At 64.2% G+C, this 45,055-nt stretch carries 44 protein-coding genes and 1 pseudogene; 32 read left to right on the forward strand and 13 right to left on the reverse strand.

All coding sequences use genetic code 11. The features are described 5' to 3' along the window. Positions 1-709: 709 nt before the first annotated feature. From ACODT0_RS39010 to dmpG, 12 genes are all read left to right on the forward strand, one after another. A complete protein-coding gene (locus tag ACODT0_RS39010; RefSeq protein ID WP_203206421.1) occupies positions 710-1,675 on the forward strand; it encodes a LysR family transcriptional regulator in 966 nt (321 codons plus the stop codon). Between the two features lie 108 nt (positions 1,676-1,783). Then, the gene (locus ACODT0_RS39015) at positions 1,784-2,752 is read left to right on the forward strand and encodes a Bug family tripartite tricarboxylate transporter substrate binding protein (protein WP_203206422.1); all 969 of its coding nucleotides are present in this window, start codon (positions 1,784-1,786) and stop codon (positions 2,750-2,752) included. Between the two features lie 176 nt (positions 2,753-2,928). Further along, complete coding sequence (locus ACODT0_RS39020) at positions 2,929-4,686, forward strand: CocE/NonD family hydrolase (protein ID WP_261206564.1); 1,758 nt, start codon at positions 2,929-2,931, stop codon at positions 4,684-4,686. 25 nt (positions 4,687-4,711) lie between these two features. Continuing rightward, entirely contained in the window at positions 4,712-5,641 is a 930-nt protein-coding gene (gene kce, locus ACODT0_RS39025) for a 3,5-dioxohexanoate:acetyl-CoA acetone transferase (RefSeq protein WP_203206424.1), read from the forward strand. 10 nt (positions 5,642-5,651) lie between these two features. Beyond that, positions 5,652-6,398, forward strand: a complete 747-nt coding sequence (locus ACODT0_RS39030; protein ID WP_261206562.1) for an SDR family oxidoreductase — start codon at positions 5,652-5,654, stop codon at positions 6,396-6,398. A 1-nt stretch (position 6,399) separates the two neighbouring features. Further along, a complete protein-coding gene (locus ACODT0_RS39035; RefSeq protein WP_209542299.1) occupies positions 6,400-6,753 on the forward strand; it encodes an NIPSNAP family protein in 354 nt (117 codons plus the stop codon). A gap of 3 nt (positions 6,754-6,756) precedes the next feature. Continuing rightward, the gene (locus ACODT0_RS39040) at positions 6,757-7,470 is read left to right on the forward strand and encodes a ThuA domain-containing protein (protein WP_261206556.1); all 714 of its coding nucleotides are present in this window, start codon (positions 6,757-6,759) and stop codon (positions 7,468-7,470) included. A gap of 42 nt (positions 7,471-7,512) precedes the next feature. Continuing rightward, entirely contained in the window at positions 7,513-8,685 is a 1,173-nt protein-coding gene (locus ACODT0_RS39045) for an alcohol dehydrogenase catalytic domain-containing protein (RefSeq protein WP_261206554.1), read from the forward strand. A 166-nt stretch (positions 8,686-8,851) separates the two neighbouring features. Next, entirely contained in the window at positions 8,852-10,480 is a 1,629-nt protein-coding gene (locus ACODT0_RS39050; protein WP_296734666.1) for an acyl-CoA synthetase, read from the forward strand. Positions 10,481-10,968: 488 nt separating this feature from the next. Then, positions 10,969-11,769, forward strand: coding sequence for a 2-keto-4-pentenoate hydratase (locus ACODT0_RS39055; protein ID WP_261206547.1), 801 nt, complete (start codon positions 10,969-10,971; stop codon positions 11,767-11,769). Positions 11,770-11,786: 17 nt separating this feature from the next. Further along, entirely contained in the window at positions 11,787-12,740 is a 954-nt protein-coding gene (locus tag ACODT0_RS39060) for an acetaldehyde dehydrogenase (acetylating) (RefSeq protein ID WP_209542296.1), read from the forward strand. A gap of 10 nt (positions 12,741-12,750) precedes the next feature. Further along, the gene (dmpG, locus tag ACODT0_RS39065) at positions 12,751-13,803 is read left to right on the forward strand and encodes a 4-hydroxy-2-oxovalerate aldolase (RefSeq protein ID WP_203206431.1); all 1,053 of its coding nucleotides are present in this window, start codon (positions 12,751-12,753) and stop codon (positions 13,801-13,803) included. 118 nt (positions 13,804-13,921) lie between these two features. Here the strand turns inward: dmpG and ACODT0_RS39070 are convergent, their stop codons facing one another. From ACODT0_RS39070 to ACODT0_RS39080, 3 genes are all read right to left on the reverse strand, one after another. Next, on the reverse strand, positions 13,922-16,441 hold the full coding sequence (locus ACODT0_RS39070) for a TonB-dependent siderophore receptor (protein ID WP_479668646.1): 2,520 nt from the start codon (positions 16,439-16,441) through the stop codon (positions 13,922-13,924). A 118-nt stretch (positions 16,442-16,559) separates the two neighbouring features. Continuing rightward, the gene (locus ACODT0_RS39075; RefSeq protein ID WP_413764893.1) at positions 16,560-17,576 is read right to left on the reverse strand and encodes a FecR domain-containing protein; all 1,017 of its coding nucleotides are present in this window, start codon (positions 17,574-17,576) and stop codon (positions 16,560-16,562) included. Continuing rightward, a complete protein-coding gene (locus tag ACODT0_RS39080; protein WP_413764892.1) occupies positions 17,573-18,082 on the reverse strand; it encodes a sigma-70 family RNA polymerase sigma factor in 510 nt (169 codons plus the stop codon). The genes ACODT0_RS39075 and ACODT0_RS39080 overlap by 4 nt, the downstream gene beginning before the upstream one ends. A gap of 447 nt (positions 18,083-18,529) precedes the next feature. Here ACODT0_RS39080 and ACODT0_RS39085 point away from each other — a divergent pair, with 447 nt between their 5' ends. Beyond that, the gene (locus ACODT0_RS39085; protein ID WP_261206535.1) at positions 18,530-18,832 is read left to right on the forward strand and encodes a CopG family ribbon-helix-helix protein; all 303 of its coding nucleotides are present in this window, start codon (positions 18,530-18,532) and stop codon (positions 18,830-18,832) included. After that, positions 18,820-19,116, forward strand: a complete 297-nt coding sequence (locus ACODT0_RS39090) for a type II toxin-antitoxin system RelE/ParE family toxin (RefSeq protein ID WP_057596818.1) — start codon at positions 18,820-18,822, stop codon at positions 19,114-19,116. The genes ACODT0_RS39085 and ACODT0_RS39090 overlap by 13 nt, the downstream gene beginning before the upstream one ends. Positions 19,117-19,530: 414 nt before the next feature. Here the strand turns inward: ACODT0_RS39090 and ACODT0_RS39095 are convergent, their stop codons facing one another. Beyond that, a complete protein-coding gene (locus tag ACODT0_RS39095) occupies positions 19,531-20,985 on the reverse strand; it encodes an amidase (RefSeq protein ID WP_261206531.1) in 1,455 nt (484 codons plus the stop codon). Positions 20,986-21,081: 96 nt separating this feature from the next. Here ACODT0_RS39095 and ACODT0_RS39100 point away from each other — a divergent pair, with 96 nt between their 5' ends. Beyond that, positions 21,082-22,068 carry a LysR family transcriptional regulator gene (locus tag ACODT0_RS39100; RefSeq protein ID WP_314733627.1) on the forward strand — a complete coding sequence of 329 codons (987 nt, stop codon included), beginning with the start codon at positions 21,082-21,084 and terminating at the stop codon, positions 22,066-22,068. 40 nt (positions 22,069-22,108) lie between these two features. On the opposite strand, the gene ACODT0_RS39105 is transcribed toward ACODT0_RS39100, so the two are convergent. The 3 genes from ACODT0_RS39105 to ACODT0_RS39115 all read right to left on the reverse strand — a co-directional run bounded on the left by ACODT0_RS39105 (position 22,109) and on the right by ACODT0_RS39115 (position 24,177). Beyond that, positions 22,109-22,903, reverse strand: coding sequence for a hypothetical protein (locus ACODT0_RS39105; RefSeq protein WP_261206529.1), 795 nt, complete (start codon positions 22,901-22,903; stop codon positions 22,109-22,111). Beyond that, positions 22,897-23,307, reverse strand: a complete 411-nt coding sequence (locus ACODT0_RS39110) for a helix-turn-helix domain-containing protein (protein WP_261206527.1) — start codon at positions 23,305-23,307, stop codon at positions 22,897-22,899. Before ACODT0_RS39110 ends, ACODT0_RS39105 begins: the two co-directional genes overlap by 7 nt. A gap of 96 nt (positions 23,308-23,403) precedes the next feature. Next, positions 23,404-24,177, reverse strand: a complete 774-nt coding sequence (locus tag ACODT0_RS39115) for a 3-hydroxybutyrate dehydrogenase (RefSeq protein ID WP_489043783.1) — start codon at positions 24,175-24,177, stop codon at positions 23,404-23,406. 215 nt (positions 24,178-24,392) lie between these two features. Between ACODT0_RS39115 and ACODT0_RS39120 the strand changes: the two genes are divergently transcribed. From ACODT0_RS39120 to rraA, 7 genes are all read left to right on the forward strand, one after another. Continuing rightward, positions 24,393-25,097: a TetR/AcrR family transcriptional regulator gene (locus tag ACODT0_RS39120; RefSeq protein WP_489043784.1), complete on the forward strand. Its 705-nt coding sequence runs from the start codon at positions 24,393-24,395 to the stop codon at positions 25,095-25,097. Next, entirely contained in the window at positions 25,094-26,155 is a 1,062-nt protein-coding gene (locus ACODT0_RS39125) for a Bug family tripartite tricarboxylate transporter substrate binding protein (protein WP_489043785.1), read from the forward strand. Before ACODT0_RS39120 ends, ACODT0_RS39125 begins: the two co-directional genes overlap by 4 nt. A gap of 143 nt (positions 26,156-26,298) precedes the next feature. Continuing rightward, complete coding sequence (locus tag ACODT0_RS39130; protein ID WP_489043786.1) at positions 26,299-27,534, forward strand: thiolase family protein; 1,236 nt, start codon at positions 26,299-26,301, stop codon at positions 27,532-27,534. A gap of 4 nt (positions 27,535-27,538) precedes the next feature. Next, complete coding sequence (locus ACODT0_RS39135; RefSeq protein ID WP_261206518.1) at positions 27,539-29,173, forward strand: AMP-binding protein; 1,635 nt, start codon at positions 27,539-27,541, stop codon at positions 29,171-29,173. Then, on the forward strand, positions 29,170-29,952 hold the full coding sequence (locus ACODT0_RS39140; RefSeq protein WP_261206516.1) for an SDR family NAD(P)-dependent oxidoreductase: 783 nt from the start codon (positions 29,170-29,172) through the stop codon (positions 29,950-29,952). Before ACODT0_RS39135 ends, ACODT0_RS39140 begins: the two co-directional genes overlap by 4 nt. Further along, complete coding sequence (locus ACODT0_RS39145) at positions 29,949-30,770, forward strand: SDR family NAD(P)-dependent oxidoreductase (RefSeq protein ID WP_261206514.1); 822 nt, start codon at positions 29,949-29,951, stop codon at positions 30,768-30,770. The genes ACODT0_RS39140 and ACODT0_RS39145 overlap by 4 nt, the downstream gene beginning before the upstream one ends. Positions 30,771-30,823: 53 nt before the next feature. Next, positions 30,824-31,327: a ribonuclease E activity regulator RraA gene (rraA, locus tag ACODT0_RS39150; RefSeq protein WP_261206512.1), complete on the forward strand. Its 504-nt coding sequence runs from the start codon at positions 30,824-30,826 to the stop codon at positions 31,325-31,327. A 421-nt stretch (positions 31,328-31,748) separates the two neighbouring features. On the opposite strand, the gene ACODT0_RS39155 is transcribed toward rraA, so the two are convergent. Both ACODT0_RS39155 and ACODT0_RS39160 read right to left on the reverse strand, forming a co-directional pair. Continuing rightward, positions 31,749-32,594, reverse strand: coding sequence for a nucleotidyl transferase AbiEii/AbiGii toxin family protein (locus tag ACODT0_RS39155; protein ID WP_261206510.1), 846 nt, complete (start codon positions 32,592-32,594; stop codon positions 31,749-31,751). Continuing rightward, positions 32,591-33,202, reverse strand: coding sequence for a type IV toxin-antitoxin system AbiEi family antitoxin domain-containing protein (locus tag ACODT0_RS39160; RefSeq protein ID WP_057596805.1), 612 nt, complete (start codon positions 33,200-33,202; stop codon positions 32,591-32,593). Before ACODT0_RS39160 ends, ACODT0_RS39155 begins: the two co-directional genes overlap by 4 nt. Before the next feature lie 656 nt (positions 33,203-33,858). Between ACODT0_RS39160 and ACODT0_RS39165 the strand changes: the two genes are divergently transcribed. Further along, on the forward strand, positions 33,859-34,254 hold the full coding sequence (locus ACODT0_RS39165) for an ATPase (protein ID WP_261206508.1): 396 nt from the start codon (positions 33,859-33,861) through the stop codon (positions 34,252-34,254). Positions 34,255-34,765: 511 nt separating this feature from the next. On the opposite strand, the gene ACODT0_RS39170 is transcribed toward ACODT0_RS39165, so the two are convergent. Together ACODT0_RS39170 and ACODT0_RS39175 are read right to left on the reverse strand one after the other, a co-directional pair. After that, positions 34,766-35,095, reverse strand: a complete 330-nt coding sequence (locus ACODT0_RS39170) for a type II toxin-antitoxin system RelE/ParE family toxin (RefSeq protein ID WP_057597183.1) — start codon at positions 35,093-35,095, stop codon at positions 34,766-34,768. A gap of 2 nt (positions 35,096-35,097) precedes the next feature. Further along, on the reverse strand, positions 35,098-35,418 hold the full coding sequence (locus ACODT0_RS39175) for a type II toxin-antitoxin system ParD family antitoxin (protein WP_064262423.1): 321 nt from the start codon (positions 35,416-35,418) through the stop codon (positions 35,098-35,100). A gap of 380 nt (positions 35,419-35,798) precedes the next feature. Here ACODT0_RS39175 and radC point away from each other — a divergent pair, with 380 nt between their 5' ends. The 4 genes from radC (at position 35,799) to ACODT0_RS39195 (ending at position 38,639) form a co-directional block, all read left to right on the forward strand. Beyond that, the gene (gene radC, locus ACODT0_RS39180; RefSeq protein WP_489043787.1) at positions 35,799-36,443 is read left to right on the forward strand and encodes a RadC family protein; all 645 of its coding nucleotides are present in this window, start codon (positions 35,799-35,801) and stop codon (positions 36,441-36,443) included. Between the two features lie 1,280 nt (positions 36,444-37,723). Then, positions 37,724-37,993: a type II toxin-antitoxin system Phd/YefM family antitoxin gene (locus ACODT0_RS39185; RefSeq protein WP_057607292.1), complete on the forward strand. Its 270-nt coding sequence runs from the start codon at positions 37,724-37,726 to the stop codon at positions 37,991-37,993. A 2-nt stretch (positions 37,994-37,995) separates the two neighbouring features. Next, positions 37,996-38,412: a type II toxin-antitoxin system VapC family toxin gene (locus ACODT0_RS39190; RefSeq protein ID WP_082322257.1), complete on the forward strand. Its 417-nt coding sequence runs from the start codon at positions 37,996-37,998 to the stop codon at positions 38,410-38,412. Then, positions 38,409-38,639: a hypothetical protein gene (locus ACODT0_RS39195; protein WP_172705319.1), complete on the forward strand. Its 231-nt coding sequence runs from the start codon at positions 38,409-38,411 to the stop codon at positions 38,637-38,639. The genes ACODT0_RS39190 and ACODT0_RS39195 overlap by 4 nt, the downstream gene beginning before the upstream one ends. A gap of 282 nt (positions 38,640-38,921) precedes the next feature. Here the strand turns inward: ACODT0_RS39195 and ACODT0_RS39200 are convergent, their stop codons facing one another. Next, positions 38,922-39,242: a hypothetical protein gene (locus tag ACODT0_RS39200; RefSeq protein WP_172705318.1), complete on the reverse strand. Its 321-nt coding sequence runs from the start codon at positions 39,240-39,242 to the stop codon at positions 38,922-38,924. Between the two features lie 168 nt (positions 39,243-39,410). Between ACODT0_RS39200 and ACODT0_RS39205 the strand changes: the two genes are divergently transcribed. After that, positions 39,411-39,794 (forward strand): hypothetical protein, encoded by a 384-nt coding sequence (locus tag ACODT0_RS39205; RefSeq protein ID WP_261206494.1) that lies wholly within the window; start codon positions 39,411-39,413, stop codon positions 39,792-39,794. Then, on the forward strand, positions 39,794-40,198 hold the full coding sequence (locus ACODT0_RS39210; RefSeq protein WP_261206492.1) for a hypothetical protein: 405 nt from the start codon (positions 39,794-39,796) through the stop codon (positions 40,196-40,198). Before ACODT0_RS39205 ends, ACODT0_RS39210 begins: the two co-directional genes overlap by 1 nt. Here ACODT0_RS39210 and ACODT0_RS39215 read toward each other — a convergent pair. After that, positions 40,180-40,428, reverse strand: a pseudogene (locus tag ACODT0_RS39215) (IS5/IS1182 family transposase); the annotation flags it as partial. The gene ACODT0_RS39210 and the pseudogene ACODT0_RS39215 sit on opposite strands and share 19 nt — an antisense overlap. 118 nt (positions 40,429-40,546) lie before the next feature. Here ACODT0_RS39215 and ACODT0_RS39220 point away from each other — a divergent pair. The 3 genes from ACODT0_RS39220 (at position 40,547) to ACODT0_RS39230 (ending at position 44,628) form a co-directional block, all read left to right on the forward strand. Further along, positions 40,547-40,975, forward strand: coding sequence for a hypothetical protein (locus ACODT0_RS39220; protein ID WP_489043788.1), 429 nt, complete (start codon positions 40,547-40,549; stop codon positions 40,973-40,975). Between the two features lie 1,339 nt (positions 40,976-42,314). After that, complete coding sequence (locus ACODT0_RS39225; RefSeq protein ID WP_489043789.1) at positions 42,315-44,132, forward strand: ParB/RepB/Spo0J family partition protein; 1,818 nt, start codon at positions 42,315-42,317, stop codon at positions 44,130-44,132. 46 nt (positions 44,133-44,178) lie between these two features. Continuing rightward, entirely contained in the window at positions 44,179-44,628 is a 450-nt protein-coding gene (locus ACODT0_RS39230) for a hypothetical protein (RefSeq protein ID WP_261206486.1), read from the forward strand. Positions 44,629-45,055 lie beyond the last annotated feature (427 nt).

Consider the following 45,055-nt stretch of genomic DNA (forward strand, 5'->3'; position numbering starts at 1 on the left):
GCTCCTTGCCGACGCCGACGGCCGAGGTGGCCGTGTAGGCGCTGATCTGGAGGGGGGGAATGCGGGCGGGCATGGCGCTGGCTGGGCGGGGCAAGAGATCGTGGGTCGCACTTCTTCCGAGACTTGTCGACGATATGCAAAGCTTAACAATTGAGGGTGAGGACTCCTGTCAGTGGTGGGCTATGGGTGTCGTCTCCCGAAGAGCCGTCATCGTGGCGCACCGCGAAGTAGCCGCCGTCAGCGCCGTGGGCATCGGCGCGCGAGCAGGTTGCGACATGCGATCGGAGCGAGGTCAAAGACGGCGACGAACATGCCGGAGCTTGCGAGGAGCTTCGCGACGGTCGCATCCGCGGGCTGAACCGCGCGTACGGCGAGACTTGTTCCTGAGACTCAGGTACGGGCGAGGAGGGGGGAGGAGGGGGCAGCCTGTTCCCCGGGTGCGCCGACTCAGAAAGGATCGGAGCGCTCTTCGAAGCTCGCGCACGCGGCGGACAATTGTGATGGTCCCAAAAGCTCAGCATCGCTCGCGCATTCCTGGCCAGCGCCCCGGCCGATGGCTTCGCCAGTCAGAACCTTTGATTGACGGGGGGACGGTCTGGGCACGCTGCAGCTGTTGCAGAGTAAACTGCAGTCGGCCCCCGTCTTAGGTTGCGCCGCCAGCGCGCAATGCCGCCCCTCGGTACCACCGACGCACGGCTCTTGTGAAGCCATGAACGTTAGGCAACTGCGCTACTTTCTCCAAATCGCCGAACTCGGCAGCGTGACGCGCGCTGCGGAGGTCTTGCACATCGCCCAGCCGGCGCTGTCGCGTCAGATGCGCTCGCTCGAAGAAGACCTCGATGCGACGCTGCTACACCGTTCCGAACGTGGTATCACGCTTACGGAGGCTGGGGAATGTCTTCGCGGAAGTGCCGTCGAACTGCTGCGCCATTTCGATCGGGTCCGCTCCGAGGTCCGAGATCGGTCCGGTGACGCCAGCGGTGAGCTCACGATCGCGCTGCCTCCGTCCATGTCGGAGTTGCTCGCGTTTCCGGTCGTACAGCGATTCAGGACCAGTTTTCCTAACGTCTTGCTGAGGGTATTCGAAGGATCAAGCGGAGTCCTCGACGCCTGGTCAATGGTCGCACAGGGCAGGGCCGACCTGGCAGTGGTCGCCTCCGGGGAACCCCTCGCCAGTCTTGAGGCCTTCCCTTTCATCGAAGAGCCAATGTGTCTGATCGGCCCAGCCGAATCAGGTCTTTCCATGGACAAGCCGTTGGCCCTGGAAGATCTTGTCGATCGGCCAATGGTTGCGATGAGCCGCCCGAATGTGGGACGCATGATCGTGGAAAGCGCGATGGCCGAACGGAATTTGCGCCTCAACATTGCGATGGAGGTCAACACTCGGCAACTGGTGTTGAGGGCGGTGGAATCGGGCTTGGGGTTCACGACCCTGCCGGTGTGCTCCGGGAGCGACCTGCTTGAGCGTGGTGCCATCTCCATGGCACCCATCAAGGACGTGATGATCTCCTGGCTTCTGATAAAAGGCCGCGAACAAGGTTTGTCCGTTGCGGGCCAGCGCATGCAACTCATGCTGCGGCAAGTCGCCCATGAGCAGATATCAGGCGGTCGCTGGCCACTTGCCAGACTGAAGGGGTTCATCCCGTCAGGGACGGACGTTGCTCGCCTGCCTTGACGTGACACCGGGATCGGCATGGTCGCCATGCCGAGAAAGCATTTCCGCCGCCATTGCCTCGTTGCTAACCTCTTCTCCAGTCTAATTACTACTAGAGGAGACAGTCGTATGAACAGGCGAAACATGATCGCCGGGTCGCTGGCGTCGATGCTGGGAACCCAACTGCGCGCGCAGGGCGGCAACGGCTATCCGCACCGTCCGGTAACGCTCATTTTCCCCTTTCCCCCTGGATCGCCGGGGGATGCGGAAGCGCGAGAGATCGGCATCTCGATGCAGAAGGCGACTGGTCAGCCGCTCGTCATGGACTATCGCCCCGGCGCAAGCGGCATTATCGGCACGCAGCTCGCCCAGCGAGCTGCACCGGACGGCTACACGCTGCTGTACGGCTCGACGACATCGATCGTGACGGGACCCGCCGTCACCATGAAGTCCCCCTATAGCGGGACAACCGACTTTGAGCCGCTCACGGGAATCGGGCGGATCGACGGGCTCCTGGTTGTGCCGGCCAATTCCAAGTACCACACGGCGCAGGAGCTTGCCGAAGCGCTCAAGGCAAATCCAGGCAAGTTGAACTACGGCACGATCGGGCCCGGCTCGATGTCGCACCTGATCGGCGAGCTCTACCTGCGGACCGTTGGCGCGAAGGCGACGCCTGTCGCGTACAAGGGAACACCGCAGGCCTTGCAGGCGCTGGTTGCCGGAGAAATCGACTTTCTCGCGGACAGTGTGGCGTCAGCCGGCGGCCTCATCGACGCTGGAAGGGTTCGTCCGCTGGCGGTGGCAACCAGCAAGCGCCTGTCACAGTTGCCTGATGTCCCGACACTCACTGAGACCGGACTCAAATTGGTACTCGGGGTGTGGCTCGGGTTGTTTGCGCCGAAAGGGACGCCTCGCTCGGTGCTGGATCAATGGGCGCTATGCGCGAGCGACTATCTGCGCGACGCGGACGTGCGTTCAAAGTTGCTTGCGAGGGGGATAGAGCCGACTCCGAGCACGCCCCAGGAATTTGCGCGTCAGGTTGCGGCAGACGAGGCGCAGTGGCGGCCGCTCATCAGGTCGTTGAACATCCAGACTTGAGAGTTTCGAGTCCGAATACAGCGGGCGACCTTTTGGTCGCCCGCTTTTTTTTGCCTTTCCGCCCATCGCATACACGCCACTGTCCAGGGCATGCCAGCCATGCCACGACAGTATTTCCCGAGCGGGCATGCAATTCCTATTCTTGCCGGCATGGAAAGACAAAAAAGGACGACGCAATGAACCCAATGAAAGAGACTGAAGCTGCCGCGATCATCGACGCCATCGTTGTGGACTGGGACGTCCCCATCACGATGGATGATGGAACGGTTCTGCGTGCCGATGTTTTTCGTCCGGTGGAGGAAGGGCGCTATCCCGTACTGCTGAGCTATGGACCCTACGGCAAAGGACTGGCCTTCCAGGAGGGCTATCCGGCTGCTTGGGAGGGCATGGTCCGCAGCCACCCCGATGTGGCAGAGGGATCCAGTGGCCGGTACCAGAACTGGGAGACGGTCGACCCCGAGAAATGGGTGTGCGATGGTTATGTGTGCATCCGCATCGACAGCCGCGGCGCCGGTCGCTCCCCCGGATTGTTGGATCCCTGGTCAGAGCGAGAGATCAGCGACATTTGCGAGTCGATTGCTTGGGCTGCAGCACAGCCATGGAGCAGCGGCAAGGTCGGCATGAACGGGATCTCCTACTACGGCGTGAACCAGTGGTTCACTGCATCGCGCCGTCCTCCGTCGCTGTCGGCGATCTGTGTCTGGGAAGGTGCAGCCGACATCTATCGGGACGCAGTGCGCCACGGTGGCATCCCTTGCACGGCGTTGTGGAAGTCCTGGTACGGACCGCAGGTCGTGAACGTCCAGCACGGCGCCGGTGACCGCGGGCCGCGCAGTCGCGTGACAAGTGAGCTGGTTGCGGGTCCGGAGACACTGGATGACGAGACTCTTCGCTCTAACCGAGTGGACCTTGAGCACGAGCTGACGAGCCGACCCCTCCCGGACTCGTATTTCGAGGCGCGGTCGGGACGATGGGACTGCGTTGACGTACCGCTCCTCTCGGCGGGCAATTGGGGAGGGCTCGGCCTGCATCTGCGAGGCAATATCGAAGGGTTCACGCAAGCGAGCTCGAAGCAGAAGTGGCTCGAGCTGCATGGCGGCGATCACTGGTCTTCGTTCTACATCGCCAGTTCGGTCGCTCTGCAAAAGAGGTTCTTTGATCACTTCCTAAAAGGAGCTGACAACGGCTGGGACGCCGAACCTCCGGTGAATCTGAACATCCGGCACGTGGACCGGTTCGTCGCTCGGAAGGAGCAGGCATGGCCCATTCCGGACACGCGATGGACCCCGTATTACCTGGAGCCGGGGCAGGCGGCCCTTGGCAGCTCCGTCCCGGTGGACAACGCTTCCGTCACCTACGAGGCCCTTGGGCCGGGCTTGGTATTCATGCTGCCGCCCTCGACCAGTGAACTCGAGGTAACGGGCCCCTTGGCAGCTCGCCTCTACATTTCTTCCGAGACCACCGACGCGGATCTCTTTCTCACCGTTCGCCTGTTCACGCCCGACATGAAGGAGGTCACCTTCCAGGGCGCCAACGACCCTAACACGCCGATCGCGCAAGGGTGGCTGCGTGCGTCGCACCGGAAGCTGGACGCGGATCGTTCCAAACCCTGGCGCCCCTGGCATGCGCACGACGAGATCCTTCCACTCGTGCCCGGCGAAGTTTATCCAGTCGACGTGGAGATCTGGCCGACCAGCATCGTCGTCCCCCCGGGCTACCGATTGGCGCTGAGCATCCGTGGCAAGGACTTCGAGTACGCGGGCCCACCCGTGATGGCGTTGCACCCCGCACACGAAATGCGAGGCTGTGGAGCGTTCGTTCATGACAACGAGCGGGACCGTCCGCGGTCAGTTTTCGGGGGGAAGGTAACGATCCACACCGGCCCGTCGCACCCGTCATCTGTCCTTCTGCCCGTGATCCCGACGCGGGCGTGATTCATCTGTCCTGGAGACTACTTTTGTGAAGCAACAGCGAGTAATCATCAGCTGCGCGGTGACAGGCGGCGTGCATACGCCCACAATGACGCCGCACCTGCCGATCACCCCCCAACAAATCGCGGATGCAGCCGTGGGCGCTGCCGAGGCTGGCGCCGCCATCATCCACTTGCACGCGCGAGACCCCGTTACGGGGCGGCCGGACCAGTCGCCGGAAGCATTCGGCAAGTTCTTGCCGCAGATCAAGGAGCGATGCGACGCGGTGATCAACATCACCACGGGCGGTGCGCCCGGCATGGCTGTAAGCGAGCGCATTCGGCCTGTGATCGAGTTCAAGCCGGAAGTCGCCTCGCTGAACATGGGGTCGATGAACTTCGGCATGTATCCCATGCTGGAGCGCTTCAGCAACTTCAGGTTCGATTGGGAGGCTCCGTTCCTGGAGAGCACCCGCGACCTCGTGTTCAGGAACACCTTCAAAGATATCGAGCACATCCTGGGGGTGGGGTCCGAGGCGGGCACGCGTTTCGAGTTTGAGTGCTACGACACCGCGCACCTGTACAACCTTCGACATTTTCTGGACCGTGGAATGTTGAAGGCCCCTCTCTTCATTCAATCTGTCCTCGGCATTCTGGGAGGGGCGGGGACGCACCCGGAGGATGTGATGCACATGAAGCGGACAGCCGACCGGCTGTTCGGCGATCAGTACCACTGGTCAGTGATCGGAGCAGGCGCCGCGCAGATGCGAGTGGCGGCGCAGGCGGCAACGATGGGCGCAAATGTGCGCGTCGGCCTGGAGGACTCGATCTGGCTTGGCCCCGGCAAGCTGGCTGAGTCGAATGTGGATCAGGTCCGGGCCGTGAGAAAGCTGATCGAAGGATTGGGGCTGGAGATCGCGTCTGCCGAGGAGGCCCGCGAGCGCCTGCACCTCAAGGGCGCTGCAGGTGTCAACTTCTGAAGGAACGAATGTGTCGAAAGTGCTTGTTGTGACCGGTTCCAGCCGGGGTATCGGTGCCGCGATTGCGCTCCTCGGGGCGAAAGAGGGGTACGGGGTTGCGGTGAACTACCGCAGTGATCGTGATGGCGCGGAAGCGCTCGTCCGAAATATTGCGCGCCAAGGAGGCAGGGCCGCTGCGGTCTGTGCGGATGTGTCGACCAGTGCCGGAGCCGCGAAGCTTTTCGCCGAAGTCGATGAGACATTGGGCAGCGTCTCCGTGCTGGTGAACAACGCCGGCATCTCCGGCAGCCGGTGCGCTATCGATGCAATCGACGAGGACAGGCTGCAGCGGATCTTCGAGACGAACGTGTTTTCCGCCTTCTTCTGCTCCCGCGAAGCGGTCAGGCGCATGAGCCGCACCAGCGGAGGCGAAGGCGGATCGATCGTGAACATCTCATCGGCTGCGGCACGGCACGGCGGTATGCCCGAACTTGCTCACTATGCGTCCACCAAAGCCGCGTTGGACGGCATGACCATCGCGCTGGCCAAGGAGCTCGGGCCGCAGGGCGTTCGGGTCAACAGCCTTCGACCGGGTGTGATCGTCACCGAAATGCACGATGAGTTCGGAGGCGCAAAACTCATCGAAAGCATTGCGCCTACGATTCCGATGCAACGCCCGGGCACGGTGGACGAAGTCGCTGAGGCTGTGCTTTGGCTGGCGTCGGAACGCTCATCGTACGTCCATGGTGCTGTCATCGATATCACGGGCGGAAGATAAGATGCTCTTCGAGATGCGGACCTACCAGGTGCTGCCGTCCCGCCTGAAGGACTACCTCAGCATCTACGCAGAGAAGGGCAAGTCGCTTCAGTGTGAAGTCCTTGGGCACTTGGCCGGGTGCTACATGACCGAGGTCGGTGACCTGAACCAGGTGATCTTCATTTGGGGGTTCAGTTCGTTCGAGGACCGTGTGCGCCGGCGTGGCGCGCTCGCCGCGCTTCCTGCGTGGCAAGCGTACGTCGCACAGGTCGCTCCTCTCTTCGTCCGTCAGGAGAGCAGGCTGCTGATGCCGGCAGCTTTCGGCGAGGCTGCGCCGATGAAGGACGAGATGCGGCATTCGCGGGACGTCGGTTAAGCGATGCCGCGCCCGCTTGTCGCCGCACTGGTGTGCGGCAGTCCCCACCGTAACCACGATTTTGATTTCGCGCGGCTGCGGCTCGCCCAGGCTCTCTACGACGCTCACGGCATTCGCACCGATTGCTACAACGACTATGAGGAGTCGGCCGACCTCCTCGGAGTTGACCTGCTCGTCAGCTACACGTCGCAGGTACCGGTGAGTGAAAAAGCGAGTGCAGCGATCCGGCGCTTCCTCGATCGAGGCGGGCGCTGGTTCGCGTTGCATGCGACCAATTCGGTCGCGGGCAATCAGGCGATGCCGAGCATCCTCGGCACACGCTTCATCTCACACCCGAAGTACATGACCTTCCCGGTCAAAGTGACGCGGCAGGAAGAGCCGCTGCTACAAGGCATCCGCGATTTCGACGTGTCCGACGAGCTGTATTGCATCGAGGATGTCACCAGAGACCTCGACGTGTTGCTCCACGCGAACTGGGGCGGTGAAGCGTTCGGCGGCATTCATTTCGAGGAGGCCGATCGCCCGATCCTCTACCGCCGGGCAGTCGGCGATGGCGGCGTACTCTATCTCGCGCTCGGCCACGCCAACCGGCCCTATGACAAGCCTTTCCCGCACCTGCCCGATCAGCTCGACCATCGGGGCCCCTGGGACCTGCCGATGTTCCAAGAGCTGGTGAAGCGTGGCGTCGAATGGGCGGCACAGCGGCGCCCGTTCTGATCACACCCCGCCGCTCGTGCCCGGTCTTTCGAGCGGCGAACCTTGCAACCATTCAACTCGGCGTTCAACGTGGAAGAAAAAATCTCGGATGAGTCGCTCCAACTGCGCTCTGTCGTCACTCATGGAGGACAGGTTGTGCTTTCCCTTGTCAGAGAGCCGCTGGCAGCCCTGAAGCCTGAAGATGTGCTCATTCGCGTCGAGGCCGCTCCAATCAACCCGTCCGACATTGGCGCGATGCTTGGCGCCGCGGACCTCAGTCTGGCGTGGACTGCAGACGGTGCTGCTGGGCCGGAACTTGTGGCGCCTGTACCTGCAGCATCCCTGCCGGCGATGCGATCGAGCAGGGCTGCTTCCATGCCGGTCGGTCTCGAAGGGGCAGGTACGGTCGTGGCGGCAGGAAGTTCACAGGCTGCGCAGTCCTTGATGGGGAAAACGGTTGCAGCGATGGCCGGGGGCATGTACGCGCGCTATCGTTGTGTAGCGGCGGCAGAATGTCTCGTGCTCCCCGAGGGCACCAGTGCGGTAGAGGCTGCCTCCTGCTTCGTCAATCCCCTCGCCGCGTTAGGGATGGTGGAGACGGCTCGCAGGGAGGGCCACACGGCGATTGTCCAAACGGCTGCTGCCTCGAATCTCGGACAGATCCTTCTTCGAATCTGCCTTGCTGATGGTGTCCCGCTCGTCAACGTGGTGCGGTCGCAGCAGCAAGAGGAACTCTTGCGCGCGCAGGGCGCCCGCTACGTGTGCAACTCGAGTTCCGGCGATTTCAGAGATCGACTTGTTGACGCCATTGCGGCCACGGGGGCAACGATTGTCTTGGACCCCATTGGAGGGGGTAGCGGCGGGCAGATTTTGAGCTGCATGGAGGTGGCCATCAGCCGCCGTCCCGGTCAGGCAGCCTCCCGCTACGGCTCCGAAGTTCTTAAACAGTTGTATGTGTACGGCGCTCTCGATCCTCGCCCCATCGAGATACCGCGCGACATCGGTGCTGCATGGGCCGCTGGCGGATGGCTTCTTCTGCGGTACCTCAAGGTGACGCAGCCGCAAATCCTCGACAGGCTCAAAGCTCGGGTTGCCGCAGAAGTCAAGACCACGTTTGCGAGCCACTACGCCCGAGGCATTTCGCTGAAGGAGGTCATCTCACCGGAGGTCCTCAAGGTCTGCGCACATCCCGCGACAGGAATGAAATTCCTGATCGAGCCCTGGAAAAACTGTTGACCGAGCCGTCGGAAATGCCGAGCTCGGATCCGCTGGCCGCAAGAGTGCACGGCCTCCGTCAACTTGAGATGGGAATTCTCCGCGTCCGGGCGCGCCACGCGTTGGTCGAAGTCCTTCGGAGATCACGACCGGGCTCAACTTCCTTGCGACTGAATAGGTGACATCCATGGACACTCCGCTCTTCGACCGGGACCTTCCCCGGACCTCCGCGAACTACGCGTCGCTTTCTCCCTTGCCATTCCTCCAACGAAGCGCCGAGGCATATCCACAGCGCTTGGCCATCGTGCACGGGAACCTGCGCCGCACCTGGTCCGAGGTGTACGTCCGATGCCGACGGTTGGCCTCTGCGCTTCAGCGGCGCGGCATCGGCAAAGGGCAGACGGTGGCGGTCATGCTGCCCAACACGCCTGCGATGGTCGAGGCGCACTTCGGCGTGCCCATGGCCGGCGCGGTACTCAACACCCTCAACACGCGGCTGGATCCCCAAAGCATCGCCTTCATGCTGGACCACGGCGAGGCCCAAGCGGTCATTGTTGATATGGAGTTCGCGCCGGTGCTAAAGAAGGCATTGGCATTGCGTAAGAGTCACTCGCCGCTGCTGCTGGTGGACGTCGATGACCCACTCTACGCCGGACCAGTGGAGCGCATCGGCGAGTTGACCTATGACGTGTTCGTTGCCGAGGGCGATCCACACTTCGCCTGGGATCTGCCGCAAGACGAGTGGGATGCCATCGCCCTGAACTACACCAGCGGCACCACCGGTAACCCCAAGGGCGTCGTCTACCACCACCGTGGCGCGGCATTGAACGCCGTGTCGAATATTCTCGAGTGGGACATGCCCAAGCACGCAGTCTACCTCTGGACGCTGCCGATGTTCCACTGCAATGGCTGGTGCTTTCCCTGGACTATCGCGGCGCGCGCCGGGGTTAACGTGTGCCTGCGAAAGGTCGATGTCGACGCGATGGTGGACGCGATCCGCGAGCACGGGGTCACGCACTACTGCGGCGCGCCGATCGTGCATTCGATGCTCGTCAACGCGCCCGACGAACTGACGAGAAAACTGCCGCGCGGGGTCAAGGCGATGGTGGCCGGCGCGGCGCCGCCTGCCTCGATGATCGAGGGCATGGAGCGGCTCGGCTTCGACCTCACCCACGTGTACGGCCTGACCGAGGTTTACGGCCCGGCAATGGTCTGCCCGAAGCACCCTGAATGGGACGGAATGGACATCGGCGAGCGCGCGCGGCTGAACGCCCGCCAGGGCATGCGCTACCACCTGCAGCAGGGCGCCATCGTGATGGATCCGCAGACGATGGTGCCCGTACCATGGGACGGCGTCACCATGGGCGAAATCATGTTCCGCGGCAACATTACGATGAAGGGCTACCTTCGGAACCCGAAGGCAACGCAAGAGGTGTTCGCCGGCGGTTGGTTCCACACGGGCGACCTCGCTGTGCAGTACCCGGACGGCTATATCAAAATCAAGGACCGCAGCAAGGACATCATTATCTCCGGCGGGGAGAACATCTCCTCGATCGAAGTGGAGGATGTCCTGTACCGGCATCCAGACGTGCTGGCTGCCGCGGTGGTGGCCAAGCCTGATCTCAAATGGGGCGAGTCACCGTGCGCTTTCGTCGAGCTCAAGGCGAGCGCGAAGCTCGTGCCCGAAGACATCATCGCGCACTGCAAGAAGCACTTGGCCGGGTTCAAAGTACCGCGAGCTGTGGTCTTCGGCGAACTGCCCAAGACCTCCACCGGCAAGATCCAGAAGTTTGAGCTGCGACGGCTGCTCGAATGAACCGGCGCCGAGCTCGAAGATGGTCGCGAAGCTCGTTGACCGTCGAGCGCCTGGGGCCGCGGTTCTGGCGTCGCCCCTGGACTGCGGCCTGTCTTTAGCACACCGCGCCGGTTGCGGTTGACCGTGCGAAGTTCGAGTCGTTCACCCGCGCTGCCGCCCACCTCAGTTCCGGGATCGTGACACCCGGATCGGCATGGCCTCCATGCCGAGAAAGCATTTCCGCCGCTATTCCCTCGTCGCTAACCTTTGCTTCAGTCACATCATCAATGGCGAAGACGGTCGCATGAACAGGCGAAACATCGTCGCGATGAGCGACATTGCCTGCGCGGCCAGTTCATCGCCGAGCTGCTTTCTTCGTCTCGACATCTTGAGAAGAGGCCAGATGAAATTGCCGTCCTTCGCTCTTGTTCGGGGCCTCCTCTCGACGACTTGACGCAACCCGGCGCGATGCGCTGCCCCACCCAACCCCCCACCAACAGAGATCATCCATGCAACATCTATCCGACCCCGCCGAAGCCTTAGCGGCGGCGCTGCGCGACGCCGAGCATCAGCGCTCCCCCTGCACGCCGTTGCGGCACCAAGCCGAGTCCCTCGGCTGGTCGGTGACTCAGGAGAACGCCTATACCGTGCAGCGCATCAACGAGGCGCGCCGCATATCGAGCGGCGATCGCGTCACGGGCCGCAAGATCGGGCTTACTGCCGCCAGCGTGCAGCGACAGCTTGGCGTAGACCAGCCGGACTACGGCGCGCTCTGGAGCTCCACGGCCTTTGGCGACGGCGCGGAGATTCCGCTGACCGGCTTTATTCGGCCCAAGCTGGAAGCCGAAGTCGCGATCGTGCTCGACAAGGATGTGACGGCCGCCGACGCAACCTTGGCCGACCTCTTCGCGGCCACGGCCTATGCGGTGCCTGCGCTCGAAATCGTGGACAGTCGCATCGCGGCCTGGGACATACACCTGTTCGACACCATCGCCGATAACGCATCGGCCGCCGGCTACGTACTGGGCGCGGACCCGAAACGACTGGATCGGCTGAGTCTGCGCGATGCCGGCATGACACTGACCGAAGACGGCCGCAGCGTGAGCCAGGGCAGCGGCGGCGAGTGCATGGGCCATCCCTTGAATGCTGCTGTCTGGCTGACGCGGCAACTGGCCCGGCTCGGCACCCCGCTGCGCGCCGGCGATGTCGTACTGACCGGGGCGCTCGGACCGATGGTGACGATCACTGCGCCCTCGTTCTTCGAGGCGCATATTGAAGGTCTCGGCCGCGTCGCGGCGCGGTTCGCGTGAACATGCAAGGAACCTTCATGAACAAGATCAAAGCTGCCATCATCGGCAGTGGAAACATCGGCACCGATCTGATGATCAAGGCCCTGCGCGGCGCACGGAACCTCGAGGTGGTCGTGCTAGCCGGCATCGATGCAAACTCCGACGGCCTCGCGCGTGGGCGCCGCCTCGGCGTGGCAACTACCGACCAGGGGGTCGAGGGCCTCGCGCGACATCCCGCCTTCGGCGACATCGACATTGTGTTCGACGCAACCTCGGCTGCCGCGCACGTCCGCAACGACGCCTTCCTGCGCGAGCGCAAGCCGGCCCTCCGCATGGTGGACCTCACGCCGGCCGCCATCGGTCCCTACTGTGTCCCTGTGGTGAACCTTGAAGAACACCTGGACGCGCTAAACCTCAACATGGTCACATGTGGCGGTCAGGCGACCATTCCCATCGTGCATGCTGTCTCGCAAGTGGCGACCGTGCACTATGCCGAGATCGTCGCGTCGGTGTCGAGCCGCTCTGCGGGCCCGGGCACGCGGGCCAACATCGACGAGTTCACGGAGACCACGGCCCGCGCTATCGAAGTTGTGGGAGGGGCGAGGCGGGGCAAGGCCATCATTATTCTTAACCCTGCAGAGCCGCCACTGCTGATGCGCGACACCGTCTACACGCTGAGCGTGGGCGGTGACGAGGCCGCAATCGAAGACTCGGTGCAGGCCATGGTGGCGGCCGTGGAGGGGTACGTGCCGGGCTACCGCCTCAAGCAAGCCGTGCAGTTCGAACACATTCCGCCCGGGCAGGCGCTGCAGATTCCCGGCGTGGGAGGGCTCGCCGGACTGAAGACTTCCGTGTTCCTACAGGTTGAAGGCGCGGCGCACTACCTGCCGGCGTATGCGGGCAACCTCGACATCATGACCAGTGCCGCGCTCGCGAGCGGCGACCGCATCGCGGCGCGCCTGCTGGCCACCCGTGCCATGGCGAACGCGTGAGGAGAATTCCATGAATGACAAAAAGATCTACATTTCTGATGTGACCCTGCGCGATGGCAGTCACGCCATCCGGCACCGGTACACCGTGGAGCAGGTGGCGCAGATCGCGGCCGCGCTCGATGCAGCGGGCGTTGACTCCATCGAGGTCGCCCACGGCGACGGGCTCGCCGGCTCCAGCTTCAATTACGGCTTTGGCGCACACACCGACGTCGAGTGGATCGCCGCGGCGCGCAATGCCGTTCGTCGGGCGCGCATCGCCACCCTGCTCGTGCCAGGCATCGGCACCGTGCACGACCTGAAGGCCGCCCACGCGGCCGGTGCCAGCGTGGTGCGCGTGGCGACGCATTGCACGGAAGCCGACGTCGCAAAGCAGCACATCGAGACCGCGCGCGAGCTTGGCATGGACACCGTCGGCTTCCTCATGATGAGTCACATGACCAGCGCGGCAGAGCTCGCGCAGCAGGCGCTGAAGATGGAAAGCTACGGTGCCACCTGCGTTTACGTCGTCGACTCGGGCGGAGCCTTGGGCATGCAGGACGTGCGTGACCGCTTCCGCGCCCTCAAAGACGTATTGCGCACGGAGACGGCGACCGGTATGCATGCCCACCACAACCTCAGCCTCGGCGTAGCCAACAGCATCGTAGCCGTGGAGGAAGGCTGCGATCGCGTAGACGCGAGCCTGGCTGGAATGGGCGCCGGCGCCGGTAACGCGCCGCTCGAGGTCTTCGTGGCCGCGGCCGAGCGGCTGAATTGGGATCATGGCTGCGACGTCAAGGCGCTGATGGATGCGGCCGACGATATCGTGCGGCCATTGCAAGATCGGCCCGTTCGGGTAGACCGGGAGACTCTGTCGCTTGGCTATGCCGGTGTCTACTCCAGCTTCCTGCGGCATGCGGAAGCCGCCGCGTCACGTTACGGCCTGCCGGCCGTCGAGATTCTGCTCGAACTTGGACGGCGCCGTATGGTTGGCGGTCAAGAAGACATGATTGTGGACGTCGCGCTCGACCTCGCGCGGTCGCGTGACGCCGACTCCGCTACCGATGTCGCTGCGGCAGTCGCCTGATTGCCGGAGATTCCCGCACGACTTTCTGTCCATTCCCTGAACCTGCGTCACGCTCTCTTCCACGAGTGGCTGTCTCGAGCAAGCCGAGCAGGTCATTTGCATGTGGCCGCGCGGCACGCTACCAACTGTACCCAGCGGTCACATAGACGCTGCGACGCTCGCCGTAGTAGCAGCCGGTCGACGACAGGCAGGTCGCCACATAGGTCTTGTCCGCAAGGTTGGACACGTTCAGCGCCAGGCGCAGGCCCTTGAGCGACGGGCGCCAGCGCCCGAGGTCCCAGCGCAGGGCCGCATCCATGAGGGTCACACCGGGCACGCGGAACTGGTTCGCGGCATCGCCGTAGGTGGTGCTGATGCGGCGCACGCCCGCGCCCAGCGACAGCCCGGGCGCGATCTCCATCGGAAAGGCGTAGTCCAGCCACAGGGCCGCCTGGTGCTCGGGCACATAGGGGAAGCGCTTGCCCAGGGTGCTGGCGCCCGACGCGTTGGCGTTGGCGCGCGTGACCCGGCTGTCGGTGTAGGCATAGGAGGCGATCACATCCAGGCCGCGCGCCAGCGGTGCCTTGGCTTCCAGCTCGAGGCCGCGCACACGCACCTCGCCGGTCTGCTCGCTGAACGATCGGCTCAGTGGATCCGGGGTCAGCACATTGCGCTGCGTCAGCTCGTAGACGGCTGCCGTCACCATGGCCTTGGATCCGGCCGGTTGGTACTTCAGGCCGGCCTCGATCTGCCGGCCCGTGGTGGGCTCGAAGGGATTGCCCTGCCGGTCGGTGCCGGCGGCCGGCTGGAACGAGGTGCTGTAGCTCAGGTAGGGCGCGAAGCCACTGTCGAAGTTGTACATGAGCGCGGCGCGCCCGGTGAACTTGTCGTCGTGCTGGTCGACGCGTGCAATGCGCGCCGTCGCGGTCGTCAGCGTGCGGGTGTCGGTGTCGGCCTTGTCGTAGCGGCCGGCCAGCACGAGGCTCCAGCGGTCCAAGTGGATCTGGTCCTGCAGGTAGAAGCCGGTCTGGCGACGCTTCTGGTCGATGTGGGTCGCGACGCTGGGCACCGCGCCGGAATCGGTGCCGAAGACCGGGAGGTAGGCGTTGAAGGGCCGCGTGATGATGCGCAGGTTGGTTTCGTCGAACGCGGACTTCTCATTGGAGAAGTCCACGCCGGCGAGCAGCGTGTGCCGCAACGTGCCGGTGGCGAAGTCCGCCTGCAGCTGCGTGTCAGCGGTCAGCAGGCTGGCTTCCTCGGGGAATGCCCATGCGTAGCGCAGCAGCGAGGACGGGTTGCAGGCCGCCAGGCAGACGGCCTGAATGCGTTGGGTGTACGCGTCGACCTTGCCGTAGCGCAGGTTCTGGCGCACGGTGAAGGTGTCGTTGAAGCGGTGTTCGAATTCGTAGCCCACGAAGCGCTGCCGGTTGCTGAAGCGGTCGTAGCCTGGCTCGCCGACGAAGGTGCGCGTGGGCAGCGCAGCGTAGCGGCTGGTGTCGAGGGTGCTCGCGGCGGGCAGTGCCGGCGCGCCGCCGCCGCCGGGAGAGTCGAGCGACTGCCATTGGCCGAGCACCGTGAGACGCGTTGCGCTGGAAGGGCGGAAGGTCAGCGACGGGGCGAAGTAGGTCTTGCGCTCGGAAACGTGGTCGTAGGACGTGTTGGCCTCTCGGTGCAGCGCGACCAGCCGGTAGCTCCAGACGCCATCGGCATCGATGGCACCGCCGAGATCGAGCGCGGCCTGGCGCCGGTTGTGGCTGCCGAACTGCAGCTCCACCTCGCGCACCGGCTCGAGCGTGGGGCGCTTGCTGACCATGTTCACCAGCCCGCCAGGCGTAGCCTGCCCGTAGAGCACCGACGACGGCCCCTTGACGACCTCGACGCGTTCCAGCCCCCAGGGCTCGATGCGCGGCTGCGAGTAGCCGCGCGCGCCGAAAGGCAGGCGCAGGTTGTCGAGGTAGCGCGCGGGCGGCGTGAAGCCTCGCAAGGTGAGCCAGTCCAGGCGCAGGTCGGTGTTGCCGTATTGAGCGACGATGCCCGGCGTATAGCGAAGGCTCTCGACCAGCGTGGTCGCGCCCTGCGCGTCCATCTGGTCGCGCGTCACGACGGACACCGACTGCGGCGTCTCCATCAGGGGCGTGTCGGTCTTGGTGCCCGAGACGCTGCGCCGCGCGATGAAGCCGGACACCGGGCCGGTGCCGGTCTCCCGGCTCGCCTGGGGCTCCACGACGACCGCCGGCAGCGACCCGGCCGATGGCTGACCCGCGGCCGACGGGCTGGCGGGGCGCGACGCATCGCGCTGCAGGGAGTAGATGTTGTCGCCCGTGCGAGTCGCCCGCAGGCCGCTGCCCTGGAGGGCCGTGGCGAGCGACTCCTGCAGGGTGAAGCGTCCGCGCAGGCCGGGGCTGTCGAGCCCGGCGGTGAGGGATGCATCGACCGACAGCAGGATGCCCGACTGGCTGGCGAGCTGCGTGAGGACGCCGGCCAGCGGGCCGGGCGCGAGGGCGTAGTCGCGCGCGGCCTGTTCCGCGGGCGACTGGGCGAGCGCCGGGTTGGCATGCAGGACGATGGCGGCGGGCAGGATGGCGAGCGCCGTGCCCAGTGCGCGCGCCGCGAGGGTGGTGCGACGCAGGCGCGAGCGGGGCGGTCGTGCGGAGCGCACGCCATGGAGGGAAGGAGTCGAAAGGTCGCGCATGGAGGCTTTGAGCAAATGGAAGGGTTGGTACCTTCCTTGCCACACGACGGTCGCAAAAGGGGAACCTCCGCCGCGATTCTTTTTTTCAGTGGCGGTTGTCGGGGCCCTGCGCGGGCTCGATGGTCACCCACCATGGCAGCACGCGGTTCACCCGTACCGGGAGGGTGGCTTGAAGCGCCGCGAGGATCCGGTCGGTGTCCGCCAGCGGATAGCTGCCCACGATCCGCAGGTCGCGAACGGCCGGGGCGCAGGCGAGGTGGCCGCGCCGGTGGCGGGCCAGCGCATCGATGAAGTCGCCCAGACGCATGTCGTTGGCGACAAGCTGGCCGCGCGTCCAGCTGTCGCTGCCCGCGTCCGCCGCCGCAGGTGCTTCGACGCGGTCGGCGAACAGCCGGGTCTGTTCATTGGCGCGCAGCGTGAGCGACGGCCCGCCCTGGGCGGGCTGGGCGCGCACCGCGCCTTCGAAGACCGTGACGAGTGCCGAGCCGGCAGCGTCGCCCTCGCCCTGCACGGTGAAGCGCGTGCCCAGCGCCGTGAGCCGTCCTTGGGCGACCTCGACCACGAGCGGTCGGTCCTCCCAGGCTGGGTCGTGTCCCGTGGACACCAGCACTTCGCCGGCATGCAGGAGGATGCGCCGATGGGTGGCCGTGAAGTCGACATCGACCGCCGACGCGGTGTTGAGCCAGAGCCGGCTGCCGTCTTCCAGCGCGATTTCGCGGCGTTCGCCGGTCTGCGTGCGGTACGTCGCCACCCATGCGCGCCAGGGCAGTTCGCGTTCGAGCAGCCAGCCGGCCACGCCGGCAACGGGCAGCAAGGCCAGCACGCGCAGCGCGCTGCGACGGCGGCGCGTGGCCGTGGCCCGCGTGTCTTCGAGGATCTGGCGCGCGGGGAGATGGCGCACGGACGAGAAGTCCCGGGACACGGCCTCGACCTGCTGCCAAGCGGCACGCGCACCGCCATCCTTGCGCAGCCATGCTTCCCAGCGCAGCCGGTCGCTCGCGGTGGCCGATTCGGACTGCAGCAGGGCGAACCAGGTTGCCGCCTGCTGCAGATGTTCGAACGTCGCCCGGGGCTGTTCCGGGTGCGCCGAGACCGCGGTCATGGCTCCTGCGCGAGAAGAAGGCACTGCAACATCGCCTGGGCCATGTATTTCTTGACCATCCGATCCGACACGCCGAGTTCGAGCGCGATCTCCGCGTAGGTCCGACCGTCGATCTGCGACAGCAGAAAGGCCTTGCGCGCCTTGTCGCTCAGCGTGTTCAGCATGGCGTCGATGCGGCACAGCATTTCCACCGCGATCATTCGCTCCTCGGGGGAGGGGGCGAAGAGCTCGGGCTGTGCGGCGACCGCTTCCGCCCAGGCGCGCTCCACGTCGGCGCGGCGCCAGTGGTTGACGATCACGCCGTGGGCGAGCGTGCGCAGGAATGCGCGTGGCTCGCGCACCTGCGCCAGCTCGCGCGAGGTGATGAGCCGTACGAAGGTGTCGTGCGCCAGGTCCGCGGCCTGGGAACTGCCGCTCAGCCTGCGCAGGAACCAGCCGAGCAGCCACCCATGGTGCTCGCGGTAGATGCTGTCGATCAGCGCGGGGGCTGGCAGGGGGGCGGACATGGGAGCACGAAGGCGTGACAAATAGGAATGGTTCTTATTCTAAAGAATTACATCCACCGGCATGCCGATGCCGTCGTCGAAGGTTGAAAATCAACTAACGGCGTGGCGCGTTAGCGCATCGGGCTCGATCACCGTTGCGCCAGTACCTCTTGCCGCCAAAGGGGGGGGCAGGATCGGCTGTCGCCGACACGCGCCGTTCAGATTGCAGTCTCACCCGGTGACGTCAGGCCGCAAGCGTACTTAAAGCGCAATCGACTACGCGTGTCGTATTCGAGTACTGCATTTATCGCGATTGCATCGTTTAGGCTGCCATGCCCACCAAGAGGTGCCGGCGTTCGGCGAGATTTCGGCCGCCCCCAATCACCGGACGCGCGGGGGGCCATGGGAACTCCGCGGGAACGCTGGTGCAACTGCCCGGATGCGCTGAAAGTTGATAAAGTATTACCCATGACTACCGCGAGTTCTTCTTCGTCCATCGCGCCCACGCCGGTCAAACTCGACCCCCAGCTCAAGGGCCGGCTCAAGCGTCTGGCCGAGGCGCGCCACCGCGCGCCGCACTGGCTCATGCGCGAGGCGATCGCGCAGTATGTGGAGCGGGAGGAAAAGCGTCAGGAGCTTCATGAACAAGCGGTGGCCGCCTGGGATGAGTTTCAGCAGACGGGTCTGCACGTCACGGCCGAAGAAGTGAGTGCTTGGTTGGACAGTTGGGGCACGGACAACGAGCAGCCTGAGCCTGAATGCCACAAGTGAGGTTCGCGCCTGCGGCGCTGCGCGACCTGCAGCGTTTGCGTGAGTTCTTGCGTCCGAAAAACCCGCAAGCAGCGCGGCGCGCTGCTCTAAGCATTCTGCAGGGCGTGAAGGTGCTGGGTTTGCAGCCGTTGATCGGACGGCCGCTGGAGGATTTGCCGTCTGAGTATCGCGAGTGGGTGATCGACTTCGGTAGCGGCGGTTACGTATCGCTTTACCGGTACGACGAAGACATTGATGTGGTCACGGTACTGGCTCTGCGTCATCAGCGCGAGGCCGGCTACTGACCCAGCGAATTCTGGTTTAGGGCGACTTGCTGACTCAGTGAATCTTGGATGTTGTTTGGGCCGTCGGCAAGGCCTGCCTCTTGTCCACGACTGTTTGCTCCCGCTGGTTACGGGGGCATGACGGGAGTGGATAGCGGCATTGGAATGAGGTGCCCTGCCTTGGCGGCAGTGGCATCAGCACCTCACGAGCTCGCTCAGAACTCATCAATCGTGTGAGATCTCGCTGCGCCGAACCAGGCCTCCCCATCTGACGCGAGCGATCAAACCATCTCGCGCTGGATGCGCGCGACCTCGCAGTTCTTCGCGGTGACCGATACGCAGCGCGTGCTGTCGCCATCGGGGCGGCGGCGGTCAATACAGCCCCGCGATCCGTGCAAAGCCGGCGGGTTGTACCATCGCCTTCTTGTGATTCCCTTAAGCCGCACCAGCCCACACCGCGGGTCGGCGCGCGGCCCAAGGCATCGTCTGTTCCAGTTGCCCGGCCAGCCGCAGCAGCAGGTCTTCGCGCGCAAACCCTCCCATGAACTGGATTCCGATCGGCAGTCCGGTATCGGGGTCGACGCACAGCGGCACCGACATGGCCGGCGTACCTGCGACATTGGCTGGCGGCGTGAAGGGCGTATGGCGGAAGACCCGCGCGGTCCAGTCGAGGCCGCTCATGCGCTCGGCGCCTTCGCTGTAGTTGCCGAGCGCGCCCGGCATCTCGGGCAGCGTGGGGGTCATGAGCACGTCCATGTCGTCGAACCAGGCGCCCACCGCGCGCGATACGGTGTTGCGGACCTCGAAAGCCGCCGCGAAATCGACAGCACGTGCCTCCTGGCCGTAGCGGTAGTTGGCAAGCGTCGAAGGCTCCAGGGTGCTCGCAGCGATCGGGCGCCCCGTGGCGGCGGCGAGCCCGTCGATCCAGCGTACGAGCGTTGCGCACCAGATCTGCGCGTTGGCATGCACGAAGGCTTCCCACGAGACCCCCAGCACGGGCGCCACCTCCTCGACGCGATGACCGAGCGACTGCAGATGGGCTGCGACGTCGCGCGCGGCCTGCGCGATGGGGTCGGCCGTCTGTACGCCATTCCAAGGATGCAGCATGAGCCCGATGCGAAGCCTGCCGGGATCGCGCCCGACCTGAGACAGGAAGCCTTCGGCAGGCGCCGGCGTGTAGTACGGATCGCCTTGGGAATAGCCCTGTACGGCATCCATCAGCGCGGCGCTGTCGCGCACGGAGCGGCTCAGACCCAGTTGCACGCCCAGACCGCCAAAGACTTCATCAAGCGCCGGCCCGTTTGAGGTGCGCCCGCGCGTCGGCTTGAGACCGAAAAGCCCGTTGTAGGCGGCTGGAACCCGGATCGAGCCGGCCGCATCGGTTGCGTGCGCGATCGGCACGATACCTGCCGCCACCGCGGCGCCCGAGCCGCCACTGGAGCCGCCCGCGCTCAAGGTGGGGTTCCACGGATTGCGGGTGGCGCCTTGCTGCACCGACTCGGTTTCGGTGCTGAAGGCCATCTCGGGTGTGGTCGTGCGCCCGACGGTGACCAGACCGGCACGCCGGTAGTGGCGCATCAGCAGCGAATCGTCCGCGGCGACCAGCCCATCGGCGAGACGGCTGCCAAGTTCGCAGCGCCGTCCGGCCATCTGGATCGCAAGGTCCTTGATGAGAAACGGCACGCCTGCGAGCGGACCGTTCGTGGCCTTAGCCGTGGCGAGATCCACCTCTTCGGGCGTCCACTGCTCGACGACGGCATTGACGGCGGGGTTGACCGCATCGGCCGCCGCGAGGGCCAGGGCGGCGAGTTCGGCCGGCCGGACGTCGCCCTTGGCCACCAGGCGGGCCAGGTCGACAGCGTCGAAATTCGCGTATTCGCTCAAGTTCATGGTGTTCTTCCGTGGCAGTGAAGCACCGAAGATAAGCAGGGGCGGCCAGTTTGATTAGCCCATCGAAGTGGCAAGAATTGGCCCATGGATGGGACAATGTGCACCGATGCCATTGAAGAGATCGCCGCCATGAGAAGAGATGTGAACGACACCCTCGTGTTCGTGCGGGTTGTGCAGGAAGGCAGTTTCACCGCGGCGGCGCATGCGCTGCAGATACCGAAGACGACGGTCAGCCGACGGGTCCTCGAGCTCGAAAAGCATGTGGGCGCGCAGTTGCTGAGGCGCACCACGCGCAAGCTCAGCCTCACCGAGGCCGGTGCGATCTACTACGAACACTGTCGAGGCATTGCAGCGACGCTGGAGCATGCAGAGGGAGAGGTCCACAAGCTGCGCGACGGCCCGCGCGGCTGGCTCCGCTTGACGATGCCCTATTCATTCGGCGTCGACTGGATTGCTCCGCTGCTGCCAGGCTTTCGTGCGCGCTACCCAGACGTGAAGATCGAGATCGTGGCATCGCATGCGACGCTCGACCTGGTCGAGTCCGAGATCGACATCGCGCTGCGCCTGGGCGAACTGCCCGACTCCAGTCTCGTCGCGCGCCGGCTCGCGAGCTTTCCGTCGGGTGCTTTCGCGAGCCCTGCCTACGTCAAGCGCGCCGGTCTTCCCCCATCGCCGGAGCAACTGTGCGACCACCGCACACTCACGTTGCATCAGGCGCGTCGTGACGTGGGGTATGTGTGGCCCATGCGCAAGGGCACGGGCAAGCCGCGCGGGTTTCTCGTCCATCCCGTCATCGTCGCGAGCGATCCATTTTTCCTGCATCCCGCGCTGCTGCAGGGCGAAGGAATTTCCTTGGCGATGGAGATGAGCATGGCGGCCGACGTGAAGGCGCGCCGGCTTGTGCGCGTGCTTCCCGGGTGGTGGGGACCGCCGCAGGAACTCAATGCCCTGTCGTCACGCGAGCATTTGCCGTCGCCAAAGGTGCAGGCATTCATTGCCTACCTGAAGGAGCAACTGCGCTTCCCTTTGGCCGATGCAGGCCAGTCCAGTGCTTTGCGCAGACCTCCACGACTCATCACCTGAGCGACCCGCCAAGAAGAGAGAACGCCAAGGGCACGATCACTCAAGGCTTCGGTGGCTGATATCGGTTGGCATAGTCCGCTGACATCAGCGTCACGAGTGTCGGCCATTTTCGATCCCAGAATGGACCGGCGGGAATGCTTGACGGATCGATTGCATCGGCGACACGGATGCCGAATCTTTGCGCCACTTTTCTGCCTGCGTCATCCAACGCCATGCGCTCAATCTCGGTGATGTACGGCTGTATGGGACTTCGCGTCGACTCGCCGTGACCTTGCTTGTCCCGGGCCTCTGTCCGTACGAATTCGCGCGCCACGTCTATCGCCAAGGCCAACTGCATTTCACCTTTGATGCCCTGCTTCTCCGTCAACGCGTAGATGTTGGCCAAGCGCGATCTAAGAACGTGCAAAGGGTGCATCACTAGAAAAGATTGGCCGTCCACCGCCGCATGTACGGCGCGCGATCGAACGTCTTCCTCGGCAATCCCGATCACACTGTCGATGACGTCGACATTGACGAACTCGTCGTCGCTGATGGGGCGAACGGCTTGCCCGACAAGGGCCGTCAAGGCTCGACGGCTCGGAAACAGTGCTTGTCCGTGGATGACTTCGGCCATCCGCTCAACCAGTGCACGCCCATGGGTCGCGACCGCAAGGAAATCCGTGTCGCTGGAGATCGCAGCGTGCCCGCTCGGTATGACCAACTCGTATCGCAAGACCCAAAATGCCAACGCTTGGCCGCCCACGAGCACCATGTCTTCGCCGGCCGCTGCAAGCAACCGGTTGACGATGTCAGGCGGAGTGATGGCCTCCTTCTTGCCCTTGATATCGATCACCACGGCTGCGGCTCACCGAACGCATTCTCAGGAAACTCCAACTCGGCTCGCGCGACAAGTTCGGCCGGAAACGCAAACAGAGTCTGCGGGTGACGCTGGCCACGCTCGACCTCGCGTGCGAAACGCTGGTGACGGCGCATGATGCTGGCAGAGTTTTCCGTCTGTGCTGCAAGAAGGGCAATGTCCGCCGCCATACCCAGTTGCGCAAGGATGCGCATGTAGGTTCCCATTGTCACGGCGGGCTCGCCACGCTCGGCCGCACCGAGCGTCGTGCGAGAAATGCCAAGTTCGCGAGAAAAGCTCAGCGCTGTCAGCCCGCGGGCACGGCGCACAGACGCCAACCGCTCGCCGAACTGGCGCAGCAGTTCACTGGAAGTCGGGGAATCAAGTTGGATCGCAGCGGGCATGGTGTCCATTATTTTAGTCAAAGCCTTATAATTTGTCTAAAATAGTGAACACACTTTGGTTTTTCTAGCTCATCGAGTCTGGTAAGCACAGGACGACTACTGGGCCGTCCAGCCCCCATCCATGGCCCAGGCAGCGCCGCGGACTTGATCCGCGCTGGGCGAACACATGAACACGGCAAGTTCGGCCAACTGCTCGACGGTGACGAAGTCCAGCGAAGGTTGCTTCTCGCCGACCATCCTGACCCGCGTCTCATCGACCGAGGCGCTGTCGAGCCGGGCTCGATCGTCGATCTGCTTTTGTGCCAGAGGCGTGAGCGTTGCCCCAGGGCAGATCGCGTTGCAGGTGATGCCGGTCGTTGCGGTCTCAAGCGCAACGGCCTTGGTCAATCCGACGATGCCATGCTTCGCCGCCACATAGGCCGACTTCTGCGCCGAGGCCACCAGGCCGTGGGTCGATGCCACGTTGATGATTCTTCCCCAGTTGGCGGCGCGCATGGCTGGAAGTGCCAGTCGCGTGGTGTGAAAGGCGCTCGAAAGATTCACCGCGATGATTTCGTCCCATCGTTGGACTGGGAACGCCTCGACGTTCGCCACATGCTGGATCCCCGCGTTGTTGACCAGTACGTCGACGCGACCGAAGCTGGAAGCGCAAAACTTCATCAGGTCTTCGATCTGTGCGGGGTCTCGCATGTCGGCCTCATGGCGCATCGCTCTGGCACCGCTTGCCAAAATTTCGCGTTGGGCGGCGTCGATGTCGCCGAGCCCGTTGAGAACGATGTTCGCGCCTTGACGCGCGAGCGCCTTCGCGATGGCCAGGCCAATGCCGCTGGTCGAACCCGTGACCAGGGCTGTCTTTCCTTCGAGCTTCAATTGCTTCTCCTATTGCACGCGCAGCTGAGTTGAAGAGGTGTTTCCGCGGGCATCTTTCCCTCGCCAAACACCGGCAAAAACGACCTAGGTAACATCGTTATCCTAAGCGAGGTGTCGAACTTAGGGAGGTCGAAACGGGTAAGGGTTTGACCCTAGATAGGCAGAAGGTAACTTCGTTACCATGCCGGGTAACAACGTTACTCACGACTCGAGACATGACCAAAAACATCGACGCGAAGGCGAAGACGCAAGGGCCGACACCCTTTGCGAGCGAACGCATCATTCCCGATCATCTGCGCGATCGGCTGTCGCCCGTCGTGATGGAGACGTACGCCGCCGGCGATTTCCACCGTGCCGATATGCGAACGATCGCACGCGAAGCCGGGATGAGTTTCAGAACGATCTACAGCTACTTCGGGGACAAGGAGTCGCTGCTGTTCTGGTTTATCCAGCATTGGCTCGAAGGTCTGTATCCGGCGTCATTCGAGCCGCTCGAAGGAGAGGGTGACGTCAGGACGAGGCTGCTCGGCGTGCTGCAGATGCATCTGGAGTTCTACGAGAGGAACCCCGGTGTCGGCCGCATCATCTTCATGACCGTTCCGCTCGAGCGCTGGATGCGCGACCCGAGCTACGCGCAGCCCGGGATGATGAAGCGCCTGCTGCACACGATCAATGAGGCGCAACGGCAAGGCGAACTTCGAAGCGACATCGACAGCCGAGTGATGCTCGATGCCTTCAACGCCATCTTCAACCGGGCCTTCCTGATGTGGGAATACCGCCGTCGAAGCTATTCCCTTTCGGCGCAAGCGGCGCCGCTGATGTCGATCCTCTGGGGCGGAATCATGGCGCCGGTCAAGAGACAGGACTCGGCATCACCGCTCTCGGCGAAAGCACCTGCGCGAAAAAAGACGGTGAAGTGAAGACCGGCACCCAGCCGCATCGCGCAATCAACCCCAAAGAAAAACAGGAGACATACATGAAAGCATCGAGTTTCGATTTCTCCCGACGACACCTCTCGACGGCGCTGATTGCGCTCGCGGGAGCGATCGTTCTCGGCGCACCCGAAGTGCGCGCGCAACCCGCATCCGACAAGCCGCTGCGCATCATCGTCTCCGCCCCCGCGGGCGGAGGCTCGGACATCGTCGCTCGCATCCTGGGCGACGGGCTTCAGAAGGAATTGCGCCAGGCGGTCGTGGTCGATCCCAAGCCGGGTGCCGGTGGCGCGATCGCGGTCAACGACCTGATGCACTCGCCGCAAGATGGATCGACGGTGCTGGTCGGCATCAGTGGCATGGTCTCCGAGGTGCCGCATATCCTGAAGCTGAAGATCGATATGGCGAAGGAGATCAAGCCGCTCGCGGAGTTCGCGCGCTTCGGCCTGGTGCTGGTCGGCCACCCATCCGTGCCTGCCCGGACCGTGGCCGAGCTCGTCAGCTACGTGAAGGCGAATCCGGGCAAGGTCAGCTACGCCTCGTACAGCGCCGGAACGGTCGCGCACGTGGCGGGCCTGAAGCTGAACCAGGCCGCCGGCCTGGACATGACGCACGTTGGCTACAAGGGATCGGCGCCCGGCCTCACCGACGTCATGGGCGGGCACGTGCCGCTGATGTTCGACGGCATGTCGACGGCACTGCCGATGATCAAGGCGAACAAACTGAAAGCATTCGCGGTGACTCTTCCGGAGCGTTCGCCGGCGTTGCCCAACGTGCCGACGTTTCGCGAGCTCGGCTATCCGGGCATCGAGACGGTGGTCTGGATCGGCCTGTGGGTCACGCCGAGCATGCCGGCCGACGCGCAGGCGCGTCTGCGCCAGGCAACGCTCAAGGTGATGGAACAAAAGGCCGTGCGCGACCGACTCATCGAATACGGCTTCGGCGTCGGTCAGCCGCGCACCCCGGAGGAACTGGTGAGTTCCTTGCAAGCCGACTTCGAGAAGAACGGCGAGATGCTGCGAGCCATCAACTTCAAGCCCGAGTAATCGTCGCGCTGCCGCCCGCGAAAGCGGGGGCGGGCACTGTGGATGCGCGGCGCCTCGCGGCCGATAGCCCGAGCGCCGCATCAACAACCGAGATCGGCGCGAGTATGCGCCTTCGAATGCTCTCCGGATCGAACCCCTATTCCATGCAACCTGTATTCATCGCCGGCACGGGCATGACCCGCTTCGGCAAGTTTCTCGATCGCGGACTGAAGTCGCTCGCGGCGGAGGCAATCACCGCGGCGTTGTCCGATGCCGGAATCGAAGCATCGCAACTCCAGGCCGCTTACATGGGGAACGCGGCAGCAGGCGTGATGACAGGCCAGGTGCTGGTTCCGGGTCAGGTGGTGCTTCGCGGCCTGGGAATCGGCCGCATTCCCGTGGTCAACGTCGAGAACGCCTGCGCCACGTCGGCGACGGCTTTTCAACAGGCTTTCCAGATGATCGGACTGGGCGCCTACGACATCGTGCTCATCGCTGGCTTCGAGAAGCTCTACAGCGAGGACAAGGCCCGCACGTTCTCCGTCTTCCAGGGCGCCGTCGACCTCGAGGCCATCGACGAGGTCTATGAAAGGTTGTCACGAAGCCTCCGCGAGACCAAGTCCGATGCCAACCTCGCGGAAGCGGGCAAGTCGCGATCGCTCTTCATGGACCTGTACGCGAGCATGGCGCGTGACTACATGGCGCGAAGCGGAGTGACGCAGCGCGACTTTGCCGCGGTCGCCGCCAAGAACTCGTTCCATGGGAGTCTCAACCCAAAGGCGCAGTTTCAGGAAGTCCTCACCGTTGAGCAGGTACTCGCCGCACCTCTCATCGTCGATCCCATGACGCGGCCGATGTGTGCGCCGGTCGGAGACGGCGCCGCGGCGCTCGTCCTGATGTCCGAAAGCGCGGTGAAGAGGCTCGGCATCCAGCAAAGAGTTCGTGTTCTCTCATCCGTGCTGGCCTCTGGCTGGGACTACACCGACGATGACCACGCACGGCTGGCTCCGGCTGTTGCGTCCCAGGCCTATGAATTGGCGGGTGTGGGGCCGGCCGATCTCGACCTTGTCGAGCTGCACGATGCCGGCGCCCCGGCCGAGCTGATCTACTACGAGCACCTGGGACTCGCGGCTTCTGGCGATGCTGCTGCGTTGCTCGACAGCGGCGCGACTCGGCTGGGAGGTCGTGTTCCCGTGAACCCGTCGGGCGGGCTGCTGCGCAAAGGCCATCCGATCGGCGCTTCGGGATGCGCGCAGCTGGTCGAGCTCACCGACCAGTTGCGCGGGCGTTGCGGCGCGCGTCAGGTGATCGGTGCCCGTACCGCGCTGGCGGAGAACGGCGGAGGCTGGATCGGCGACGATGCGGCGGCGATCGTCATCAGCGTGCTTCAGAAGGCGTGATGCAATGAGCAGCAAGTCCCACGACAACCTGGCTTCGATCATTTGGGAGTTTGCCCGCTCGCAGCCAGAGCGCGAAGCGCTCGTGTTCGAAGGCGGTACGGCGCTGCCCGATGTCACGCGCACCTATGGCCAACTATGGCGAAACGGCCAGGCCCTGGCGCGCGGCCTGCGTCGCCGCGGCGTGGGGCCGGGCAGCGTGCTGGCGCTCCTGATGGCCAACCACGCCGAATTCGTCGACCTGCTGGTCGCTGCATCGTTGCTGCGCGCGGTCCTGGTTCCGATCGATCCGCGCACCAAGGGGGAGAAACTCGCCTTCATGGTCGCCAACGCAAAGGCGACCGGACTGGTCGCGGCCGATTACGCGCTGCGTCACGTCGAAGATGCGCTGGATGGCGCGGCTGCCGTGGCAAGGGTCGCCGCGCTCCCCACCGACGAGGGCCCGGGCCGCGCCCTGTGGGGGCCGCGCGTGGAGTGCTACGCCGATCTTTGCCTGGACGCGGGTGAGGACCTGCCGCTTCCGGAGTCCAACGGCGCCGACAGGATGTTGATCCTTCACACCTCCGGCACCACGGGCGACCCCAAGGGGATCGTCATGACGCAGAGGCGCTTCTGCGAGACCGCCGCTGCCGCGCTGCGGGGATTCGGCTACCAGGCGAACGACCGGCTCTATTCCGGACTGTCGCTGACCCATGCCAACGCGCTGCAGGTGACCCTGGCGCCGGCGCTCCTGGGCGGCCTGCCGGTGGTGTTCTCGCGTCGCTTCACGCGCTCCAGGCTGTGGGACCTCACGCGCAGATACGGATGCACGACCTTCACGGTGCTCGGTGGCATGCCGACTTCGATCTACGCCGAGCCGGCGAAGGCCAACGATGCGGACAACCCGGTGCGGCTCGTCGTCTCGGCCGGTATGCCGGCCGCGCTGTGGGAGCGGTTCGAGCGTCGCTTCGACGTACGGATCCTCGAGTTCTACGGATCGGCCGAAGGAGGCCTCGCGATCAAGCCATTGAATGAAGGCCCCGTCGGCAGCATCGGACGCATCGCGCCGCACTTCATCCATCGCATCGTCGACGACGCGGGCATGGATGTGCAGCAAGGCCAGCCGGGCGAGCTCTGGCTGCGCCCCGTAGATGGCTCGCCCTTTCAGATCGAGTACGTCGGCGATCCCGAGGCTTCCGCCCGCAAGGGCGAAGGCGGGTGGCTGCACATGGGTGACGTGGTTCGTGAAGACGCCGACGGATGGCTTTTCTTCGAGTACCGCAAGGGCGGGGGCGTGCGCCGCAATGGAGACTTCATCAGCACCGCCTATGTCGAGAAGGCCATCGTGGATTCGGGCCTGGTCTGCGATGTGTTCGTGTATGGCATTCCGGCCGCCTCGGGTGCGGCCGGTGAAAAGGATGTCGTGGCTGCCGTCGTGTTCGCACCGGATGCACAACTCGATGTCCAGGCGCTCTTCCGCTGCTGTCGCACGGCGCTCGAGGCGAACTTCGTGCCGAGCTTCATCCAGGTGGTGCCGGAGATCCCGAAGACGGCATCCGAAAAGCCCCTGGAACGCCTGCTTGCTCAGGCCCTGACCGATCACCCCGACAACGTTCACGCCGAGCGCAAGGCCCTGACGGACAGTGCGAGGGCGACGTCGTGAAGCTGGACGCCAACGTGTCGGCCGTCGTGACCGGTGCGAGCAAGGGCCTGGGTGCGGCAACCGCGATTCGACTGGCGTCCCTGGGTGTCAAGGTGACGCTGCTCGACCTGGACGCGGAGGCTGGCGAGTCGCTGGCCCGACAGATAGGGGGCGTCTTCTGCGCTGCCGACGTGACTTCGGACGAAAGCGTCGAACGGGCGCTTGCCCGAGCCCGCCAGGCCAATGGCCAGGAACGCATCCTGGTCAACTGCGCGGGCGTCGTGCATGCCCACAAGTCCGCGGGACGCGACAAGCTCACCGGCGCGGTGCGGCACTACCCGATGGCCGAGTACGAGCGGGTGGTCCAGGTCAATTTGCTCGGGACCTTTCGTTGCATCGCGAAGTCGGCGGCCGGCATGCTGGCGCTGGACCGCTTGCCCAGCGGCGAGCGCGGCGCGATCGTCAATACCGCTTCGATCTCGGCGGACGAAGGCCAGATGGGGCAGGCTGCGTACGCCGCATCGAAGGCTGGCGTCGCGGGCATGACCCTGCCCATTGCGAGGGACTTCGCGGGCGAGGGCATACGGGTCAACGCGATCAAGCCCGGCTTCTTCGACACGCCGATGCTGCGGACAGGACCCGAACATGTGAGGCGCGCACTGGAGGCCTCCGTGCCGTTTCCGAAGCGCGTCGGTGAGCCCGGGGAGTTCGCTCATCTGGTCGAGTTTCTCTTGACCAATGACTACATGAATGGTGAATGCGTGCGCCTCGATGGCGCAGTAAGGATGAGTCCGAGATGAGCCAACCTCTCCAGTCCAGAACCGCGTTGATCTTCGGCGCGGGTGCCGCCGAAAGCGGCCCCGGAAACGGCGCGGCAATCGCCATCAGGATGGCAAGCCAGGGCGCGGTGGTGTTCGCCGCCGACAGAGACCTGGAGGCCGCGCGCCGCACCCAGCGGTTCGCGCGCGAGCAGGGAGGACTCTGTGAAGTGATCGAGGCCGACGTGTGCAGCGAGTCCGCGATTCGCGAAGCGGTGAGCCGGGCGCAGGAAGTCAACGGGAGCATCGATATTCTCGTGAACAACGTCGGCGTCGTGATCCAGGGCGGGCCCGAGGAGCTCAGTGTCGAAGATTGGGACCGCTCGTTCGCGTTGAACGCGCGGTCGGCCTTCCTGGCCCTCAAGCACGTGCTTCCGATCATGAGCCGTTCGGGGCGAGGGGCCATCGTGCAGGTGTCGTCCATCGCGAGCACGCGTGCTGGCGTATCGGGCGCCTGTGCCTACCACGCGAGCAAGGCGGCGCTGAATGCGCTCGGGATGACCGTGGCGATGCACTATGCGGCCCGTGGCATCCGGTGCAACAACATCCTGCTCGGACTGATGGATACCGCGCTCGTGCGAGAGCAGTTGGCGGAAGCCCATGCGCAAGGACTGGACCATCTGCTGAAGACGCGCAACGCGACTTGTCCGCCGGGCGCGATGGGATCACCGTGGGATGCGGCGGAAGCCGCTGCCTTCCTTGCCAGCGACGCTGCACGCTACATCAATGGCACGGACATCTTCGTGGATGGGGGACTGCACAACCAGATCACCGCGCCGGTCTTCAAGTCCGGCGCCTGAGCCGTGCAGGCATTGAGCCCGGCCATCAAGCGAGAGAACGCAAGGATTCGACCATGACATTCGCGACCGCGGATATTTCCGATGACGACCCGCTTGCCTGCGAGCTCTGCGATGCCCCCTTCCGCGATTTCGGACGGCGGCGCACATTCTGGGGTCAGGCGGTGACGCTCAAGGTCCGTGATGACCACCGCGCCGGCGTCCAAGCCTGCCTAGAGCCTGGCCATGGAAGGATTCTGGTCATCGATGGCAGCGGCTCGCGTGCTGTCGCGCTGTTCGGCGGAACCATGGCATCCATCGCCGTGCGAAACGGTTGGGCGGGCGCTATCGTCTTCGGGGCGATCCGCGACGCCGAGGAGATCGCTACCTACGATCTCGGCGTCAAGGCGCTGTGCACGACGCCACGAAGTTCGGCGGTGCAATCTCCCCATGAGCGCGACGTCGCAGTGTCTTTCGGCGACGTCACGATCAAGCCGGGTGCATGGATCTATGCGGACGCTGACGGCGTGCTGGTGCGCCAGACTCGGTACGAACCGCCCGTCGTCGCCTATCAGGTTTGACAGCGCTCAAAAAAGCGCGACGGCAAAAAGCGAATTTGCGCTAGTTCAGCTTCTGAACAACTGCATCCGAGAAAGAGGCTCACGGGCCTCGGATGCTGCTTGCCGGAGTCGAAGGTGCTCGCACAGTGCCGCCTCGTGGATGCGGCGCCCTCGCTCAGGTATTCATGGTTCCAAAGCCTGCGCGATCGCCGCGCCGGCAAGTCTTGCGGTGGACAGCAAGCGGCCATGCAAGGTACTTTATGACGATATGGCAAACTTTGCCATCACGGGGACGTTGTGCATCGCCAGCGCGTTGGGGATGCAGGGCAATCACCGGAGAGCAAGTAGTTTCACAACCTTGGACTCGCAAACTCAACATTGATACGCCTGACCGGGGCAGATCACTCGGACGAGAGAGACACTTTGCCTCCTGGCGGCAGCATCAGAAGATGCCGAGCTTCTGGAATTCTTCGCGCAGCCGTTTCACGACATCCGCCAGGTCCATGGCTTCAAGCCGGTTCTTCTTCAAGAAGGCTGCCCACTGCTTTTGCTTCGTCGTATCGCCAGAAAAGCTGTCGCTCAATCCATCAGGAAGACTGCTGATCATTGCGAACTTCCGGCGTTCGAAGGTGGCGGAAATGGCGTGGTGCAAGTCGGTTGGATCCAGCGTGCCTTCGCTCATCAGTATCCAGAGATCGAAGTAGTCCTTCATCCGGGTATTGGCCATGCCCAGGAGACAGACTGCATGGAACTTCTCGGCCACGACGGTGTACTTCGGGTAGCTGCGCAACTGTGGAGCGGGCAAGTCATCGAGCAGGATTGGATAGCTGATCGCTTCCGCGGCTGGCGTCACCACATCGCCGAAGCCGATATCTACCTGTAGTGCGATGCGCGCGCCGTCCAGTGTCGCTCGCAGGTCGACTCGCACGCCGCCGTAGCCGGCTTCCTTGCGAATGACGACGCCGTGTACCGACGCAGCATCGAAAGCGATCCCATCCTCCACGGCGATCTGGCAGATCTCTCGAAAGGCGTTCACTGCCGATTCCACATCGTCCTGACCGAATCCCAGCAGGTCGGCATCTCGGGTTGGGCGATGGGGCTGGTCGTACCAGAGCGAAAACAGCAGTGCGCCCTTGAGCACGTAGTTGGAGGCGTGCGGTGAGATGGACAAACGATACAGCAGACGCTCCAGGCCATAGTGGGTGAGCGTCAGGTTGAAGTCCCGCTTCCTTGCATCCGCATGTTGCTTCAAGCGGGCGCGTATCGAGGCTGCGATGTTGCGGCTCACGTCGTGACGCTTTCGAGGTAGGGTCGCATCACATTGGATACGCGGTCGATCGTGGCGTAGTGCCAGAGTGCATCGATCGTCACCTTGCGTTGCGTCCAGCCGTCGCGCAGCGCTTCGAGCCCCACGTCAAGGCCGATCTTGTGGCGAAACTTGAAGCAGTCGGTAATGGTCTTGGCCGCGTTGAAGATTGGCACGCTGACACCGTCGATCTGCATGGGTTCGACGCCTTCGGACAGTGCGGGGCCGGACATGCGGATGGCGCGCAAGGCGGGCTGGTCGAGCCTGGGTGTTGGCGAGTTGCGTGGAATCGCGATCCACACTTCGAATGGCGCTTGCGTGCCGATCCCGTGGACGCGCAGCGCTGACAGCAGGCAGACGATGCCCTGCGGCACGCGGAGCGCGACCTCTGCCAGCGAGCGGTGCTCGCTCAGCGGGCGCCCCGGCAGGCTGTAAATACCACGGGCGACCCGCTCGAGCTCGCCAGCGGCGACCAGCCGGCTGAGCGCCATCGTTGGAAGGCCATGCGCTGCCAGATCCCGCGCGCGCAGCAGCGGCCGCTGTTTGGCCAAGGCCAGGACTGCTTGTTCACTTGTCGAGGCAGAGAGCATGCTGGAGTTTGTTGCATTTGCTAGTTACTTGTCAATAAAACAAGAAAAAATCCAACGAGGGCGACCACCCCATCACCCGGGCGGGGTGGGCTGGATCGCAAGTAGCGATCAGGCCCCAAAGCGGAATCGATCGCTGCTATGGGTCTGGTGTGCCCAACCGTGTGCTCGGGAACCAGAACAGTCAAGTGAAAGCTGGTGTTGGTGCGAGTTGCAGAGGCTTTTTGAACCAGCCCCGGCCACCAAATTTCTCATTCCGGATGAGCAAGTCAGCCTGACTCGGACGAATCGGGCTTTTTTGCTTTCCTCTTGTGGGCATCCGGGATGCGCGTGCCACTTGTTGTGTGACTGGCCCGGTTCGCAGCACGGTAGAAGCCGCTGTTGCGGCCAAGTGGCATCGGCCTTGGCGAGTCGGCGCGTGCTCAGCAGCCCGAGTTCGCATCAAGCGCTGCGTCAGGAACCGTTGGAGGGTTGAGGGGTGCAGGGCGAGTGTGTGCGGTCTTGCTGGCACCTTCACCGTAGCACGGCGTTCTCGCCGTCAAGGGCTGCGCGCCGCTGTGCGGCGCTGGCGGCCTGCGGCCGTCCTGGACCCCTGACCGCTGCGCTGCGCCGTGCAGGCCACGGTTTCGGGCAATCCCGCCCGACAACCGGAGATCATCATGAATGAGAAATCGCACGTGTCGATGGAGCAGCATGTCTGCCTGGTGTGCGGCGTCAGTTTCGAAACCGGCAACCTGCTGCTCGATCGACGTTTGCGCGCGAGCATGGGGCGTCACACGCTGACTGGCTGGGGTCTGTGCGCCGAGCATCGCAAGATGTTCGACGAGGGGTTCGTGGCCTTGGTCGAATGCGATCCGCAACGCAGCGGGGCTGCGTCGGTCCAAGGCAATCTCCGTCCGGAGCAGGCGTATCGCACCGGTCAGATCGCGCACCTGAAGCGCGAAGTGTTCGATCGGCTGTTCGACGTCCGGCTGGCGGCTGACAAGCCTTGCGTGTTCGTGGAGCCTGGGTTGATCGAGCAGCTGCAGGCCATGGTCGGGCCCCAGGCCGACTGAAGCGCCGTCGGCGCTCGGAAGCGCATCGACGCGCATGGATGCGTCAGGCGCTTCCTCAGGGTCGCAACGCGACCCTCGTGCGCGGGGCGTGAGCGTTGCTCACGTGCCGTGCACCTGGGGGCGTGGCCGGAACGAGCGCTTGCACGCTGCGCCACGCCATGGTGTGGCAGCTTGATTGACGCATGTCCCGGTGCTTTGCAGCGCATGACGACGGTGGGGCGCAGGCGACCGCGACCGTGAGCGCAATGCTTTGAACCCCTTCGTTGGCGTTGGGGAGGCTGGGGAGGGCTTGCCTGTGAGCCCTGAGGCTACCCCATCGTTCTCGCGTTCAAGGCCCTGCGCGCGCATCCTGAGGCATGCGGCGGTTGGTCGAAGAAAACTGTCTTGTCGCCTTGATCAACACGGCAAGTCCATCTCGGCCCAGACTGTTCCGCTTTTCGAAGGAGATTCGGACGTCAAACGCCCCACCGATCCAAGAAGCTGACAAGGTTCCCTGGGCGACCTCATCGAATCACAGGTGGTCAATCAGCGCGGCGACATAGTTGGTGCGTGTGTGCGGCACGTCCACCACATCCACCAAGTTCGGGTGCCGGAAATAGATGATCAGGTAGGGGTACTTGGGCAGTCCCCATGAACGTAGGCCAGGCATCCCGAGTTCGGTCTCGAGCCGTGGCGAGCCGGCATCAGGGTTGCGTCTGATGAGTTCGTAGGCCTTCTGCAACTCATCCACGAAACCCCTGGCCGCGTTCGGAGCCCGCATGGTGACGGCGTAGTACCGAATCACGGCGGCAATCTGCGCGCTGGCGCGAGGACGGACAAGAAACCTCTTGGCGCCTTTCAAGCTCAATCCGCCTTCTTCTTCCTGCCAGTTTTGGAGGCAGCCTCCCCGGTCCTGCGCCTTGCGGACGCCGCTGGCTGACTCGTCTGTGTCGATTCGGCCTGTGCGATCTCGTCGCGCAGTGCGTCGAAGTGGGCTGGTGTCCATTCCACGGAGGGCCCGGATTCAAGGCTGGAAAGAATGACAGCCCGAAATTGCTCGCGTGCCAAGTCGCGGCGGATCAGGTCTCGCATGTATTCGCTCGCATTGCCATAACGGCGCTCCGCGACCTGTGCATCGACGAATGCCTTCATCTCTTCCGGAAGTGAAATGTTCATCGTCGTCATGCAAGGTACTCTATAACAATATGGCAAACTTTGCCATAACGTGGACATTCCAACGATGAGCGTCTTGCGTGACCTGCGCAAGCCTTGGTTTGACGGCGTGCCCACTGGACTCAGGATGGCCCATGGGCGATGTGGTCGATGGCGTCCCGCAACGGCCTCTCCCTGCAGAAGAGGACACCTTGGTGATCGTCGTGGAGGGTGTGGAGGGCTTGCCTGTGAGCCCTGAGGCTACCCCATCGTTCTCGCGTTCAAGGCCCTGCGCGCGCTTCGCGTGCTCGGCGCGTGCCGCGCGCCTGCGGCGGCCTTGAGCGCTGCGCTGCGACGGGGTGGCGGGGTCTCGCAGGCAATCCCGCCTGTGTCATCCACAGGAGTTCTTCCTCATGAACACACCCGCTTTCTTCGCATCCGCTGGTGCGAAATCGTCCGAATCCTTGGCATCGTCTTCTACGGCCGCGCACACCGAGTGCGAGGTGCTCGAAGCGTTGCATGCGTTGCTTGGCGCTGACGCAGGGCAGCTCTACGAGGCGCATGGGCGCTCGCTGCATCGGCTGGTGGGTGCCGCGCGGGATGCATCACTGCCGGGGTGCGAACCGTTGCTGTGCGGTCTTCGCCTGGCGCGTGCGCTGCTTGTCGAGGAGATGCTGCCGGGCGAGACCTTCGGTTCGCCGAAGGCGGTAGCGGACTATCTGAAGCTGCACTTCGCAGGGCAGGGGCACGAAAGCTTCGCGGTGCTGTTTCTGAATGCGCAGCATGGGCTGATCGCGTTCGAGGACCTGTTTCGCGGCACGCTCACGCAGACCAGCGTCTATCCGCGCGAGGTGCTGCGTCGTGCGCTGCGGTACAACGCCGCGGCCGTCATCCTGGCGCACAACCATCCATCGGGCATGGTAGAGCCGTCACGAGCGGACCTGGCGTTGACGGCGGCGCTGAAGGACGCGCTGGCGTTCATCGATGTGCGGGTGCTGGATCACGTCGTCGTCGCTGGAAGTCGCACGGTGTCCATGGCCGAGCGTGGCCTCGTCTGAACGAGGCCGGGGCGCTGCGCGCCCCATTCTTTGAGACTGCGCCGCTGCAGCGGTTACGCGCTTCGAGCCCGGCGGACGGATGAAAGGCAAGCCTCGATGCTTTCGGTGGGCGGACGCCGTAGCGTCGCGCACGGCCTTGCCGTTCGGCGCTCGGTGAGCGCAGCGCGTCGCCATACACAACAGCATCCAGCTCCAGCGCTTGGCCGGCGCCTCGAGACATGTCACTGGATTGCGCAGCACGCGTGCTGCGAGTCGGAAGTCTTCTCTCGTGAAGGCAAGGCGTCATCGAACGAGAAAGGGATGTCGTGCTACGCAGCGTGAGCGCGATGGAGGATGGCGAACCCCTTTGTGCGTTTCAGGGACTGCGCCAGCGCGCAGGCAAGTCACGACTTGACCCCGCCGGTCGGCCCGGTGATCAGCACGCTGTGTCTGGAGTCGATCCAGTCGCCCAGCGTCAGGCTCATCACGGCCTGGCGGTCGACGCCGCGGCCGGCGCGAGCGCCCCCGTCATCAATGGCTGCTCGCCAAGATTGATACCACGGCCAAGATGCACACCAGGGCCCAGGTTCGTGACGTGGCTGAGGGGCACGCGAATTCAGAAACACCTTCCTGCACTTTAGGCGAACGCATTTCCACGAATAGACGCCGTTTTCTCCAGTTACGCGGAAAAACCGCTTGATGGCTATCGCCGTTAGCAAGCAAACGGCTGTGTCTTGACATTTGTGGCTTCGGTAGCTACATTTACTGTTTGGCGACCGCGGTCCCGTAGCATCGCTCGATTTGGTCAAGGGCAGTCATGAGTCTGCGCGAGGAATACGACATCGAGATGCCGGTCTGGCGCAGGTCGCTGCGGCTTGCCGGCGGGAGTTGGGGCACATCTTCAACGACGGGCTACCAGGAGCGCTGGGCGCAGCGTCGCGCCACCGCGCGATCACTGGATCATGGAGCTCGACGGCTGGACTAATCTAAAAACCGGCGAGAACTGGCGAGCAGGGAAGGCGTCTAACTTTTCAGCCTGGACCCTTCGGGAGAAGCTCGCTGAGGTGCGAGCCCGGGCCGGCGATGTCTACAACTTTTACGTCAAGCTGCAGACTCGATCGGCGCGTGGGCGTGCCTTTTGGCTGGTATTTCTGCATGCTCGATGGCGACCGCGTTCATGCTGAATCGGGTGAGCACGCGCTGTAGGCGGCCGAAGACGTTCGGACCCTGCTGCAGGAATGCGACTATCAGGTGTTGAAGACCTGGAAACAGTGGCCCCATAGGTTTCAGGAGAGATGGACATGAATGCCCCCCACGTGATCACGAGCCGCGAGTTCGGCCACAACGTCAGCAGCGCGAAGCACCTGGCCAAGGAAGGTCCGCTCTTTATCACCGACCACGGCGAACCTGCCTTCGTGCTCCTCAACATCGGCGACTATCGAGCGCTCTCCCGAGGCGACGGCGATAGTACGGTGTCGCTGCTCGAGCTGATGGACAGCATGCCCGATACGTCGGAAGTCGAAGACTTCGAGATCACTCCGACGGCCATCCAGCTGCGCCCGGAGGTCTAAGGGTGTACCTGCTCGACTCCAATGTGCTGGCCGAACTGCGTCCAGGAAAGCTCGGCCAATCAGAAGAGGTCCGGCGCTGGGCTGGAACAGTTCCACAGAATCAGTTTTTCCTTTCGGCCATCACCATTCTCGAACAGGAGGAAGGCATCGTGCGCCTGGAGCGCCGTTCACCGCCCCAGGGACAAGCGCTGCGTCGGTGGGCCACGGCCGTCCATAAGGCATTCGCTGGGCGGATCCTAGCTTTTGGCGAGCGTGAGGCGCTGTTGTGCGCGCCCATGCATGTCCCCGATCCAAGAGCTCGACGCGATTCGATGATCGCCGCCACTGCGCTTTCGCACGGTTTCACTGTGGTCACCCGCAACACCAGCGATTTCGTCAGCATCCGAGGGCTGAAAGTGTTGGACCCCTGGAACGCATGAAGCTCAATCAAGGATTTCGCCATACCTTGCAAGTCGCTGCGCGTAAAGCATTTCGCATTCATTTGAGTGATCGCACGGGAGGTGGACCCGCTCAAGAGCTGAGAATCTACTTGGGCCAGGAAAGCCAGAGCATCGACGCGCGCAAGGTCCCCACGGCCATTGCATGGATCTTCAGTGAATTTGCAGTTCTGCCCCGCGGCAAGCTCGCTGCGGCCACGCGCGCCTAGCGGCGCGATCTGTTTGGATGTTGTTTTATGGGAGCGCAGATATCTCGAGAGTGCCGACCAGCCGTTGCCGCCCGGAAACGACGGTCTGAAGCCCGACCATCTGGGTGGTGCAGGTTGAGCGCAACGTCTTGGGTTGAGCGCCAGCGTTGCTGTCGCTGAGCCGATGGAAGGTGTGCGCATGCGTCGGTGTGCAGCCCTGGGCGGAGATCGCGCTTCGCGCGGTGCATTGTTTGCGCGAAGCATTGCTCGCCTGAAGCGAGCCCCTTGGGATTGGCGTGGTCCTCAACAGGTCAGAGCAGGATTCAACAGTTCGATGCCAGCACCCGTGCACTTGATCCAGGGGCCACCAGGATGCCCCTTGCCATCCCAGGCGGCCAGTGCTTGGCGCGCCTCGTGTGCATGTTCGTAGCAGTAGCGACGGCGATAGCCGACCGGGTCTACGCCGACGACCACGGCGGAGGTGAAGTTGAATCGGCGAATGCCGCATAACTGGCCTTCGCGCTCGCATATGTCCGTGTAGCCGTCCGCTGCCAGCGCAGGCATCCACGGGTGGTTGGCGAGCTGCGAGGTGATGGGCGAGGACGGCTTGGTGCGCATGGTCATCGGGGGATTGTGGCTCCCTGGTGCGAAGTTGGGCTGGCGCGACTGCGGAAGTTCGGATGGCGCGATGGGGGTGGTGCTCGATCGCTCCTGATCCACCGGTGAGGTAGGGTCGGCGGTGTTTTCCGAAGTCCATCAAATGGGTAAAACTCCGGTTTCGAAGGATCTTCCATGGCTGCCATTTCCGCGACCGTCGGCTCCTCCGACATCGAGCGCTTGGCGCGCGATCTGCCGTCGTTTTCTGCGACGAAGCTGGCTTCGGGCATGCAGGCGGTCGCCAGCACGGTGATGGCGCGCGGCGCGGTGGTGATCACGCGCCACGAGAAGCCCGCCATGGTGCTGATGTCGGTGGAGCGCTACCTGCAGATGGAGCAGGCGTCGGAGCCGGACCTCGAGGCCCTCACGCACCGTTTTGACGATATGTTTGCGCGCATGCAGGGCGAGGCGGCTGCACGCGCGATGGACGATGCATTTGCCATGGATTCTTCGGCGCTGGGTGAGGCGGCGGTCGTTGCGGCTGCGGCTACCCCGGCCGCGCCTGCTACGCGCGGCTGATGCCGGCAAGGATCTTTGTGCTGGCCGGCGTCAACGGCGCCGGCACGAGCAGTGTGGGCGGCGCCGCGTTGCTCCAGAAAAAGGTCGACTACTTCAACCCCGACCTGGCAGCCCGCGTGGTGCTGGATGCCAATCCGGGCCTGACGGCCGAGGAGGCCAACGCCCGGGCCTGGGAGTTCGGACGCAAGGGTCTGGAGCGAGCCCTGGCGCAGAGACGCAACTTTGCCTTCGAGACAACCCTGGGCGCGAGGACGATCCCTCAGATGCTCGCCGACGGTGCGCGCCAGGGCGCCCAGGTTCGTCTTTGGTACGCTGGACTGGCCTCGCCCGAACTTCATGTTGCGCGCGTGCGGTGGCGGGTCGCCGCCGGTGGCCATGACATCCCCTCATCGCTGAGGTTGTAGGCATGCTTGAGGTATATCAGGTTGGCCCCTCAGACGCAGGGGGAGTCGCGGGCGCCCGGCGGCGGCAGCACCTGCGCTGGCGACCCGCACGCTGGGGCCAGACAGTTCGCCCTGCGCAACGGTCCGGCCTTCTCATACCTGGCGGGCAAACTCCGGTACCAGCGCGGTCTCCATCTGCGCCCAGGGCAACTGGCTGGCCAGCATCACCAGCGGTGGCGTGCATCAATCATCTCGGCCGGCGGCTGCCGGAAGAAATCGGCCAGGAATCACATCGTGGTGCGTTAGTTGTCAGGGGATCTCACACCAAACTGCAGCACCCAGTGCTCATGTGGGGTGGCAGGGTTTTGCATGTCCGACTGGCTACCTGCCCTGCCGTGGGCGGCGCGCTTTGACTTCGTTCAAAAAAGCGCGCTGTCTGCGGGAGCTTCCTATCACCAAGCGACTACCCCTTGGAGGGAACTTGACGCTTTACGTAATTCACGAAAATGGCGCTTCTACGGAGATTTCCTCATGATCACTGTTTCCGCAAGCGAGTTCGCGAAGAATTTCGGCCACTACCGCGAGATGGTTCAAGCTGAATCTGTGGCAGTCACTAGCCATAACCGCGTGACTGGGTACTTTATTTCGAGAAAGGAGTTCGACGACTTCGAACGCCTGAAGGCCCGCGCGACAAAGTCATATGAGGTCCAAGACCTGCCAGCTGAGGCGATTCAAGCGCTATCAAGGAGCGCTATGGATTCGAGTCACGATGCCTTGAACGCACTGCTGCGCGACTAAGTGCATGACTTTTCCGAAACCCGAGGTAGGTCTCGTCGTCTCGTTTGCCTACTTGTGGAATCACGAAGAAAAAAAAGGGCAGACGGAGGGAGTTAAGAATCGACCTTGCGTCATCATCACAGCCGTCGAAGAAGTCGAAAATCGAGTCGTCGTCACTGTTTCTCCGATCACGCATTCACCCCCAGAAAGTGCAAACCTCGGCGTCGAAATGCCACCCCCTTGAGCAATACGATAAGGCCTTGCGGTTTGAGATCCATTTTGTATGGCATTCGCTATTCGCGAATAGCGAATAGCGCTGATAGGCTTGCCTTTGGCAAGTGATAGACGCCTGAACGTCAAAACGTCAAAACGTCAGCGAAGCCTTGCCCGACCGTCCAGAGCCCCGAACCACGATGGCTTCAAGGGTACAGCCGGTACATGCTCCGACAGTCCTCGGTCGCGGCCTCGTTGGAAGATCTCATGTAGTCGCTCCGCCGGTAGACCGGGCCCAGGCACCTTGCGTTCGACGGTGTCCCAGCCGATAAAAGGTACCGCGCAGGCTGTCGATCTTTAAATAGCTCAAGCTCAGCAACTGCAACTGCAACTGCAACTGCAACTGCAACTGCAACTGCCAACAGCAGGCGGGTTCTTGCTTCTCCCTTTTGAGGCGCCGACATGTGGGTTGGCTAGTTTGCGCCTGCGCTGGGCGTGTGTGTCGCGATGTCGTGTGTGCCATGTTGTGCCGGCGTTCGGCGGACAAAGCGCTCGCGGGTTGCTGGCGCCGGATGCGATCGGTATTGCAGCGAGAACGCCGGCGCCATGGGTGAAGTCATGCAGGGCGCCCCAGCGGCTTCGCTGCTGTCGGGCTGCTCCAGGTTCGCGCCATTGCGCTCATCCCCTGCGGGGACGGCTTGCAGCCGCCTTGCGCATCCCTGGCGCGGGGCCTGCGGCCCCTGACATCCTCGATCAGACCTGTCTGCGGCAGGTGGGGGCGCTCGCCGCGCGGCGGTTCCGGTGCGCCTCGGCCCGGCGTCTGGGGGCTGCCGTCTTCCTGAGTGCTTCACCTTCTCGGCGACCATGCACCCGCGCGACCGGGCGACCGGCTGCGCCTGCAAGGGGGTGTTCATAACGCTGCGCGTTACGAATGCTTCCCCCTTGCTCTCCCGTCCGAGCGTGCGCGCTGTGTCACCGGGCGAAGAACTCAGGAAGACGGCGGCCAGGCTCGGCAGCTCGGCCGATGCGATGCGGAACCCTTTCACGAGGGGCTCTGAATCTAGGAATCCGGCAGGGCTTCGTCCATGCACCCATCCATCCATTCATTCACTGATTCGCGCACTGAAGCGATCGAAAGGAAACGCACATGACTGCCAGAGCGACTGCACGGACCCCTGCGGATACCACTGCGAGCACAGCCACCGTCCGGGCCAAGGTGGCGCCCGCCGCTGCCAGCGATGGTGCCGCCACGAAGACGCCGCGGGTCGAAAGGCCCAAGCACGCCGGCGACACGACCCAGGCGCAGCCTTCGAAGGCTGCCCCGCCGCAAAATCCCACCCACGAGAAACCGGTTGCGAACGAGTCCGGTGCCATTGCCGCCGCGCCGGCGCGCGACATCGACGTGCCGCTGCATCAACTGGTGCTCGACGACGCCAATGTCCGCAAGGTCCGCAGCGCGGGTGGCGTGGAGGAACTCGCCGCGCTCATCGATGCGCAGGGCCTGTTGCATCGCCTTGCCGTGGTCGCCCTGGCCGATGGTCGGTTCGGCGTCATCGCCGGGGGGCGACGTCTGCTGGCATTGCACAAGCTCGCCAGCGACGGGCGATGGTCGGCCGCCCGGCCCGTCGAGTGCCGGCTGTACGACAGCGCGCAGGCGGCGGAGATTTCGCTGGCGGAGAACTCGGGGCGCGAAGCGATGCACCCAGCTGACGAGGCCGAGGCCTTTCTGGCGCGGGTCGAAGCGGGGCAGAGCGTGGCCCAGATCGCTGTGCGCTTCGGCGTGGCACCGCTGACCGTCGAGCGCCGTCTCAAGCTCGCCCGGCTTGCGCCACGTTTCCTCGCGATGTACCGGGAAGGGAGCATCGAGTCGGACATCCTGCATGCGCTGGCACTGACTGACAACCACAAGGCCCAGGAGGCCGTGTGGGACGGCCTGCCCACGTATCGCCGGGACGCCTGGACCATCCGACGCCTCCTGACCGAAGGCGCGGCCACCGCGGAAAGCCATCTCGCGCGCTTCGTGGGTGTCGAGACCTATGAGGCACGCGGTGGCAAGGTCCGGCGCGACCTGTTCGCCGACGACGATGCCGGCCGCTCGGGCATCTATCTGGAGGCACCGGGGCTGCTGCGTCAGCTCGCCACGGAGAAGCTGCAGGCGGCCGCCGAAGAGGTGCGCGCCGAGGGCTGGGCATGGGTCGAAGGCTTGATCGATGCAGATCGGCTGGCTTTGCGCGCCTATGGGCAGCAGGCGCCGTCCGAACGTGCGCCCAGCGACGCGGAGGCTGCCATGTTGGCCGCGCTGGAGACCGAGCGCGAGCGGCTCAGCGCGGCCTACGATCAGAACGAGGCGAAAGCACTGCAGTTCGAGGACGACGGCGATGTGATCGACGCCTACGAGGCCGAGGAAGTGCGGTTGTCGGGCCTGTTGAGCGACCTCGACGACCGGATCGACGCGGCGCGCGCTGCGCTACGGGTCTGGACGTCCGAGCAGATGGGGCGGTGTGGTGCGATGCTGCGCATCGACAGCGACGGAACGCTCGTCGTGCATCGTGGGCTGCTTCGGCGCGAGCCCGCCCATGATGGAGCCTGCGGCGCTGGCACCGAAGACGGCGAAGGGTTGGTCAGCAGGGCAGGGCGGGGCAGCGAGAGCGATGAGGCGGCCGAGGCCGGCAAACGCCGCGCCGTTTTCAGCGAGAAGCTGATGCGCGACCTCACGGCCCATCGCACCGCCGCCTTGCAGGCCGCGCTCACGCAGGACGTCGACGCGGCACTCGCGACGCTGGTGCACCGCATGGTGGAGACGGTGTTCGATCTCTATGACCGGGGCAACGACATCGTGAGGGTGACGGTGCGCCCAACAGGAGATCTCGCACTCGCCGAGCATGCGAGCGACTACATCCATACACCCGCCGCCAGCGCTGCTGGAGCGCGCCGCGAGCGATTGGGGCGAGCGCCTGCCCCGTGATCCGGCCGCGACCTTCCGTTGGCTGCTTGCGCAGGAGCGTCAGACCTTGCTGCAGCTGCTGGCCTATTGCACGGCGCGCAGCATCGACGCGATCCAGGGCCGTGAACGCCGGCGTAACCAGAGCGATGCAATCGCCGAGGCGCTCAGCCTGGACATGGCCGACTGGTGGACGCCAAGTGCCGCGAACTACCTGCACAGCGTGAGCAAGGCCAAGGCGATAGAGGCGGTCCGGGAAGCCAGTGGCATCGATTGCACCAAGGAAGTCTCTGCCATGAAGAAGTCCGAGGTCGTGGCCTATTGCGCAGCCAAGCTCGAAGGCACGCGTTGGCTGCCTGTTCCGTTGCGGCCGCTGGTTGCCGGTATCTCGTGCGCCTGCGAGGACGCCCAAGCCGAGCGGGAGAAGAACGATGGGGCAGAAGAAGCCCTGAACCGGGCTGGGCCGGATGGCGATCCGGTCTCGGACGCTGGTCGTGACCAACCGGACCATGAGGCCTAGCCGGCTGGATTGATACCGAGCATCCAGCCTGCGCAGAGCAGGCCTGAGCCTGTCGCCCGCGAATGTGCGGGCGGCAGGCTATTTTTTGCCTGCGCTCGTGCTTTGATGCATGACGGACCGCGCGGATGCATGACCGCACGAACAACGAGCGATGGCATGTCGCTGCAGCAATCCGCTTCCACTGGCATCGCGCGCAGGGGCGGTGGCTGGTTTTTTTTAGGGGGTGGCCAGCGCGCTGTGCGCGGGTTACTGGTCAGCGCGGGCTCTGGGCCCGCGGGTCTTGTTGTGTGGAGCGCACGGCTCGCTGCGCCTCGTGCTGGCAGGGCACGAAATGGCGTGGGGGAGGGCGTATCGCGGTGGCGCGTTTTTTTTGGGCGGTGGCCAGCGCGCTGTGCGCGGGTTGCTGGTCAGCGCGGGCTTGGGCCCG

The organism is Variovorax sp. FG153 (assembly GCF_057809595.1).

Coding starts and splice junctions, on each gene's coding strand:
- ACODT0_RS39010 (WP_203206421.1), top strand. CDS start 710: ATGAACGTTAGGCAACTGCGCTACTTTCTCCAAATCGCCGAACTCGGC.
- ACODT0_RS39015 (WP_203206422.1), top strand. CDS start 1,784: ATGAACAGGCGAAACATGATCGCCGGGTCGCTGGCGTCGATGCTGGGA.
- ACODT0_RS39020 (WP_261206564.1), top strand. CDS start 2,929: ATGAACCCAATGAAAGAGACTGAAGCTGCCGCGATCATCGACGCCATC.
- ACODT0_RS39035 (WP_209542299.1), top strand. CDS start 6,400: ATGCTCTTCGAGATGCGGACCTACCAGGTGCTGCCGTCCCGCCTGAAG.
- ACODT0_RS39040 (WP_261206556.1), top strand. CDS start 6,757: ATGCCGCGCCCGCTTGTCGCCGCACTGGTGTGCGGCAGTCCCCACCGT.
- ACODT0_RS39050 (WP_296734666.1), top strand. CDS start 8,852: ATGGACACTCCGCTCTTCGACCGGGACCTTCCCCGGACCTCCGCGAAC.
- ACODT0_RS39055 (WP_261206547.1), top strand. CDS start 10,969: ATGCAACATCTATCCGACCCCGCCGAAGCCTTAGCGGCGGCGCTGCGC.
- ACODT0_RS39060 (WP_209542296.1), top strand. CDS start 11,787: ATGAACAAGATCAAAGCTGCCATCATCGGCAGTGGAAACATCGGCACC.
- dmpG (WP_203206431.1), top strand. CDS start 12,751: ATGAATGACAAAAAGATCTACATTTCTGATGTGACCCTGCGCGATGGC.
- ACODT0_RS39075 (WP_413764893.1), bottom strand. CDS start 17,576: ATGACCGCGGTCTCGGCGCACCCGGAACAGCCCCGGGCGACGTTCGAA.
- ACODT0_RS39080 (WP_413764892.1), bottom strand. CDS start 18,082: ATGTCCGCCCCCCTGCCAGCCCCCGCGCTGATCGACAGCATCTACCGC.
- ACODT0_RS39085 (WP_261206535.1), top strand. CDS start 18,530: ATGACTACCGCGAGTTCTTCTTCGTCCATCGCGCCCACGCCGGTCAAA.
- ACODT0_RS39090 (WP_057596818.1), top strand. CDS start 18,820: ATGCCACAAGTGAGGTTCGCGCCTGCGGCGCTGCGCGACCTGCAGCGT.
- ACODT0_RS39095 (WP_261206531.1), bottom strand. CDS start 20,985: ATGAACTTGAGCGAATACGCGAATTTCGACGCTGTCGACCTGGCCCGC.
- ACODT0_RS39100 (WP_314733627.1), top strand. CDS start 21,082: ATGTGCACCGATGCCATTGAAGAGATCGCCGCCATGAGAAGAGATGTG.
- ACODT0_RS39110 (WP_261206527.1), bottom strand. CDS start 23,307: ATGCCCGCTGCGATCCAACTTGATTCCCCGACTTCCAGTGAACTGCTG.
- ACODT0_RS39120 (WP_489043784.1), top strand. CDS start 24,393: ATGACCAAAAACATCGACGCGAAGGCGAAGACGCAAGGGCCGACACCC.
- ACODT0_RS39130 (WP_489043786.1), top strand. CDS start 26,299: ATGCAACCTGTATTCATCGCCGGCACGGGCATGACCCGCTTCGGCAAG.
- ACODT0_RS39135 (WP_261206518.1), top strand. CDS start 27,539: ATGAGCAGCAAGTCCCACGACAACCTGGCTTCGATCATTTGGGAGTTT.
- ACODT0_RS39145 (WP_261206514.1), top strand. CDS start 29,949: ATGAGCCAACCTCTCCAGTCCAGAACCGCGTTGATCTTCGGCGCGGGT.
- rraA (WP_261206512.1), top strand. CDS start 30,824: ATGACATTCGCGACCGCGGATATTTCCGATGACGACCCGCTTGCCTGC.
- ACODT0_RS39160 (WP_057596805.1), bottom strand. CDS start 33,202: ATGCTCTCTGCCTCGACAAGTGAACAAGCAGTCCTGGCCTTGGCCAAA.
- ACODT0_RS39165 (WP_261206508.1), top strand. CDS start 33,859: ATGAATGAGAAATCGCACGTGTCGATGGAGCAGCATGTCTGCCTGGTG.
- ACODT0_RS39175 (WP_064262423.1), bottom strand. CDS start 35,418: ATGACGACGATGAACATTTCACTTCCGGAAGAGATGAAGGCATTCGTC.
- radC (WP_489043787.1), top strand. CDS start 35,799: ATGAACACACCCGCTTTCTTCGCATCCGCTGGTGCGAAATCGTCCGAA.
- ACODT0_RS39185 (WP_057607292.1), top strand. CDS start 37,724: ATGAATGCCCCCCACGTGATCACGAGCCGCGAGTTCGGCCACAACGTC.
- ACODT0_RS39195 (WP_172705319.1), top strand. CDS start 38,409: ATGAAGCTCAATCAAGGATTTCGCCATACCTTGCAAGTCGCTGCGCGT.
- ACODT0_RS39200 (WP_172705318.1), bottom strand. CDS start 39,242: ATGACCATGCGCACCAAGCCGTCCTCGCCCATCACCTCGCAGCTCGCC.
- ACODT0_RS39205 (WP_261206494.1), top strand. CDS start 39,411: ATGGCTGCCATTTCCGCGACCGTCGGCTCCTCCGACATCGAGCGCTTG.
- ACODT0_RS39210 (WP_261206492.1), top strand. CDS start 39,794: ATGCCGGCAAGGATCTTTGTGCTGGCCGGCGTCAACGGCGCCGGCACG.
- ACODT0_RS39220 (WP_489043788.1), top strand. CDS start 40,547: ATGTCCGACTGGCTACCTGCCCTGCCGTGGGCGGCGCGCTTTGACTTC.
- ACODT0_RS39225 (WP_489043789.1), top strand. CDS start 42,315: ATGACTGCCAGAGCGACTGCACGGACCCCTGCGGATACCACTGCGAGC.